This window comes from Microbacterium sp. STRO-2N, from assembly GCF_057747775.1.
On sequence record NZ_CM173223.1, the window covers coordinates 4,026,576 to 4,084,246 of the forward strand.

49 protein-coding genes and 1 pseudogene (2 of these 50 cut by a window edge) are annotated in these 57,671 nt (G+C 70.2%); 29 read left to right on the forward strand and 21 right to left on the reverse strand.

The annotated features are described in order from the left end of the window. Positions 1-67, reverse strand: partial view of a hypothetical protein gene (locus AC3ANN_RS18545; protein ID WP_488340875.1) — the 5' end (the start) only. It extends 992 nt beyond the left edge of the window; the window shows 67 of its 1,059 coding nt (coding positions 1-67); the start codon lies at positions 65-67; its stop codon lies off the left edge, out of view. 165 nt (positions 68-232) lie between these two features. Then, positions 233-1,069: an NAD(P)/FAD-dependent oxidoreductase gene (locus AC3ANN_RS18550; protein ID WP_488338845.1), complete on the reverse strand. Its 837-nt coding sequence runs from the start codon at positions 1,067-1,069 to the stop codon at positions 233-235. A gap of 50 nt (positions 1,070-1,119) precedes the next feature. On the opposite strand from AC3ANN_RS18550, the gene AC3ANN_RS18555 reads away from it, so the two are divergent. Further along, on the forward strand, positions 1,120-1,545 hold the full coding sequence (locus tag AC3ANN_RS18555) for a MerR family transcriptional regulator (protein WP_488338846.1): 426 nt from the start codon (positions 1,120-1,122) through the stop codon (positions 1,543-1,545). 120 nt (positions 1,546-1,665) lie between these two features. Here the strand turns inward: AC3ANN_RS18555 and AC3ANN_RS18560 are convergent, their stop codons facing one another. The 5 genes from AC3ANN_RS18560 to AC3ANN_RS18580 are packed head-to-tail and all read right to left on the reverse strand — an operon-like array spanning position 1,666 to position 7,923. Next, a complete protein-coding gene (locus tag AC3ANN_RS18560; RefSeq protein WP_488338847.1) occupies positions 1,666-3,084 on the reverse strand; it encodes a DUF4832 domain-containing protein in 1,419 nt (472 codons plus the stop codon). A gap of 11 nt (positions 3,085-3,095) precedes the next feature. Then, positions 3,096-4,616 carry a glycoside hydrolase family 36 protein gene (locus AC3ANN_RS18565; protein WP_488338848.1) on the reverse strand — a complete coding sequence of 507 codons (1,521 nt, stop codon included), beginning with the start codon at positions 4,614-4,616 and terminating at the stop codon, positions 3,096-3,098. Positions 4,617-4,628: 12 nt separating this feature from the next. Further along, positions 4,629-5,984 (reverse strand): ABC transporter substrate-binding protein, encoded by a 1,356-nt coding sequence (locus tag AC3ANN_RS18570; protein WP_488338849.1) that lies wholly within the window; start codon positions 5,982-5,984, stop codon positions 4,629-4,631. Between the two features lie 49 nt (positions 5,985-6,033). Beyond that, complete coding sequence (locus AC3ANN_RS18575) at positions 6,034-6,987, reverse strand: carbohydrate ABC transporter permease (RefSeq protein ID WP_488338850.1); 954 nt, start codon at positions 6,985-6,987, stop codon at positions 6,034-6,036. A gap of 9 nt (positions 6,988-6,996) precedes the next feature. Continuing rightward, complete coding sequence (locus tag AC3ANN_RS18580; protein WP_488338851.1) at positions 6,997-7,923, reverse strand: carbohydrate ABC transporter permease; 927 nt, start codon at positions 7,921-7,923, stop codon at positions 6,997-6,999. A 141-nt stretch (positions 7,924-8,064) separates the two neighbouring features. On the opposite strand from AC3ANN_RS18580, the gene AC3ANN_RS18585 reads away from it, so the two are divergent. Continuing rightward, a complete protein-coding gene (locus AC3ANN_RS18585; RefSeq protein WP_488338852.1) occupies positions 8,065-9,276 on the forward strand; it encodes an ROK family protein in 1,212 nt (403 codons plus the stop codon). Between the two features lie 8 nt (positions 9,277-9,284). Here the strand turns inward: AC3ANN_RS18585 and AC3ANN_RS18590 are convergent, their stop codons facing one another. From AC3ANN_RS18590 to AC3ANN_RS18610, 5 genes are all read right to left on the reverse strand, one after another. Then, the gene (locus AC3ANN_RS18590) at positions 9,285-10,016 is read right to left on the reverse strand and encodes an acyltransferase domain-containing protein (RefSeq protein WP_488338853.1); all 732 of its coding nucleotides are present in this window, start codon (positions 10,014-10,016) and stop codon (positions 9,285-9,287) included. Continuing rightward, positions 10,013-10,852, reverse strand: a complete 840-nt coding sequence (locus tag AC3ANN_RS18595; RefSeq protein WP_488340876.1) for a class II fructose-bisphosphate aldolase — start codon at positions 10,850-10,852, stop codon at positions 10,013-10,015. Before AC3ANN_RS18595 ends, AC3ANN_RS18590 begins: the two co-directional genes overlap by 4 nt. Next, positions 10,846-11,799, reverse strand: a complete 954-nt coding sequence (locus AC3ANN_RS18600) for a 1-phosphofructokinase family hexose kinase (protein ID WP_488338854.1) — start codon at positions 11,797-11,799, stop codon at positions 10,846-10,848. Before AC3ANN_RS18600 ends, AC3ANN_RS18595 begins: the two co-directional genes overlap by 7 nt. 93 nt (positions 11,800-11,892) lie before the next feature. After that, a complete protein-coding gene (locus AC3ANN_RS18605) occupies positions 11,893-12,759 on the reverse strand; it encodes an ROK family protein (RefSeq protein ID WP_488338855.1) in 867 nt (288 codons plus the stop codon). Beyond that, complete coding sequence (locus AC3ANN_RS18610; RefSeq protein WP_488338856.1) at positions 12,756-13,631, reverse strand: SIS domain-containing protein; 876 nt, start codon at positions 13,629-13,631, stop codon at positions 12,756-12,758. The genes AC3ANN_RS18605 and AC3ANN_RS18610 overlap by 4 nt, the downstream gene beginning before the upstream one ends. Positions 13,632-13,744: 113 nt before the next feature. Between AC3ANN_RS18610 and AC3ANN_RS18615 the strand changes: the two genes are divergently transcribed. The 7 genes from AC3ANN_RS18615 to AC3ANN_RS18645 all read left to right on the forward strand — a co-directional run bounded on the left by AC3ANN_RS18615 (position 13,745) and on the right by AC3ANN_RS18645 (position 22,523). Then, a complete protein-coding gene (locus AC3ANN_RS18615) occupies positions 13,745-14,557 on the forward strand; it encodes a DeoR/GlpR family DNA-binding transcription regulator (RefSeq protein ID WP_488338857.1) in 813 nt (270 codons plus the stop codon). Between the two features lie 183 nt (positions 14,558-14,740). Continuing rightward, positions 14,741-15,967 (forward strand): Gfo/Idh/MocA family protein, encoded by a 1,227-nt coding sequence (locus AC3ANN_RS18620; RefSeq protein ID WP_488338858.1) that lies wholly within the window; start codon positions 14,741-14,743, stop codon positions 15,965-15,967. After that, positions 15,964-17,271 carry an ABC transporter substrate-binding protein gene (locus AC3ANN_RS18625; RefSeq protein ID WP_488338859.1) on the forward strand — a complete coding sequence of 436 codons (1,308 nt, stop codon included), beginning with the start codon at positions 15,964-15,966 and terminating at the stop codon, positions 17,269-17,271. The genes AC3ANN_RS18620 and AC3ANN_RS18625 overlap by 4 nt, the downstream gene beginning before the upstream one ends. Next, positions 17,268-18,227 carry a carbohydrate ABC transporter permease gene (locus tag AC3ANN_RS18630; protein WP_488338860.1) on the forward strand — a complete coding sequence of 320 codons (960 nt, stop codon included), beginning with the start codon at positions 17,268-17,270 and terminating at the stop codon, positions 18,225-18,227. Before AC3ANN_RS18625 ends, AC3ANN_RS18630 begins: the two co-directional genes overlap by 4 nt. Then, positions 18,220-19,149: a carbohydrate ABC transporter permease gene (locus AC3ANN_RS18635; RefSeq protein ID WP_488338861.1), complete on the forward strand. Its 930-nt coding sequence runs from the start codon at positions 18,220-18,222 to the stop codon at positions 19,147-19,149. Before AC3ANN_RS18630 ends, AC3ANN_RS18635 begins: the two co-directional genes overlap by 8 nt. 34 nt (positions 19,150-19,183) lie before the next feature. Next, positions 19,184-20,929 (forward strand): DUF4832 domain-containing protein, encoded by a 1,746-nt coding sequence (locus tag AC3ANN_RS18640; protein WP_488338862.1) that lies wholly within the window; start codon positions 19,184-19,186, stop codon positions 20,927-20,929. A 214-nt stretch (positions 20,930-21,143) separates the two neighbouring features. Next, positions 21,144-22,523, forward strand: a complete 1,380-nt coding sequence (locus tag AC3ANN_RS18645; RefSeq protein WP_488338863.1) for an ATP-dependent DNA helicase — start codon at positions 21,144-21,146, stop codon at positions 22,521-22,523. Positions 22,524-22,529: 6 nt separating this feature from the next. On the opposite strand, the gene AC3ANN_RS18650 is transcribed toward AC3ANN_RS18645, so the two are convergent. Both AC3ANN_RS18650 and AC3ANN_RS18655 read right to left on the reverse strand, forming a co-directional pair. Next, positions 22,530-23,186: a biliverdin-producing heme oxygenase gene (locus AC3ANN_RS18650; protein WP_488338864.1), complete on the reverse strand. Its 657-nt coding sequence runs from the start codon at positions 23,184-23,186 to the stop codon at positions 22,530-22,532. Positions 23,187-23,231: 45 nt separating this feature from the next. Further along, positions 23,232-23,558: a DUF2470 domain-containing protein gene (locus AC3ANN_RS18655; protein ID WP_488338865.1), complete on the reverse strand. Its 327-nt coding sequence runs from the start codon at positions 23,556-23,558 to the stop codon at positions 23,232-23,234. An 81-nt stretch (positions 23,559-23,639) separates the two neighbouring features. Between AC3ANN_RS18655 and AC3ANN_RS18660 the strand changes: the two genes are divergently transcribed. Further along, positions 23,640-24,905, forward strand: a complete 1,266-nt coding sequence (locus AC3ANN_RS18660; RefSeq protein WP_488340877.1) for a serine hydrolase domain-containing protein — start codon at positions 23,640-23,642, stop codon at positions 24,903-24,905. Between the two features lie 40 nt (positions 24,906-24,945). After that, positions 24,946-25,314: pseudogene (locus AC3ANN_RS18665) on the forward strand (EamA family transporter); the annotation flags it as partial. 24 nt (positions 25,315-25,338) lie between these two features. Here the strand turns inward: AC3ANN_RS18665 and AC3ANN_RS18670 are convergent. Continuing rightward, positions 25,339-26,442, reverse strand: a complete 1,104-nt coding sequence (locus tag AC3ANN_RS18670; protein WP_488338866.1) for a LacI family DNA-binding transcriptional regulator — start codon at positions 26,440-26,442, stop codon at positions 25,339-25,341. A 211-nt stretch (positions 26,443-26,653) separates the two neighbouring features. On the opposite strand from AC3ANN_RS18670, the gene AC3ANN_RS18675 reads away from it, so the two are divergent. Further along, complete coding sequence (locus AC3ANN_RS18675) at positions 26,654-32,074, forward strand: fibronectin type III domain-containing protein (RefSeq protein WP_488338867.1); 5,421 nt, start codon at positions 26,654-26,656, stop codon at positions 32,072-32,074. Between the two features lie 57 nt (positions 32,075-32,131). Here the strand turns inward: AC3ANN_RS18675 and AC3ANN_RS18680 are convergent, their stop codons facing one another. Further along, entirely contained in the window at positions 32,132-33,238 is a 1,107-nt protein-coding gene (locus AC3ANN_RS18680) for a LacI family DNA-binding transcriptional regulator (protein WP_488338868.1), read from the reverse strand. Beyond that, positions 33,235-35,199: a heparinase II/III domain-containing protein gene (locus tag AC3ANN_RS18685; protein ID WP_488338869.1), complete on the reverse strand. Its 1,965-nt coding sequence runs from the start codon at positions 35,197-35,199 to the stop codon at positions 33,235-33,237. Before AC3ANN_RS18685 ends, AC3ANN_RS18680 begins: the two co-directional genes overlap by 4 nt. A gap of 137 nt (positions 35,200-35,336) precedes the next feature. On the opposite strand from AC3ANN_RS18685, the gene AC3ANN_RS18690 reads away from it, so the two are divergent. The 12 genes from AC3ANN_RS18690 to AC3ANN_RS18745 all read left to right on the forward strand — a co-directional run bounded on the left by AC3ANN_RS18690 (position 35,337) and on the right by AC3ANN_RS18745 (position 47,679). Next, positions 35,337-37,412, forward strand: coding sequence for a DUF2264 domain-containing protein (locus tag AC3ANN_RS18690; protein WP_488338870.1), 2,076 nt, complete (start codon positions 35,337-35,339; stop codon positions 37,410-37,412). Between the two features lie 49 nt (positions 37,413-37,461). Next, on the forward strand, positions 37,462-38,763 hold the full coding sequence (locus AC3ANN_RS18695) for an ABC transporter substrate-binding protein (RefSeq protein ID WP_488338871.1): 1,302 nt from the start codon (positions 37,462-37,464) through the stop codon (positions 38,761-38,763). A gap of 103 nt (positions 38,764-38,866) precedes the next feature. Next, the gene (locus AC3ANN_RS18700) at positions 38,867-39,805 is read left to right on the forward strand and encodes a carbohydrate ABC transporter permease (protein WP_488338872.1); all 939 of its coding nucleotides are present in this window, start codon (positions 38,867-38,869) and stop codon (positions 39,803-39,805) included. Then, positions 39,805-40,761 carry a carbohydrate ABC transporter permease gene (locus AC3ANN_RS18705; protein WP_488338873.1) on the forward strand — a complete coding sequence of 319 codons (957 nt, stop codon included), beginning with the start codon at positions 39,805-39,807 and terminating at the stop codon, positions 40,759-40,761. The genes AC3ANN_RS18700 and AC3ANN_RS18705 overlap by 1 nt, the downstream gene beginning before the upstream one ends. A gap of 4 nt (positions 40,762-40,765) precedes the next feature. Further along, positions 40,766-41,440: a ferredoxin-NADPH reductase gene (locus AC3ANN_RS18710; RefSeq protein WP_488338874.1), complete on the forward strand. Its 675-nt coding sequence runs from the start codon at positions 40,766-40,768 to the stop codon at positions 41,438-41,440. Positions 41,441-41,480: 40 nt separating this feature from the next. Next, positions 41,481-42,680, forward strand: coding sequence for a glycoside hydrolase family 88 protein (locus AC3ANN_RS18715; RefSeq protein WP_488338875.1), 1,200 nt, complete (start codon positions 41,481-41,483; stop codon positions 42,678-42,680). Further along, the gene (locus tag AC3ANN_RS18720) at positions 42,677-43,546 is read left to right on the forward strand and encodes a fumarylacetoacetate hydrolase family protein (RefSeq protein WP_488338876.1); all 870 of its coding nucleotides are present in this window, start codon (positions 42,677-42,679) and stop codon (positions 43,544-43,546) included. Before AC3ANN_RS18715 ends, AC3ANN_RS18720 begins: the two co-directional genes overlap by 4 nt. Continuing rightward, positions 43,543-44,307, forward strand: coding sequence for a 2-dehydro-3-deoxy-D-gluconate 5-dehydrogenase KduD (kduD, locus tag AC3ANN_RS18725; RefSeq protein WP_488338877.1), 765 nt, complete (start codon positions 43,543-43,545; stop codon positions 44,305-44,307). Before AC3ANN_RS18720 ends, kduD begins: the two co-directional genes overlap by 4 nt. Positions 44,308-44,337: 30 nt before the next feature. Beyond that, positions 44,338-45,183 carry a 5-dehydro-4-deoxy-D-glucuronate isomerase gene (kduI, locus tag AC3ANN_RS18730; RefSeq protein WP_488338878.1) on the forward strand — a complete coding sequence of 282 codons (846 nt, stop codon included), beginning with the start codon at positions 44,338-44,340 and terminating at the stop codon, positions 45,181-45,183. Positions 45,184-45,197: 14 nt separating this feature from the next. Beyond that, positions 45,198-46,088, forward strand: coding sequence for a sugar kinase (locus AC3ANN_RS18735; protein ID WP_488338879.1), 891 nt, complete (start codon positions 45,198-45,200; stop codon positions 46,086-46,088). A gap of 73 nt (positions 46,089-46,161) precedes the next feature. Beyond that, the gene (locus tag AC3ANN_RS18740; protein ID WP_488338880.1) at positions 46,162-46,785 is read left to right on the forward strand and encodes a bifunctional 4-hydroxy-2-oxoglutarate aldolase/2-dehydro-3-deoxy-phosphogluconate aldolase; all 624 of its coding nucleotides are present in this window, start codon (positions 46,162-46,164) and stop codon (positions 46,783-46,785) included. A 24-nt stretch (positions 46,786-46,809) separates the two neighbouring features. Then, entirely contained in the window at positions 46,810-47,679 is an 870-nt protein-coding gene (locus tag AC3ANN_RS18745) for a carbohydrate kinase family protein (RefSeq protein ID WP_488338881.1), read from the forward strand. 68 nt (positions 47,680-47,747) lie between these two features. On the opposite strand, the gene AC3ANN_RS18750 is transcribed toward AC3ANN_RS18745, so the two are convergent. The 4 genes from AC3ANN_RS18750 to AC3ANN_RS18765 form a co-directional block, all read right to left on the reverse strand. Beyond that, positions 47,748-48,596, reverse strand: coding sequence for an alpha/beta fold hydrolase (locus AC3ANN_RS18750; protein ID WP_488338882.1), 849 nt, complete (start codon positions 48,594-48,596; stop codon positions 47,748-47,750). 51 nt (positions 48,597-48,647) lie between these two features. After that, positions 48,648-49,574 carry a PDR/VanB family oxidoreductase gene (locus AC3ANN_RS18755; RefSeq protein ID WP_488338883.1) on the reverse strand — a complete coding sequence of 309 codons (927 nt, stop codon included), beginning with the start codon at positions 49,572-49,574 and terminating at the stop codon, positions 48,648-48,650. Positions 49,575-49,592: 18 nt separating this feature from the next. Continuing rightward, entirely contained in the window at positions 49,593-50,219 is a 627-nt protein-coding gene (locus AC3ANN_RS18760) for an MSMEG_1061 family FMN-dependent PPOX-type flavoprotein (protein WP_488338884.1), read from the reverse strand. 102 nt (positions 50,220-50,321) lie between these two features. Continuing rightward, the gene (locus AC3ANN_RS18765; protein WP_488338885.1) at positions 50,322-51,809 is read right to left on the reverse strand and encodes a PucR family transcriptional regulator; all 1,488 of its coding nucleotides are present in this window, start codon (positions 51,807-51,809) and stop codon (positions 50,322-50,324) included. A gap of 73 nt (positions 51,810-51,882) precedes the next feature. Here AC3ANN_RS18765 and AC3ANN_RS18770 point away from each other — a divergent pair, with 73 nt between their 5' ends. The 5 genes in view from AC3ANN_RS18770 to AC3ANN_RS18790 are tightly spaced (at most 44 nt apart) and all read left to right on the forward strand, a layout consistent with a single transcriptional unit that may run on beyond the window. After that, the gene (locus tag AC3ANN_RS18770; RefSeq protein WP_488338886.1) at positions 51,883-52,992 is read left to right on the forward strand and encodes an S-methyl thiohydantoin desulfurase family protein; all 1,110 of its coding nucleotides are present in this window, start codon (positions 51,883-51,885) and stop codon (positions 52,990-52,992) included. Beyond that, complete coding sequence (locus AC3ANN_RS18775) at positions 52,989-54,572, forward strand: hydantoinase/oxoprolinase N-terminal domain-containing protein (protein WP_488338887.1); 1,584 nt, start codon at positions 52,989-52,991, stop codon at positions 54,570-54,572. The genes AC3ANN_RS18770 and AC3ANN_RS18775 overlap by 4 nt, the downstream gene beginning before the upstream one ends. Before the next feature lie 44 nt (positions 54,573-54,616). Continuing rightward, positions 54,617-56,209, forward strand: coding sequence for an ABC transporter substrate-binding protein (locus AC3ANN_RS18780; protein ID WP_488338888.1), 1,593 nt, complete (start codon positions 54,617-54,619; stop codon positions 56,207-56,209). Between the two features lie 4 nt (positions 56,210-56,213). Next, positions 56,214-57,254, forward strand: coding sequence for an ABC transporter permease (locus AC3ANN_RS18785; RefSeq protein ID WP_488338889.1), 1,041 nt, complete (start codon positions 56,214-56,216; stop codon positions 57,252-57,254). Between the two features lie 3 nt (positions 57,255-57,257). Further along, a protein-coding gene (locus AC3ANN_RS18790) for a dipeptide/oligopeptide/nickel ABC transporter permease/ATP-binding protein (protein WP_488338890.1) crosses the window boundary here: on the forward strand, positions 57,258-57,671 show its beginning. The gene runs 1,386 nt beyond the window's last position; the window shows 414 of its 1,800 coding nt (coding positions 1-414); it begins with the start codon at positions 57,258-57,260; its stop codon lies off the right edge, out of view.

Here is a 57,671-nt window from a genome sequence, read left to right on the forward strand (position 1 = left end):
CGACGCCGAGAAGCGTCAGGTCGAGCCACAGGCGCCGGCGAACGGCCCGCTTGCGCGGCGGCTGGATCAGCTCCGGCCGGCCGCCGTCGCGGCTCGCGGAAGAGGCCGCGGGCGCACCCGTGCGACCGGATTCCGTGTCCACCGCCCCTTGGTCCACGCGCCCAGTCTAGGAACTGCCGGCCGGGAGAGCCCTGTGGAGCGTAACCTGCGGGCAGACCCGGCCCGTGCCCCGTCACGACATGATGTCGTCGCGCACCACGCTGGACGCCGCGACCTGGCCTGCTGCGATCGCCGCGGCGAGCGACACGAGCGGTCCGGGAACGGCCGAGGTGTGCGCCATGTCTCCGGCCGCGTACACCCCGGGCACGGTCGTGCGCCCGAGGGCGTCGATCTCGACTCCTCCGCCGGGCAGGATGCCGCAGCCGAGCTGCTCGGCGAAGGGTGCACGCTGGTGCGCGGTCGCGGCGGTGAAGATGCCGGCGACGTGCTCGGTGGTGCCGTCGGCGAGGGTCAGGTCGAGTCCGTCGCCGCTTGCGGCGACGTGCGCGACCCCGGCGGGCGGCACGATGAGCGCGGAGTCGACCACGGGCTGCAGCATCCGTCCGACCATCTCGCCGTGCTCGCCTTCCACCAGGATCGCGACGCGCCGGCCCGCGAACTCGTGGCCATGGCAGAACGGGCACTGCGCGACCGTGCGACCCCACTGTGCGGCGAGCCCGGGGACGGCGGGCAGCTCGTCGCGCATGCCGGTGGCGAGCACGACGCGCCGGGCGCGCTCGGTGCCGTCGGCGAGCCCGACGCGGAAGTCGCCGAGGACGCCCGACACCGACTCGACCACGGCGTCGCGCACCTCCACGGTCGGGTAGGTCGAGAGCTCGGCGCGGGCGATCGCGCGCAGCTCGGCCGGGTCGCGCCCGTCGTTCGTGACGAGGTTGTGCGCATGTTCGACCGTGGCGTTGCGGTACTCGCCCGAGTCGAGCAGCAGCACCTGCCGGTGCATGCGGCCGATGGTCAGGGCGGCCTGGAGGCCGGCGGGGCCGCCTCCGATCACGATCGCGTCGTAGAGCATGTCGGTCCTTTCGGGTTGCGTCAGGAACGATCCTGTGACTTCATGTCGACATGAAGTCAAGTCTTTCGATCGGGGATGCCGCGGCGCGGTTCGCGCTGCCCACCCATGTGCTGCGGCACTGGGAGGACGTCGGGCTGCTGCGGCCCGAGCGCGACAGTGGAGACCGCCGGCGCTACGGCGACGACGATCTGGTGCGGATCGGCGTCATCGTCCGCAGCAAGGCCGCCGGGATGAGCCTCGAGCAGATCGGCGTGCTCCTCGACGAGAACGCCCCCGAGCGGCATCGCGTGCTCGAAGAGCACCTCGCCGAGCTCGACCGGCGCATGGCCGACATGGAGCGCTCGCGGCGGATGACCGAGCACGCCCTGCCCTGCCGCGCCCACGACATCACCACGTGCCCGCGGTTCCGCTCCATCATGGACGAGGTCGTCGCAGGCACCGGGACGTGGCGGGAGGCCGAGCCGCCGGCGGAGTGAAGGGGGTCGGTTCCAGACCGTCCCGTCTCAGAGCCAAGGCCGCCTCGGACCTGGTCCGGGACGGCCCGCACGAGACGGGGGCACGAGGCGGGCATCACGCCCCGCGCCCCCGCGTCGGTGTCAGGGACGCACCGTGGTGCGCCCCAGCGACAGCCAGCCGTCGACTGTCTTGTCCTGATCGGCGTTGGCGAAGCGGACCGGCTGCCCCGCGGCGAGCGGGTTCGCGCCTTGGATCAGCACCGTATACCTGCCGGGCTTGACCGATGCCGTGCCGAACTGCGCCGAGAACCGCTGCTCGGCCCCGACCGCGATGTCATCGAGTGTCCAGTCGGTCGACCACTGCCGGACGATGCGGCCACGGGCGTCTGCGAGCGCCACCGTGATCGGCCAGTCGTAGTAGAACGGCGCGACGCCGACGTTCTCGACGGCGATGCCGACCTCGAGCTCTCCCCGGTGGTGCGGTGCCCGGTCGAGACGCGCCTCGGTCACCCGCAGCGAGTAGCCGAGCGAGCGGGCCCCGGTGAGGGCACGGTCGCGATCCGCGCCGGTGTAGCCGGTGGCGAAGGCGTAATGGTTGATGAGCCAGCTGGCGTGGGTCGCGGCGACGCTGCCATCGAAGTCGTTGTCGCCGCCCTCCTGGATCACGGGACATCCGTCGGCGCTGAAGATGCACGACTGGAGCTCGGGGCGGAGCTCGCCGCCGATCGAGTTGGTCTTCCACTTGTCGGCGGCGCCCGCAGCGATGATCTGGTCCATGAAGTACCAGCCGTACGGGCTCGGCTTGGTCGTGAGCGCGAACGAGTCGTCGTGATAGCCGACGTCCAGGTTGGCATTCGCGGTGCTGGCGTAGCGCACCTCGATGTCGGTCTCGTCGAACGCCTCGAGGAAGTCGTCGAGCACGCGGGCCTGGTTGGCGGCGGTGGGCATGCGGTCGGGCAGGCCGTCGCCGTTGTAGGGCCACGTGTGCCACTCGCCCCAGAACCCGATCAGGCCTGCCTGAACGAAGCCGAGGCGCGGGTCACCGTCGTAGCGCTCGCCGAGCGCGGCGATGAACTGGTCGAGCGCGGCCAGCAGCTCGGGGTCGTCGTAGTCCGGGATCACGCTCATGGTGTTGCCGAACTCGGCGTAGGGGTAAGTCTCCAGCCCGCCGTCGAGCAGGAACTGCGGGATGCCGCTCTCCCGCTGCGGGTAGTCCAGGTAGAAGCGCATCGTCGTCTGGTGACCGCGCGCGGCCACCGCGTCGAGAGTCGTCTCGACGGCGGTCCAGTCGAACGTGGCGGGGCCGGTCATCACCGCATCGAGCGGGAAGTACGACCACTCCATCGAGTGCGGAAAGCCCGGGTAGTCCCCCGCGAACGGGATGAACCCCTTGAGAGGGTTGCTCTCGGGCTCGCTTCCGTCGGCCAGGGTCCGCCAGCCGTCGCGGTCGGCGTCGGGGACCGCGAGCGCGGCGGGCGCCGAGCTCGCGATCGTGGTGACGAGGGCCAAGGCGAGCGCGGCCGAGGCGAGGGCAGTGGTTCGACGTGACGTCGTTGTCATGCTCATTCCATTCAGTTGGCGATCGTGCTGGGGTCTGCCGCGTAGTCGATGAAGGCTCCGAGATCGACGACGCGGTCATCGATACGGAACACGTAGCGTGCCTGCCGGGACACCTCCTCTCCTCGCTCGAGCCATGCGCGAAGCTCGGCGACCTCGTCCGGAGCGAGCCAGTCCACGGGGTCCGACGTCGACTTGAAGCCGAGCACAGTGGCGACGTCCTGCAGCAGGCGGCGCTGGTGATCATCGAGGAGGCTGCGCCGACGGCGGAAGTAGACGACATCGGGATCCGTCTCGTAGAGCGCACGCAGCCACGAGCGGTGGATCGACGCGAGGAACGCATTGCGTGCACCCACGCCGGTGGGATCGCCCGGTCGTTCCGCGTTCTCCCAGAAGGCCGCGACATCCGGACCCACGCGCACGCCGTCGAAGATGCCGGCAGACGGCAGCATCGGCACGCCGCAGCCGAGCAGGTAGACGTCGTCGCCCACGGTCTCGCGGATGAGGGCGATCGCGTCGCGGTAGGCCTTCTCGCGATGCACCGCCTCGCTGCGGCTGCCTTCGAGGGCGCCGGCGTACATGAAATCGAGCTTGAGGTAGCGGAACCCCCATCCCACGACGCGCGTGAAGAGCTCGCGCAGGTGGTCCTTGACCTCTTCCCGGCTGGTGTCGAGGGCGTAGTAGGGGCCGCCCCAGTTGTACCCGGCGATGAGCGGCTTTCCGTCGTCGCCCTGGACCAGCAGCTCGGTGCGGGTCGTGGCGAACTCGGAGTCGGGCAGCGCGATGAGGGGCGCGAGCCACAGGCCGGGACGGAAGCCCGCGTCGGAGATGAGGCGGGCGGTGGCGGCCATGCCGGAGGCGAACCGGTCGTTGGCCTCCCAGTCGCCCACCGAGCGCTCCCACCCGTCATCGAGCTGCACGACGTCGAACGGGAGATCGGCGAGGTCCGCCACCGTGTCGGCCACGAGCTTCTCGCTGATGCCCTCGTAGTACGAGTACCAGCTGCACCAGACGCGCCCGGCGCGGGCGCTGCGGGAGCCGAGGCGCTCGGCGAGGAGCGTCGCATAGCGCTCGAACACCACCTGCTCGGGCCCGCACGCCAGGTACCAGTCGGCGCCGGGCTCCTCGAGCGTGCCCCACAGTGTGGTGGCGGTGGCCCCCACCCTCGGGGCGCCCAGTCCGAGCGCCCCGAGGAGGACGACCTCGCCGTCTCCCACCGCGATCGCACCGACCGCACTGCCCGAGTGGGCGTGCGGGGTGTCGTTCCTCGCGTCGTCCGCAGTGAGCAGCCGCTGCGGGCTGTCGTAGATGCGAAGCGGCGCCTCGTCGAGCCGTCGCCAACCGGACGGGCTCCACGAGTTCCAGCCGTGACGGAAGAACTCGGCGTCGCCGAACGGGTGGACGACGGTGACGCTGCCGGAGGGGATCAGGAACTCGCGTTCGCCGATCGCCTGCGGCGCGCCCTCGGCGCGGAGGGGGAGGGAGAGGTCTCCGAGCCGGATGAGGCCGGAGAAGGTGGCGAGATCAGTGGGCATTCGGCTTTCCGTCTATTCGAAGAGGGCGTTGACCTTGGCGTTGGCGTCGGTGAGCGCGGTCTGCGCGTCCGCCGTGCCGAGGGCGACGCTCTGGATGGCGTCCTGGACGATCTGCGACATCTCGGTCCCGTGGTAATTGATCGGGATCAGGAAGGTGCCGTCGGGCTCCTGGGAATACGAGAGGAACACCGAGGCGTCCAGGCCCGATTCCGCGCGGGCGGCCACCGACGCGTCGGAGGCTTCCGTGTTCGCGGGGAAGATCACGCCCGTGTCGCCCACGACCGACTGGCAGTCGGCGGACGCGAGGTACTTGATCCACTCCCACGCCTGATCCTTGTGCTTGCCGCCCGCGTACATCGCGTCGCTCAGGCCGTTGATGGCGGACTTGCGGCCCTCCGGCCCCGCCGGCAGCGCTGCCCACGTCCAGTCGTCCGCAGTGTCCTGGAACATCAGCTGGTTGAACGATCCGATGCTCGTCATCGCGGCGCTCCCGCTCTGCAGCACCTCGAGTCGCGAGAGCGTGGACTGCTGATCGAACGGGGGCGCGTAGCCCTTGTCGGCCAGCGAGGCGATCCAGTCGATGGTCTCCGCGAGTTCCGGCGAGTCGTAGAAGAACTCGGTCCCGAACGGGTTCTCGTCGGAGTAGGTCCAGCCGTTCGACTGAGCGAGATTGCCCCACAGGTTCTGCCCCTGCGAGCCGTCGGCCCACTCCGGGAGGAACCCGTACACGGCGACGTCGGTCTTGTCGAAGCCCGGCTCGTCACCGCGCGTACCCGCCTTGTCGACGGTGAGCTTCGCGATGATCTCTTCGAACGTTCCGCCGTCATCCGGGTTCCACGTGAGATCCTGCAGCGTCGCCTCGTCGATGCCCGCGTCGGCGGCGGCCTGCTTGTTGACGATCAGCCCGATCGTGTCCCAGTCCTTCGGAAGGCCGTAGCGCGCCCCGTCGACGACCCAGATATCGGCGAGGCCCGGGACGTACGAGTCGAAGTCCACGGCATCCGGGTCCTCGTCGATGTACGGCTGGAGGTCCTCGATCTGCTTGTCGGCCACGAACTGCGGATAGTACGACGCCTGGTCCACCCAGACGTCCGGCGCGCTGCCGGCGGCGATCTGGGTGGCGAGGTTGGTCCAGTACTCGCTCCAGCCGTACTGGCTGATCTCGACCTCGATGTCGGGATTGGCCTCGGTGAAGTCGTCCGCGCACTGCTGGTACGCGGGCAGCTGCGCGTCGTCCCAGAGCCAGTACTGCAGGGTGACGGCTTCCCCGTCGGCGCCGGCGCCCCCTGCGGCGCAGCCGGCAGTGGCGGCCAGGGCGACGCCCGCCGCGGCGATCCCTGCGATGCGCAGGGTGGTGTGCTTTCTCATGTGTGCACGCACTCCTTTGTGATGGGTGTTCTCGGTGTTGGTGGTGCCTTCACTTGATGCCCGTGAAGTTGAGCGACTCGACGATGCGTCGGCCGAGGAACAGGAGCAGCAGCGCCACCGGGATGACCGACAGGGTGGATGCCGCCATCAGTCCGGTCCAGTCGGGCTGCGTGTTCGGGGATTGCTGGAGATAGACGCCGAGGGCCACCGTGATCGTGCGGACCGATTCGTCGCGGCCGATGAGGAGCGGCCACAGGAAGTCCTTCCAGGCCCAGACGACGGTGATGAGCGCGATCGTGACGAGCGGCCCTTGTGCCATGGGGAGCACGACGCGCCAGAAGATGCGGATCTTGCCGGCGCCGTCGATCATTGCCGCCTCCTCGACGTCCTTCGGGATGTTCAGGAAGAACTGACGGAGGAAGAACAGGGCGAACGGCGTCATGAGCAGGCTCGGTGCGACCATGCCCCACATGCTGTTGAGCAGACCGAGGTCGCGGACGAGGACGAAATTCGGCAGCAGCGTGAAGATGCCGGGCACCATGAGCGCGGCGATGAGGATGCTGAAGAGCACTTCGCGCCCGCGGAACCGCAGTCGCGCGAACGCATAGCCGCCCATCGCGCAGAACAGCGTCTGGAAGAAGCCGATGAGAGTGCAGTAGACGATCGAGTTCCAGATGTACAGCGCGAAGTCGATCGAGGCGCCGCTGCCGCCCGCCGCGCGGATCTCCTCCGGGCTGAGGAGCCCGAGGACGCGCTGGAAGTTGATGAGCGTCGGGTTGGTCGGCCACAAGCTGCCGGAGTCGGCGATCACGTCGCCGGCGGGGGTCAGCGCCGACTTCACCATCCAGTAGAAGGGGAAGAGCGTGGCGAGGATCGCGACCGCGAGGATCGTCCAGCCGACGAGCCGGGCAGGGCTCGGGCGCTGCCGGGCGCGGCGGCGCAGCGGGGGCGAGGCCTGGGGCTCGGGGTCGATGTCGAGCGCGGCGATGGGGGAGACGGTCATCAGGTGTCCCTAGGCGAGCTGAGATTCGGACGCCCGCAGCAGGCGGAGCTGGACGAAGGTGAGCACGCCGAGGATGACGACCAGGACGATGGCCATGGTCGCGGCGTATCCCATATGGAAGTACGTGAAGGCCTGTTGGTAGATGTAGTAGTAGATGACCCGCGTGGCATTGACGGGACCGCCCTTGGTCGTCACCGCGACCGTGTCGAAGATCTGGAACGAACCGATCAGGGAGACCACGAGCACGAGCGCGAGGATGGGACGCAGCAGCGGCAGCGTGATCCGGAAGAACGTGCGGAACTCGCCCGCCCCGTCGATCGCCGCGGCCTCGAACGTGTCCTGCGGGATCTGCAGCATGCCTGCGTAGAAGAGAAGCGCCGTGTACCCGACGAAGGCCCACGTGTTGATCAGCGAGATCGTCGGGAGGGCGAAGGCCGGGTTGGTGAAGAAGCCGATCTTGTCGAGTCCCATCGAGTCGAGCACTCTGTTGACGAAGCCGAGGTTCGTGTCGAGCAGCCACAGCCAGATCAGGCCGACAGTCACGTTGGGCACCAGCCACGGCAGCAGCAGGGTCGTCCGCACCACGATCGACCGCGTGAGTCGGTGCATGAGCGCCGCCAGAAGCAGGGCCAGGAGGGTCTGCGATCCGACGTTGAGCACGACGTACCAGAGCGTCACGCCCATCGAGTTCCAGAACTCGGGATCGGCCATGGCGGCCGCGTAGTTCTCCAGCCCGACGAACTCCGGCTCTGCCAGCAGGCTGTAATCGGTGAAGGACCACCAGAATCCGCGGACGGTCGGGTACAGATAGAAGACTGCGAAGCCGAGGAGCACGGGGGCGATGAAGAAGAGGGCGATGCGGCCGTCTCCCCGCTTGCGCCTGCCTCGCGATCCCGGAGACGCGGTGGCGCCCGCAAGCTGCGGTACGTATGTCATGGATGCCTCTCAGCGTCGGTGCTGCTCGGTGCGGCACACACGGGTCGTGCCTCTCACGCGTGCCCTCGTCGGATGGCTAGAATCGAGTGCGGGATTAATAATCCAACATGGCGATAAAAATAGCAAGGGTACGGTGAGCGAATGGCGCGTGAAGCGATGCTCGGTGGAGCGTCCGCCCCCATGGGGAGCAGGTCGCTGCTGCGCCGCATGAACTCCCTGGGGGCGCTGCGGGCCGTCATGGCGCGCCCGCAGACACTGCGCGAGCTCGCAGCGTCGTCAGGCCTGTCGCGCACCGCGATCGACGCCGTCGCATCCGATCTCGTCGCGATGGGATGGCTGACGGCCTCCGATGATGCGCAGGTGCGCACCGTGGGACGCCCCGCCATGACCTATCGCGTCCCCGCCGGCGTGGGGTGCTTCCTCTCCGTCGACATCGGAGCGAATCACGTCTTCGCCGTTTTGACCGATCTCTCCGGCACGGTGCTGGGGCAGAGCACTGCTTCCGTGCGCGAGGACGACGCGGCGGCAGACCGCATCGCAGCGACGCTCGCCGTGTGCGACGAGCTCCTCGCCGCACACGGTCGCGACCGCAGCGCACCTTGGATCGTGGCCGTCGGCTCGCCCGGTGCGATCGGTGCCGACGGCAGGGTGCTGCACTTCGGCGGCACCGGCATGCCGGGCTGGATCGGCCTCGACCTGCGGGAGCGGTTCGCCTCCGAGTTCGAAGGCGCTGTGCTCGTCGAAGGCGACGTGCCGCTCGGCGCGCACGCTGAGCTGACATTCGGTGCCGCGCAGGGACGAGAGGATGTGGTGTACGTGCTCTGCGGCCGGCGCACGAGCGGGGCCGCGATCGTCGGCGGGCGCGTCCACCGCGGCGTGCACGGCGCCGCCGGGACCGTGGGCGAGATGCCCGAGCTGAAGTGGGCGGAGCTCAACGAGCAGTACGGTCGCCAGGTGCTGGGAACGCCGCGTCCGACTCGGGAGCAGATCTTCGAGATGGCCCGATCCGGGGACCCGTCGGCCATCGAGGCGGTGACGGAGTTCGCCGACGACCTCGCCTCCGGCGCCGCCGCCATGGTCCTCGCGATCGACCCCGAGCTGCTCGTGATCGGCGGCGGCAGCGCACCTGGCGCCGACGTCTTCCTCGACCGGTTCACCGAGACGCTGGGCCGCATCTGCCCGCTGCCGCCCCCGGTGGCGGTCTCGGCCCTCGGTTCCGAAGCGGTCGCGTTGGGAGGGATCAGCCTGGCGGCCCGCCACCTCGACGCGGTGCTCGAGGAGGCGGTACGGACGGGCGACGCGTTCCCCGGCCCCGCCGAAGCACGACGGCTGACCCGGGCCGCAGTTGTGTAGGCCGGGCGTCAGCCCCGAAGCATCCTGAGCACCCCGGTCGGTGCGGTCCAGTCGCCGGATCGCAGCCGCGTGAGCACGAGGTCCTCCAGCCGCGTCTGCGGCGTGACGAGGCCGGGTGTCCGCACCTCGGCGAGCGGCCGGCGGAACACGAACTTCGCGGCGTCCTCGCTGGCCGCGGCACTCGGCACACCGGGCACGATGAGATCGAAGCGCGCGGCGAACGCCGCGATGTTGCTGCCGGGAAGACTCTCACCCAGCCCCGGGTCGAGCAGCCAGCTCTCGCAGCTGAAGTCGATGGCGCCGGTGAACTCGCGCGCCTGTGCGAGTGCTGCCTCCACGGCCGCCGGTGCCAGCGGTCCGGTCTCGGGGATGTGCAGCGCGTGGCCGTGGCGCCCGCGCTCGCGCTCCACCTGCAGCCGGCCGAGCTCCACGACGTCGGCGCGCAGGATGGCGAGGATCCACGGGAGGACGGATGCCGCGCCGTAGAGCACGTGCTTGCGTCCGACGTCCTGCAGGGTGGCCCTCGAGACGCTCTCGTCGACGCCGAGCTCACGATGCCGCGCCCGAGCGTCGCCCGCGACAGCCGTCAGCGCCGCCGCCAGTGCGCCGCCGTCGGCGGAGATGCCGAGCTCGTCCGGCAGCGGACCCGACGCCACGATGAGGCGACGCAGCCGCCGCACGAGGTCGGCGTCGGCGGGGCCTGGCGGCTCCGGGAGCCCGAGGATCGCGGCGCCGGTCATGCCACGTGCAGCAGGCGGAGCAGGCGCTGGGCCTCAGCGGCGACCGCGTCACGTCCGGGTGCGATGTACTTCCGCGGGTCCACCCGGCCGGGCGCGTCCTCCATCGCGTCGCGGACCGCGTGTGTGAAGAGGGCGTTGAGATGGGTGGAGATGTTGACCTTCGTCATGCCGGCGGCGACGGCCCGCTGCAGCTGCTCGTCGGAGAGCCCGGACGAGCCGTGCAGCACGAGCGGCATGGGGACGGCCGCCGCGATGCGCTGGATCAGACCGTCGTCGACGGCGGCTTCACGCGTCGTCATCGCGTGCGACGTGCCGACCGCGACAGCCAGCCAATCGACGCCGGTGGCCTCGACGAACCGGCGCGCGTCGCCGGGCTCGGTGCGCGCACCCGGCGCGTGCACCCCGTCCTTGCCGCCGACCTCGCCGAGTTCGGCCTCGATGAAGACGCCGCGCTCGTGGCATGCCTGCGCCACCTGCCGGGTGAGCGCGACGTTCTCGTCGTAGGGCACCGTGGACGCGTCGAACATCACGCTGTCGAGGCCGAGGTCGAGCGCCTCGCGCACGAGGTCGACGTCGTCCGCGTGGTCGAGGTGCACGAGGGACGGCACGGAAAGGGACCGGGCGATGCTGAGGGTCGCCAGCGCGACCGGCGCGAGCGCTCCGTGGTAGGCGACGCAGTTCTGGCTGATCTGGAAGATCACCGGCCGCTCCGCACGTTCGGCCGCTTCGGCGATGGCCTCGGCATGCTCGAGGAGCACGACGTTGAACGCGCCGATACCCGTGCGCGCGCGCCGGGCCTCGTCGACGATGTCGACAGTGGTGTGGGTGATCACGATGAGCTCCGTTCCGCAGGAAGGGGGAGGGGGAACGCGTCGGGCAGTCCTGCGCGCCTGGCCAGAGCGGGGATCACGGCGGGGTCGATCTCGCCGGCGACCGGGGCGAGGACGGCGGCTGCACCGCACAGGGCTGCCCATGCCATGGCGGTGGCCTCGTCGTGCCCCTCCGCGAGCGCGAGCACGAGTCCCGCGGTCGCGGCATCTCCCGCACCCGTGGGATTGCCCGCGATCCCCGCGATGGCGGGCTGCTGAAGGACGGCACCCGACGGGCCGCGCAGCAGTGCGCCCCGGGATCCCCGTGACATCATCACCGTCGCACCGCGCCGAGCAAGCCTCCGGAGGGCGGTGTCGTGATCGGCGGTGCCCGTGGCGTCGACGATCTCGGCCTCGTTGCCTTTGACGACGTCGGCTCCGGCATCCGCTGCCGACACGAGCAGCGGACCGCTCGTGTCGACCGCGACGCGCGCGCCGGCGCGCTGCGCAGCGTCCACGAGGCGGACGAGCTCGGCTGCGGACGACCCGGGCGGGAACGAGCCGGCCACGATCACCCAGTCGCCCGGGCGGGTCGCGGCGGCGACGGCGTCGGTCACGGCGCCCCATTCGGTGGGGCTGAGAGCGGCGCCCGGCTCGGCGTACAGGGTGGGGTGGGCGATGCCGTCGACGACCGCGACGGTGGTGCGCGAGGGCGCGGAGACTGCACAGGGGATGACCGGGAGTCCGGCTGCATGGAGTGCGTCGGCGATCCATCGCCCGGTGTCGCCGCCGAGCGGCTGAACGGTGGCGGCATCGCGCCCCAGCGCGCGGATCACCCGAGCGACGTTGAGCCCCTTGCCCCCCGGGCGCCGCTGCACGTCGCTGACGCGCATCGTTTCACCCAGCACCTGGCGCGGCACCGTATAGGTGACGTCGATCGCGGGGTTGGGAGTCACCGTCAGCAGTCGGGCCATCGTCGGCCTCTCATCGTGCGGGCCGACCGTCGGCATCCACGAGATGCGCGGCCGCCACGAAACCGCTGCCGGTGCTGGTGCGGATGTCGGCCGTCACGCGCCCGCCTCCATCGCGAGGATCGCCGCGCCGAGGGCGGCGGCGCGATCGCCCAGCTCGGCGGTGCGCAGGACGGGGCGGCGCAGCAGGCCGAGCCGTGCATCGAGGGCGCTCTCGAGCGGCGCCGTGAGGGTGCGCCCCGCGAGCGCGAGGCCGCCGCCGAGGACGATCGTCTCGGGAGCCACCGCAGCGGTCATGTTCGCCAGCGCGTCGCCGAGCACCTCGACGGTGTCGCGCCACACCCGTTGCGCCTCGGGGTCGCCGGCGTCCACGCGGGCGGCGACCGTCCGTGCGTCCTGGACCCCCGCGCGACGAGCTGTGCCCGCGGCCGAGGCGACCTCTTCGACTCGAAGACCGGCGTGCGCGCCGGTGCGGATCAGCGTCTGGCCGATCTCGCCCGCCCAGCCGCCCGAGACGAGGGGATGCCCGTCGACAAGGAGTGCCGCGGCGATGCCGGTGCCGATCGGAACGAAGGCGACGACGCCCGTCGTGCCGCGTGCGGCACCCCATCGAGCCTCTGCCAGGGCCCCGGCGCGCACGTCGTGACCGAAGGCCACCGCGCGACCGAGACGGTCTCGGAGCATGTGTGCGACCGCGATGTCGGACCAGCCGATGTTGGCCGACAGCACCGCGATGCCACGGGTCTCGTCGACGATGCCCGGGACGACGCAGCCGACCGGCAGCCCCGCGCCCTCGTCGAGAACGTCGACGAGCTCCGCGACGGTGTCGGCGACGGCGGCACCGGTGGGATCGGGTGCCGGCGTGGGGCGACGCAGCTCGCGGACCACCCGCCCGTCGCCGTCGACGACGACGCCCTTGACGGTCGTGCCGCCGACATCGACGCCGATCACGACGGTGCTCACGCCAGGATGACGGAGCGCGTCAGCGAGCGGGGGTGATCGGGGTCCAGGCCCTTGGACTTCGCGAGCGCGATCGCGAAGCGCTGCGCGACGATCAGGCGCGCCATCGGATCGAGGTCGTGCTCGACGTAGGTCGCCCCCGTTGCGGCGACCTCATCGGCCAGGCCTTCCGGGGCGCCGCCCAGGCTCCAGACCAGGCGACCCGGCTGTGCGATGGCGATCGGGCCATGGCGGTAGTCCATTGCGGGGTAGGACTCGGCCCAGAACTGCGCGGCCTCACGCGTCTTCAGCGCGGCCTCGTAGGTGAGCCCGACGGCCCAACCAGTAGCGACGAACGTCGCCTGATCGACCGACGTGAGCGCATCGACATCGATCGAGAGCGCCGAACGGGCATCCGCGATCACCTCGGCGAGGTCCTCGCCGAGGTGACTGCGCACGAGGGCGAGGACGCTGGTGGCGAAGCGGGTCTGCACGACGGACTGCTCGTCGGCGAACGAGAGCGCGATGACCTCGTCGGCGAACCGGGTCGCGGGGGAGTCGGCGACGGCGGTGATGAGCGTCGTCGGCACCGAGACGCGCTGCAGCAGTTCGATGACCTCGGTGGTCGTCCCCGAGCGGGAGATGGCGATGACTCGGTCGTACGCACGCTCGACGGGGTACTCGCTCGCCGCGAACGCGTCCGACTCGCCGGCGCCCAGGGACTCGCGGCGCACGGCGGCGGCCATGCCGACGAACCAGCTGGTGCCGCAGCCGACGAACGCGACGCGCTCGCCCGGCACGGGCATCGCGGCCGACACGGACGACGCGAGCCGCGCAGCCTCTGTCCAGGTCTGCGGCTGGGACGCGATCTCGTCATCGACGAACGTTCGGGACATCTCTCTACCTTCTGCAACGTGGAGATCACAACTGATCGTTTAACGAGTATTTGAGCAGAATTGATCACGACCGTCAACCCGCGGTGTGGGACGATAAGCCCGGAGGCCCACCCATGCACCAGCAGCAACGGCTCAATCTCGTGCTCGAGCTCATCAGCGAGCGCGGCAACGTCGCCATCGCGGACGTCAGCGAGCGGCTCGGCGTGTCGACGGCGACCGCCCGGCGTGATCTGAACACACTCGCCGAACAGCGGCTGGTCACGCGCACGCATGGTGGAGCCTCGGCGCTGGGATCCGGGTACGAGCTGCCGCTGCAGTACAAGATCGCGCGCCAGGCCGACGCCAAGCTCGCCATCGCCCGCGCGGTGGAGGGCATGATCGACCCGGGGGCGACCGTCGGCATGAACGGCGGCACCACGGTCACCGAGGTCGCCCGTGCCCTCGGTCGCAGCGAGCGCCTCGCGTCGGTGGGCGGCGAGCCGAGCATCACCATCGTGACGAACGCGCTCAACATCGCCTTCGAGTCGTCCGTACGCGAGAACATCAAGATCGTGGTCACAGGCGGCGTGCCCCGTCGTCAGTCGTACGAGCTCATCGGCCCGCTCGTGGCAGCCTCCCTGCAGGACTTCAGCCTCGACATCGCCATCCTCGGCGTCGACGGTCTCACCTCGGAGTTCGGCGCGACGACACTGCATGAGGGCGAGGCCGACGCCAGTCGCCACATCGCCGGCGTCGCGCGCCGTGTCGTGATCGCCGCCGACCAGACGAAGGTGGGCCGCAGCACTTTCGCGCGGATCTGCCCTCTCGAGAACATCGACGCCCTCGTGACCGACGCGCCGCTCGCACCGCGCCTGGCCGCGCAGTTCGAGAAGGCGAACGTGGAGGTCGTGGTGGCTCCCCCGGCCCGGGGCGTCCCCGCGCACTGAGCGCCTCCCACCGCGCGCAGGCATCGTCGCGCGGATGTTTCGCGTGGGTAAAAGATTCACGCACGATGTCGTGCGTGGTTTCGTGCACGCCTAGTGTTTGATCATGCTCGATTCAGGCATCCTCGTGACAAAATCGCTCAACGCGTGCATGATGGTGTCCAAGCACAGAGAAGTGGAAGGCTCATGACGCATTCATCTCAAGAGTCGGCGGGATTGCGTATCGCCGTGATCGGAGCGGGAGCGCGCAGCGTCATCGCCCACCACGTGCCCGATGCGCAGACCGGTGCGAGCATCGTCGCGGCGGTGGATCCCACACCCCACGGACGCGCACGTGCCGAACGTCTGTTCCCGGGAGTGCCGGTCTTCCCCGACGTCACCACGCTCGTGTCGGCCGGTCTGGCCGATGCAGCGATCGTCACGTCGCCCGACGACACGCATGCCGACATCGCCGTCGAGCTCCTCCGTGCCGGCATCGCGGTGTATCTCGAGAAGCCGCTCGCGACGACGCTCGCCGACGCCGACCGCGTGCTCACCGCAGCGGCGGAATCGCACGGGGTGCTGTACGTCGGCCATAACTTCCGCCACGCGGGCGTCGTGCGCCGGATGAAGGAGATCATCGACCGCGGTGAGATCGGCGCGGTGAAGACGGTCTGGGTCCGCCACTTCGTCGGCAACGGCGGCGACTACTACTTCAAGGACTGGCACGCGGACAGGTCGCGCACGAACACCCTGCTGCTGCAGAAGGCGAGCCACGACCTCGATGTCGTCCACTACCTCGCCGGTTCGTACACGCGGCGCGTCGTCGGGATGGGGGACCTCATGGTCTACGGCGACGTGACCGATCGCCGCGAGCGCACCGGCGAGACCATGCCCGAGTGGTTCTCGTTCGACAACTGGCCGCCCGCCAGTGCGACCGGCCTCAACCCCGTCGTCGATGTCGAGGACGTCTCGATGATGCTCATGACGCTCGACAGCGGCGTCCTGGCGAGCTACGAGCAGTGCCATTTCACGCCGGACTACTGGCGCAACTACACCGTCATCGGCACGGAGGGCCGGCTCGAGAACGTGGGCGACACGGCCGGCGGCGTGGTGAAGGTCTGGAACCGCAGGCGGGAGTGGTCGGTCGGCGGTGACGCCGAGTACCCGATCGAGGGCGTCGCGAGCGGCCACGAGGATGCCGACCTGGCCACCATGCGCGAGTTCCTCGATCATGTGGCGCACCGCTCGCCGACCGTGGTCTCCCCCCTCGCGGCACGGGCGGCCGTCGCGGCCGGAGCCCTCGCCGCAGACTCGATCCGCGACGGCTCGCGCCCGATCGATGTGCCCGCGCTGCCCGCGCACGTCGTCGACTACTTCGCCCCGCAGCAAACCCCGCCCCTGCACGACCCGTTCGAAAGGAACCCCCGATGACACAGCCACGATTCCGCCGCCGCGCGGCCGGTGCGCTCGCGCTCGCGAGCGCCCTCGCCCTGACCGCCACCGCGTGCAGCACGGCCGGCGACGGCGCAGCGACTCCTGAGGAGTACGCCGCCCCCGACAGCGACCTCACGGCGACCATCACGTATGGACTGTGGGACCAGAACCAGGTGCCGGCGATCGAGGAGAACATCGCCGCGTTCAACGAGCTGTATCCGAACATCACGGTCGACGTCAGCGTCACGCCGTTCAGCGAGTACTGGACGAAGCTGCAGACACAGGCGTCGAGCGACACGCTGCCCGACGTCTTCTGGATGAACGGACCGAACATCCAGCTCTATGCCCTGAACGGCAAGCTCGAACCGATCACGGGCGCGGTGGACGCCGGAGACATCGACCCCGCCGCGTACCCTGAGGCGCTCGTCGACCTCTACACCGTAGACGACGTGAGCTACGGCGTGCCCAAGGACTTCGACACGATCGGCGTCTGGATCAACAAGGACCTCTTCGAGCAGGCCGGCGTCGCCATCCCCGATGCCGACTGGACGTGGGACGACTTCCAGTCGACCGCCGCAGAGATCTCGACGACGCTCGCGGCCGACGGGGTCTACGGCGGTGCGGGCGGTATGGACGGCCAGACGACCTACTACAACACGATTCTGCAGGCCGGCGGCCAGGTGATCGACGGGCAGAGCTCGGGGTACAACACCCCCGAGGCGCAGGCGGGCGTCCAGTTCTGGACCGACGTCATCGCCTCCGGTGGCTCGCCGACCATGGCGCAGCTGACCGATACCTCCGCCGACCAGTGGTTCACGTCGGGCAAGCTCGCGATGTACTGGGGCGGCAGCTGGTTCCGCTCGGCGCTGAGCGACGTCCCCTTCGCCGACAGCGTCGACGTCCTGCCCCTGCCGCAGGGCGAGGAGCAGGCGACGGTCATCCACGGCGTCTCGAACGTCGTGGCGGCTGCGTCGAAGAACAAGCAGGCCGCGCAGGCGTTCCAGGTGTTCCTGGCGAGCGAGGATGCCCAGCGTCAGCAGGGTGAGTTCGGATCCATCATCCCCGCGTACGACGGCACCCAGGAATCCTTCACCGCCTCGATGCCGCAGGCGAACCTGCAGGTGTTCATCGACGCGCTGGCCTACGCGCAGCCCCTCCCCGTCAGCGCGAACACCGCGGCGTGGAACGCCCTGGAGTCGGAGCTCCTGCCGCAGGCGTTCTCGGGCGAGCGCCCGGTCACCGACGTGACGACGGAGCTCGCAGAGGAGATGGACGCCGCGCTCGCCGAGGAGGCGCGTTGACGCTGGTCGAACGTCGCACGGTCGCCCCTCCCGCGCCCTCCGGGGCCGGGAAGGGCGATCGGACCGGCCGGCGCAGCCGCCCGAACGACGGGTGGTGGGCAGTGGTCTTCCTCGGCCCCCTCGTCCTCGGCATCGCCGTCTTCTACCTGTGGCCGATCGTCCAGACGGCGGGGTTCTCGTTCACGAGCTTCGGCGTGTTCGGAGACGCCGCCTTCGCCGGCGTCGAGAACTACCTGCGGCTCTTCAGCGAACCCGAGTTCTACCTGTCGCTGGGCAACACGCTCCTGTATACAGCGATCGTGCTCCTCGGCGTTCCGCTGGCGGTGCTGCTCGCGAGCCTGCTCAACCTGCCGGGGCTGCGGTTCGCGGCGGCGTACCGGGTGCTGTTCTTCCTGCCGTACGTCGCGATGCCGACGGCCATCGCCTTCGTGTGGCGCATCATCTTCAACGGCGACTTCGGCCTGGTCAACCACGTGCTCGGACTCTTCGGCATCCAGGGACCGTACTGGATCAGCACTCCCGGCTTCGCCATCGTCGCGGTCGCGATCGTCGGGCTGTGGTCGTCGGTCGGGTTCTCGATGATCGTGCTGGCCGCGGGACTCAAGACCATCCCTCCCGAGCTCTATGAGGCTGCCTCCCTGGACGGCGCGAGCCGCTGGCGCCAGTTCCGGTCCATCACGGCGCCGCTTCTCACGCCGAGCATCTTCTTCGTCACCATCGTGACGGTGATCGCGTGCTTCCAGCTGTTCGATCTGCTCTACGCGATCCTCGGCACCACGTCGACCAACGCCTCGCTTCCGCGCAGCATGTCGCTCGTCTACTACTTCTACCAGGCGGGATTCGTGAACAACGAGAAGGGCTTCGCCGCGGCCGTCGCCATGGTCATCTTCGTGATCATCGGCGTCGTCACCCTGATCCAGTTCCGACTCCAGAAGCGTTGGGTCCACAGTGACTGATTCCCTGCAGATGCCCACTCCCATCGTGACGATGCAGGAGCGCGACGCCCTCGCCGTGGCGGGTGCATCCCCCGGCGACGCCGCGCGGCGTCGCCGCCCTACGGGCAGCGATCGCCGGGCCTACGTCGCCGCGCACGTGGTCCTCGGCGTCGGCGCGATCATCATGGCGTTCCCGTTCCTGTGGCAGATCATCATGTCGCTGTCGACGAACGCGCAGGTGCAGAGCGTCACGCCGGTGTTCTGGCCGGGCGAACTCCAGTGGGAGAACTACGCCGAGGTGTTCCAGCGGCTGCCGTTCCTCCAGCAGTTCGGCAACTCGGTGCTGATCACGGTCGTCCGCACCCTCGCTCAGCTCGTGCTGTGCACCATGGCCGGCTACGCCTTCGCCCGCCTGAAGTTCCCCGGCCGAGGAATCCTGCTGGCGGTCGTGCTGTCGATCCTGATGGTCCCGTCCCAGGTGTACCTGCTGTCGCAGTACCAGATCATCCAGAATCTGGGTCTGCTGAACAGCATCGGCGGACTGGTGCTGCCAGGTCTGTTCAGCGCGTTCGGCACGTTCCTCATGCGCACCGCGTTCCTCGCGATGCCCGACGAGCTCGAAGAGGCCGCCCGCCTCGACGGTGCCAACACCTTCCAGATCTTCTGGAAGATCATGCTGCCCCTCGCGACGCCCACCATGAGCGTGCTGGCGATCACCACCGTGCTGTGGTCGTGGAACGAGCTGCTGTGGCCGCTCGTGGTCACGAGCTACAGCTCGCAGATGCCGCTGTCGGCGGGACTGGCGACCCTGCTCAGCGACCGCACGACCGACTATCCGGTCGCGATGGCGGCGAGCGTCCTCGCGATGGCGCCCGTGCTCATCATGTTCATCGTGCTGCAGCGTCGCGTGATCGACGGGCTCGCGTCATCCGGACTCAAGTGAAATCCCCACCCCACGAAGAAGCGAGGAACGAGCAATGAAGCATCTGCCCCTGCGGACACGCATCGCCGCGACCCTGCTGACGGCGACCGTCGCCGCGGCAACCATGGCCGTCGCGGCGCCCGCGGCCGGCTCGACCGCGACGTCGGTGCCGCACACCTCCGCCGCCACCGGCCCCGCCGTCGTCATCTATGACGAGAACGACGCCCCGATCGCGAACCCCGCGCGCGGGTGGTACAAGCACACCGAGACGCACTCGCGTGCCGACGGATCCGGCTGGACCCCGCTGGACGCGGCGACGCTGGCGACGTACCGCGACCAGGGCTTCACCCAGATCCTGCGCGTGGTCTACCTCGAGCGCTATGTCGACGCCGACCTCGATGCGCAGCTTCTCGATGCGCTGACGGCGGACTTCCAGACCGCTCGCGATGCCGGCATCTCGGTCATCCTGCGATTCGCCTACGTCCAGGGCGGGGCCTGGCCCTACAACCCGCCCTACGGCGACGCCACGGTGGAGCGCACGCTGTCGCACATCCAGCAGCTGACGCCGCTGCTGCGCGCGAACGCGGACGTCATCGCGGTGGTGCAGAACGGATTCATCGGCCTGTGGGGCGAGGGCTACTACACCGACCACTTCGTCGCCGATCCGGCGAACCCCGGCGTGGTCACCGACGCCGACTGGGCGAACCGCACCGCGGTCACCGACGCCCTGCTGGCCGCGCTCCCCGAGTCGCGATCGGTGCAGGTGCGCACCATGCTCTCGAAGCAGCGCGCGTTCGATCGCCCGAGCGGTGAAGCCGGGGCGCTGACCGAGGCCGAGGGGTTCTCCGGATCGCCCGTGTCTCGCGTCGGCCATCACAACGACTGCTTCCTGGCCGCGCCGGATGACTGGGGCACGTTCCTTTCCGACCCGCTGAGCCTCGATCAGGACTACCTGGCCGCCGACACCCGCTTCGTGCCGATGGGTGGCGAGACGTGCAACGTCAATCCGCCCCGGTCGGAGTGGCCGACGGCGTCGGCCGAGATGGCGAGCTACCACTACAGCTATCTGAACCGCGACTACCACCAGGGTGTCCTCGACTCGTGGGGCGAGGACGGCCTCGTCGATGTCGCCAAGAACCTCGGCTATCGCTTCGTGCTGGAGGAGTCCCGTGTCACGGGCGGAACCGCGCCCACGTTGGAGATCGACGTGCGCAACGAGGGCTGGGCGGCGCCGTACAACGCGCGTCCGGCGTACGTCGTGCTGGACGGCCCGCAGGGGCGGGTGACGCTTCCGCTCGGCAGCGACGCGAGGACGTGGGCGCCCGGCGAGACGACCACGGTCTCGGTGTCGCTCGCGACGGTCCCTGCCGGGCGGTACAGCGCCTCGCTGGCCCTTCCCGCGGCCGAGCCGTCGATCGCGGACGACCCCCGGTTCGCGATCCAGACCGCGAACGTCGGCACGTGGGTCGCCGCCACCGGGCTGAACGACCTGCACCAGACCATCGAGCTCTCGACGCCCGGCGCGGTGGCCAAGCCGCGCATCATGGCTGAGGGATCCGACGTGCGCGTGTCGTTCACGGCCCCCTCGGCGGACGGTTCGTCGCCGGTGTCGGGCTACCACGTCACGCTCACCTCGGCGAGCGGGCAGACGCGCACCCACGAGATCGCGGCGAGGGCGTCGCAGACGACCTTCTCCGACGTTCCCGCAGGTCGCTGGCGAGCGACCGTCACGGCGTTCAACGGCCAGGGCGAGGGCGAAGCCTCTCCTCGATCGGCGACCGCCGTGGTCCACGCGGGATAACTCGTCCGCGGACGGGTGAGCCGCACCGGCCTTCGGGTCGGGGGATGGATGCCGGAGCCCCGAGGCGAGTACCGGGCTCCGGCATCCGTTCCTCTCGGTCGGCCGGCATCGGCACCGGCGCGGCCCCACGCGCCGAATCTGTGGACAACGATCCGCGTCCACCGATCGCGGCGCGCGCGGCCGGGACGGGGCATCCGGTCGTTAGCATGAATCGGTGACCACGCCCACGTCCGCCGGTCTCGCGCTCTCGTCCGAGCAGGAGGCGCTCTTCCGGCTCATCGAAGACACGCGAGAGCACGTCTTCGTGACGGGTCGTGCGGGCACCGGCAAGTCGACGCTGCTGCAGCACCTGGCGTGGAACACCTCGAAGCAGATCGCCGTCTGCGCGCCGACCGGCGTCGCGGCGCTCAACGTCGAGGGGCAGACGATCCACTCGCTGTTCAAGCTGCCTCTGGGCGTCATCGGGGCGCACGACGAGGCGCAGTCCGACGCGACGCGCAAGCTGCTCAACGCGATCGACACGCTCGTGATCGACGAGATCTCGATGGTCAACGCCGACCTCATGGACGCCATCGACCGCGCGCTGCGCCAGGCGCGCGGCCGGCGCGGCGAGCCGTTCGGCGGCACCCAGGTGGTGATGTTCGGCGATCCGTACCAGCTGGCACCGGTGCCGCCGCGCGGCGACGAGCTGCGGTACGTCCGCGACCACTACCGCTCGTTCTGGTTCTTCGACGCGAAGGTCTGGGTCGGTGAGGCCGCGACCGATGGCATCCTCGACGTCGGCTCGTACGGCGCGGAGCTCAACATCCGCGAGCTCGTCGACATCCACCGGCAGGCGGACCCGGCGTTCAAGGCCATGCTCAACGCGGTGCGATACGGGCGCGTGACCGCCGACATCGCGCAGGTCCTCAACGACACCGGCGCGCGCACACCGCCCGATCCGGCCGACGGCGAGCACCCGATCATCACGCTCGCGACGCGCAACGACATCGTGAACAGCATCAACCGCCGGCACCTCGACGAGCTCGTGGGCCGCGAGCAGACCGCGGTCGCCGAGATCAACGGCGACTTCGGGCGAGGGGATGCCGCGTACCCGGCCGACGTCGAGCTGAAGCTGAAGGTCGGCGCACAGGTGATGTTCCTGCGCAACGACACCGCGTCGTTCGGAGAGCCGCCGCGGTGGGTCAACGGCACGATCGGGACCGTCACGCGCATCGCGGGCGACACGGTGCGGGTCGACGTGGAGGGACAGGAGTTCGACGTCGAGCCGTCGGTGTGGGAGAAGTACCGGTACTCGTACAACCCCGGCTCGAAGTCGCTCTCGCGCGACATCGTCGCCGAGTTCACGCAGTTCCCGCTCAAGCTCGCGTGGGCCGTCACGATCCACAAGTCGCAGGGCAAGACCTACGACCGTGCGATCATCGACCTCGGCTCGGGCGCGTTCGCGCCGGGGCAGACGTATGTGGCGCTGTCGCGGCTGACCTCGCTCGAAGGGCTCTATCTGTCTCGGCCGCTGCGGCCTCGCGACATCCAGGTCGACCCCGATGTGCAGCGGTTCATGGCCTCCGCCGTACGCCGGCCCGCGGCATCCTGAGGCGCGTCAGGCGACTTGAGCGGCCTGCTTCGCCGAGGCGAGGTCGTCGAACAGCTCGGTGTTGAAGCGGTAGGCCAGCAGCACCTCGTCGATCACACGCTCCTGCTCCGCGGCATCCCACGGGGCGGCGTCCAGCTGCTCGCGGTAGACGTCCTTGAACGCCTTCGGGTCGGCGATGTCCTCGAAGAGGTAGAAGCCGATGCCGTTCGTGTCGAACCCGAAGCGCCGCGCCATGAGTCGCCCGATGAACTGGCCGCCCGACAGATCGCCGAGATACCGCGTGTAGTGGTGGGCGACGAAGCCGCCGGCCCACGTCGCGCCGACCTCGTTGATGCGGTCGACGTACCGCTGGGTGGTAGGCAGGGGCTCGATCCGCTCGCGCCAGTCGGGCCCGACGAGGAACTCGAGGTCGGCCTCGAGTGCGGGCAGGCGCGTGAGCTTGTCGCTGATGAACACCGCGGCGACAGGGTCGTTGCGCATCCGGTTCGCGGTGCGCTCCAGCGCCTCGTAGATGAACCAGTGCTGGGCGACTAGCGCGATGTAGTCCTCGCGGGTGCCCTCGCCCCTCATGAGGTCGGCCATGAAGCCGGCGGTCTCGCTCGACGAGTGCGCCCTGCTGGAGCGTTCGCGGAGCGCGGCGGAGAACGGGATCGGGTCGCTCATGCGCCCAGTGTACGAGGTTTAGGGTGACCTAACCTAGGCCCCGGTTCACGCGTGCGGGCGGGGCTCGGTGCCGAGTCGCCGGCACGCTTCGTCGTACAGGGCGACGACCTCGCGCCGCACCTCCGGGCGTTCCGAGATCGGTCCGCCCGGCCAGGGCACGTCGACGATCGCCGTCGAGCCGTCGTCGAGCGTGACCGCCCATCGTCCGCCGTCTCCGTCGAACCCCTCCATGCGCGACGCGACGATCCGGTCCGCGGCGATCCCCGAGTCCGCGGCGAATGCGCGGGCGATCAGGACGTTGTCGTCGGCGTGGTCGCCGTTCATGTGGCCCAGTACGCCCGCGAGCACCGTGTCGTCGAAGAGATGCGTCATGGTTACACCCTAAGGACGCCCGCGCGGGCGGATGCGACCGCGGTGTGTTTGAATTCAAAGCACGATCATCGGGGGGTGAGCATGCGGACCCGCTCCACAAGGCACCGCGCCAGCGCGGTCGTTGCGGGCGCCGTGGCGTCGCTGCTCGTCCTGTCGGGGTGCTCTCCCGACCAGCACGTCGACATCGACGTGCCTCCGCAGGCCGAGGCATCCTTCCCCGAAGACACGGTGCAGCAGCTGCAGGACGCCGTCACCCACGCGATGGAAGCCACAGGATCGTCGGGTGCGATCGTCGGCGTGTGGGCGCCGTGGAGCGGCAGCTGGGTGACCGGTCTCGGCACCCAGAGCCCGGACGGCGGCGGCGAGGTGAGTGCCGACATGCGGTTCCGGGCGGGCAAGGTCACCCGCGCGATGATCTGCGACGTGCTGTACGAGGTGGCTGCGACCGGTGCGGTGAAGCTCGGCGACAGCGTCTCGCAGTACGTCTCGGGAGCGCCTGACCTCGCGGACGTGAGCCTCGGCCAGCTGTGCGACGGCACGTCGGGCATCGGATCGTTCACCGGGAAGCTCTACCCGGCCTGGCTCACGAACCCCGCGAGGCAGTGGGAGCCGCGCTATCTCGCGACGTTCGGGCTCGGACAGCCGCGGTCGGGCGAGCCGGGCGTCGCGTACCGCGACTCCGACGCGGGCTACGTCCTGCTGGGGCTCGCCCTCGAGCGCGTGACGGGGAGGTCCGCGGCCGAGCTCATCCAGACGTACGTCGCCGATCCGCTCGACCTCGAGTCCACGTCGCTCGGCGCCCTCGAGGGCGATGCGGTGCTGGCGGGCGGCCAGTCCCTCCCGGGCGAGGGAGGTGCGCTCGACTGCGCGCAGCCGAAGGATCTGACCGACGCCTCGTGGACCCTCGGCTTCACCGACGCGGGCGCCGTCACCGACATCGCCGACCTCGGGCGGTACGCGCAGGCGCTCGCCGCGGGCGCGCTCGTGCCCTCCGACGACAGGTTCGACTCCCCGCTGCCCGTCTCACCGGACGGACCCTCGTGGTACCTGGCCGATGGCGGCGCACTGCACGCGGCGTCGCTCGTCGGCCAGGCGGGCAAGGTGCCCGGGTACATCACCGCCGCGTTCGCGGACCCCGCGAGCGGGCTGACCGTCGCGGTCGTCCTCAACAACTCGGCGGCGGCGGCGGAGGTCGGCGCCTACCTCGCGTGGGAGCTCGCGGCCATCGCGTCGAAGGCCCCTGCCGCGGGCGGGGAGACGATCCCCGAGGCGGGCCTGCCGTGGACGGCCGAGCAGTACCATAAGGCGGTCGCCGCCGCAGCGGTGTGCGCGCCCCCCAAGGAGTGACCGCGAGCACGGCAGGTCGCTCGACGACGCCCGCCATCTTCCCAAGCTCGACGGACTGGCGTTCGCGATGGCGATCGGCGCCGTCATCGCCCTGCCCTTCGGGATCGCGGATGCCGGAGCCGCTGTCCTGCGGATCGACCTGCTCGCCCTCGGCGCGGCCGTCGCGGTGCTGTCGTCGACGATCCCCTACGCGTTCGAGCTCATCGCGCTGCGACGCCTCCCGGCCGCGGCCTTCGCGATCCTCATGAGCCTCGCCCCGGCGACCGCGGCGCTCGCCGGGTACGTGCTCCTCGGCCAGCACCTCACCTGGCTCGAGGTCGTCGGCATCGCGCTCGTCATCCTTGCGAGCATCGGTGCGGTGCGCTCGTCGACGCGCGCCGCGCGCGAGGCTGCCGAGCCGCTCGCCTGAACCGGGGCCGGCAGGACGCGGGAGTCAGCCGGCGGGGGCGGTGGACTCGCGGGCGCGCAGCTCGGGCAGCAGCGACACGCGCTGGACGGGCCGTCGCGGGCCGTCGGCGAGGCGCGCCACCATCGTCTCGACGGCGAGGCGCCCGACCTGCTGCTTCGGCGGACGCAGTGCGGTGATCGCGGGCTCGGCGCTCTCGGCGACCTCGTCGTCGTACGCCACGACGGCGAGGTCCCGCGGCACCGACCAGCCGTGGTCGCGCGCGTGCTGCTGCAGCAGCACCGCCTGCGGGTCGGAGTGGATGAGCATCGCCGTCGTGCCCGTGTCGCGGCAGGTGGCGAGGAGGTCGTCGATCGCCCGCTCGCGCTCCGCGCCGTCGAGCGCATCGAGCGCGGTGTCGAGGTCGAAGGTGGAGGTGAGCCCGAGCTCCTCGACCGCCCGCGACCAGCCGCGGCGCAGCTGCCACGAGGTCGGCGACCCCGGCGAGGCGAGCAGCCCGACTCGGCGATGCCCCAGCGACGCGAGGTGCGCGGCCGCGAGCGATCCGCCGAAGACGTGGTCGGACGTGACCCACTCGAGTCGCGTGAGCGCGAGCGCCGAGGGCACACGGCGCTCCGCGAGCACCACCGGGATCGGAAGCCCGTCGAGCCACTGCAGCAGCGCCGACCCCTCGGGCCCCTGCGTCTCGGTCGCCACGATGAGCCCGTGCAGCGTGCCCGACTCGACGAGGGAGCTGATCTGGCGACGCTGGTCGGCGGGGGAGTAGCTCGCCCCGCGCAGCACGAGCTGGACCCCGGCATCCGTCGCCGCGGCCCGGGCGCCGATGATGATGTGGGGCCAGTAGTACCCGAGCGAGGGCACCACCATACCCACGCGGAAGCGCGGCGGGCCGGAAGCAGGTGCGCGATGCGGGACCGACGTGTCGAGCCGGCTGCGCAGCGTGGCGCCGCCGTGAACACGGGTGAGGAGGCCGCGGTCGGCGAGCGCGCCGATGTCGCGACGGATGGTGAGTTCGGCGACCCCGAACTCGCGTGCCAGGTCGGCGACGCGGACGGATCCGACACGGCGCAGCTCGTCCATGATGCGCTCGCGCCGAGACAGGCCGAACGGCGGCGGCGTGTGGGGCTCCACGACGATCTCCCTCGACCCGTGCGTGCGAACGTGTTCGATTGACGATAGCGGGAATCGGCGGATGCCGCGGAATCACGGCATCCGTCATCTCGTGATGTGCGATTCGATTCGACTGCGTTCGGTTCTGAACGATTCACTTTCGCCCGGCGGCGCCACGGTGGTTCCCTGACAGGCGACCCGAGCGGGCTCTCTTTCGACGACGAGGAACTCCATGGCGAAGATGTCATCGGCCCGGATCGCTGCCGCCCTCACCGCGGTCGCGGTGACGCTGGCCACGGTCGCGATCCCCTTCTCTCCGGCGGCGGCCGCGGGCGCCGACCCGGTGGCCGTCACGGTCGACGGTGCCGACATCGCGGCGGCCGCGCAGAACCGCAACGGGCTCACCTTCAAGGGCTTCGGCGTGCTCTCGGCGAACTCGACGAGCGCCCTGCTGCTGGACTACAAGGCGCAGCACCCCGACAAGTACTGGGAGCTCATCGAGACGCTGTTCGGCGGCGACCACCCGATCATGAACACCGTCAAGATCGAGATGGGCAACGACCGCAACACGTCGACCGGTCCCAACCCGGCGACGATGCGCTCGCGCGACGAGTACCCGAACGTGCTGCGCGAGCCCGGCTTCCAGCTGGCTGCCGACGCGCAGCTCGTCGCCCACGGAGACATCCACGTGAGCATCCTGCGGTGGAACCGTCCCACGTGGGTCACCAGCCACCAGGACCAGTACATCTGGTACAAGAACACCGGCCTCGCGGCCTACCGCGAGTTCGGCGTCATGGTCGATTCGATCAACCCCGACACGAACGAGACCGGCAACCCCGACATCCAGCTCTACAAGGACTTCTCGAACTGGCTGCGCAACGACACCACGGGCTACCAGGGCGCCACGGCAGCCGATCCCAACAACGGTTTCGCGTCCGAGGAGGAGAAGAAGCTCTTCCACGCCATCCAGACGATCGCCGCCGACACCGTGGGCACCCCGCTGGTGTCGTTCGGCAACGCGATGACCTCACCCACCGACCCATCCCTGCGCGACGCGGTGGACATCGTCGGCTTCCACTACTCCAGCGCAGACGACAGCGCCGGGAACATGAAGAAGATCGCCGAGCAGCTCGACCTCGAGGTGTGGAACTCGGAGGGTCAGTCGACGTTCTCGAGCTCGGCCGACCGCCCGAACAACAACGCGAGCGACGAGAAAGGCGGGTTCGGCACGCAGTTCGGCGGCACGAACAGCGCTCTCGAGATGGGCAATTGGGTGACGACGGGCTTCGCCGCGTCGCGCCGCACGATGAACATCTTCCAGCCGGCGATCGGCTCGTTCTACGACGGTTTCCAGTACTCGTCGAAAGAGCTCGTGAACGCCCGTGAACCGTGGTCGGGCTGGCTCTCCTACGATGGCGGGCTGGCGGTCATCGAGCAGTTCACGCAGTTCGCGAAGCTCGGGTGGGAGAACGCCGACAACACCGCCGGGATCTGGCGGGCGATCCCGCAGGCCTCGCGCAGCGAGCTCGGCACCGGAAACCCGCCAGGCGGTGCGAGGGCGGGCGGAGCCTCGTACACGACGCTCGCAGCGCCCGACGCATCCGACTTCTCGACGGTCATCATCAACGACTCGACCTTCACCAAGACGTACCGCATCGCGACGAACGGCCTGAGCCTGGGATCGGACCCGACGGCCGAGCTGTGGGAGACCCGCGCCGCCGACGAGGGCGAGGCGTACGACGCCAACTATCTGAAGCCGGTCGGCGAGGTCGCGCCGGCTGCGGACGGCTCGTACTCGGTGACGGTGAAGCCCTGGTCGGCGTTGACCCTGACGACCCTCGACCACGCGACAGCGGGCGCAGACGGCGCGCTCACCGCGAAGGACGGCTACGGCAGCTCGCTGCCCAGCACGCCCGAGTACACCGATGCCGACGGCGGGCGCGACGTGCTCGACACCGACGTCTCGGGCGCCGTCAACGGTGTGACCGATGACGGCGTCCTGTACGGCGACGACTTCGACTACCGCGAGCAGGGCACGATCCAGGGCTACGACCCCGTGACCGGGCAGCTCGTCGACACCGGCGAGTCGTTCCTCGACGCGCGCGGAGCCCGGGCCAAGCCGGAGGGCACACCCTCCGTGCAGGCTGAAGACGACGGGGTGACGCCGCGCTACACGAACGACACCAACGGCGCGTTCGAGTCGGTGCTCACCACCGATCCGGCGCACGGCCGGGTGCTGCGTCAGCAGGTCGGCCCGGGCATGGCCGGCGGCGCATGGAACGCGGGTGACCCGAAGACGACGATCGGCGACGCCCGCTGGGCGAACTACACCGTCTCGGCGGACGTGCTGTTCGAGGCATCCGGATCGCAGTACGCCACCATCGGCGCGCGCGAGCAGGGCGGCACACCGAACGGGCAGAACGTCTCGGCCGCCGAGCTGAGGATCGACCCCGCGGGCGCCTGGACGTTCATGCGCTACGGCACGACGCTGTCGAGTGGAAGCGTCGCCGGCAATCCGGCCGTCGGCTTCACAGCCGGCCCCGGCGTCTGGAACAACATCGGGGTCGAGGTCGCCGGCAACGTGTACAGCGCGCGGGTCAACGGCGTGGAGGTGGCGTCCTACACGGATGCCGCGCCGCAGGCGGCGGGCCGGATCCAGCTGGGATCGAGCTTCAGCTTCGTGCAGTTCGACAACCTCGAGGTCGAGACCGTGCCCGGTTACACGCCGTACTACACGTCGATCATCGACGGCATGCACCAGACGAGCTGGGACGACACCTCGGCTCCGGTGCTCGAGTTCGACGGGAGCTGGAGTCACGTCAACGGGCAGGGCATGTTCGAGTGGCAGCGTACGGCGTCCAAGAGCACGGCGAAGGGCGCGGCGATGACGTACGCGTTCACCGGCACCGGCCTCGACATCATCGGCACGAACAACGGCGCGACCACCCTGGACGTCATCGTCGACGGCGTCACCCTGGCGGCGGCCGCTCCGACCTTCGCCGCAGGCAGCGAGAAGACGACGTTCATGCTCCGAGGGCTCCGGAACGCCCCGCACACGGTCGTCATCAAGACCGCGAACGACAGCTCGATCAACGTCGACGCGGTCGGCGTCATCACCGCCACCGCTGATTCCGCGAGCGTCGACACCGCGCCGCTGTCGGCGGCGATCGACCGGGTCGCAGGGCACGAAGAGAGCGAGTACAGCGCCGAGACGTGGGCCGTGTTCGCGGCCGCGCTGGCGGATGCGCGGCAGGCCGTCGACGATCCGCTGCAGTACGGACTCGATGCCGAGGGCGCCGCCGCGATCGTCGGGCGCCTCACCGCCGCCGCCGACGGTCTCACGCCGAAGGACGTCAGCCCCGACGTGCTCGACCTCGGTGTCGTGACGATCCTCTCGAGCACGCGGGCGCTGCCGGCCACGCTCGACCTCGCGGGCGCCGACGCCGAGGTGACGTGGAGCCTGGCTTCGGCGGCGGCGGCCGGGACGACAGCCGAGCTCGGCACGTTCGCGGCCGCGGGCCGCTCGACCGAGAAGCTGCCGTCGGGCTTCTACCAGCGCTTCAGCGCGACGGTGCTCGTGGTGCCGCCCGATCTCGAGTACTTCATCGACTCGGGCTCGGGCGGCGCCGGCGAGGGCTCGGCCTACGCCGGGGTCGTGGCAGCCTTCCCGGAGCTGCGCAACGACGCCGCCGACCAGAAGTGGGATGGAACGAGCGCCGGACCGACGTGGGGCTACTCGACGACCGCGACGACGCTCCAGGCCGGGAACCCTCGCGACTGGGGCTCGTCGTTCGTGGGCGCGGACTACAACAAGCCCGTCACCTACCACCTGACGCTCCCGTCGGGCTCGTACAACATCGTCGCCGTGCAGGCGCCGCGCGCCGGCCTCACCACGAACGTGTACTCCAAGGTGCGCGCGGCGGGGGCCGAGGCGACGAAGACGGCGGTGTCGACCGGCGCGGCCACTCCGGTGGCGCAGACGCTGACGCTCGAGACGGATGCCGTCGTCGACGTCGAGTTCGGCACCAACGGCACGAGCGGGTACAACGCGCGCCTCGCGCTCGTGTACGTGCAGCGCATCCCGCGAGACCTCGGGGTGCAGGGCGCGCTCGGGCTCGACGACGAGCTGCCCGAGACCGTCGTGGTCGCGGGAGCGGAGAAGGCGGTGGAGTGGGATGCCGATTCCGCCGCGCAGCCCCGCGTCGAGTACGGCAAGCTCAGGGTGAGCGGCCGGCTCGCCGAGAGCGACGAGCGCGTGGTCGCGGGCTTCGAGGTCGTGCCGCCCGCCCTCATGTACTACATCGACTCGGGGACCGGCGGCGCGGACTCCCCGCAGTACGCCGCGATCGCGGCGGCTGTCGAGGGGCTGCGGAACGACAAGGTCGACCAGGTGTCGGCATCCGTCGACCAATGGGGATATGTCGCCGACGGCATGAAGGTCAAGGGCGCGACCGATCTGAACGACAAGTACTCGACCGGCCTCTACCAGGACACCACGCGGCTGATCTACCGGCTGCCGCTCGAGGCAGGCACGTACACCCTCACCGGCGGGTTCACCGAGTGGTGGAACCTCAACCGCACGATGAACCACACCGCGTCGGTCGCGGGAACGGAGCTGGCCAAGGGCAACATCCCCCTGTCGGGTTCGAGCTCGCCGCTCGCCGCTCAGCTGACGTTCACGCTCGCGGCACCCGCGACCGTGGAGTACGTCGTGACCAACGAGGGCGCCGGTGGCGAGAAGCCGGTCATCTCGTGGCTCGCCGTGGCCGACGTCACGCGACCCGGCGCGCCGCAGAACGCGGCGGCCACCCCTGCGAGCGACACCTCGATCGCCGTGACGTGGGACGCCCCCGCCCTCACCGGTCCCGGATTCGCGGGATACCGCGTATACGAGGCCGGAGGCACCGACCCGGTCTGCGAGACGACCGAGACGACGTGCACCGTGTCGTCCCTCGAGCTCGGGACGTCGCACGCCTACGAGGTCGCCGGGGTCAACGAGCTCGGCGAGGGGGAGCGGTCGGCGGCCACGGCATCCGTCACCCTTCCCGAGGTGCCGTCCGACGACGGCGCGCGCACGGCTCCGGCGCGGGCGTCGCTGTCGTCGAACGACGGCTGGGACACCGGGCTCGAAGACGGTACGTTCCAGGTCACGATGAACCTCTGGTGGGGCGAGAACGGCTCGCTGTTCAAGCTCTACCGCGACGGCGAGCTCGTCGCCAAGGTGCCGCTCACGATGAGCTCGCCCGGCGCGCAGCGCGCCGTCGTCGACATCGAAGGCCTGTCGAACGGCACCTACGAGTTCACCGGCGCACTGGTGAACTCCAAGGGCACCACCGCCACGCAGCCCCTCACCGTCACGGTGACCGACGCGAACCCCGGCAAGCCGTCGATCTCGGTGGCGAACAAGGACGGCGACGGCACGTACACCGTGAAGGCCGATCTGTGGTGGGGCACCAATGCCACCTCGTACCGGTTCCTCGAGAACGGCGTCGAGGCGGGCTCCGGCACCCTCGTCGCAGAGACGCCCCGCGCACAGCACGCGACCCTCGAGGTGACGGGCAAGCCGGTGGGCACGTACGTCTACGTCGTCGAGTTCACCAACGCCGCCGGGACCACGGCCTCGAAGGAGCTGACGGTCAAGGTCACGAACTGACGCGAAAGCGGCCGGATGCCGCGACCCGAGCGCGGCGCCCGGTCGCGGTGCGCCCGATCAGGCGCCGCGCGGCGGCGCGGTAGATCCCCGCACGTTCAGCGTGGGGTTGAGCACGACGCGGTGCACCGGACGCGTGGGGTCCTCGATGCGGCGCGCGACGAGGTCGACGGCAGCTCGCCCGACGGCGGCTCGCGGGGGGCTCACGGCGGTCAGGGCCGGCGTGAAGAGCTCGGCGACCTCGTCGTCGTACGCGATGATCGACAGGTCGCCCGGCACCGAGATGCCGCGGTTCAGGGCGAGATCGACGAAGGCCATCGCCTCGGGGTCGGAGTGCACGACGAGCGCGGTGACCGAGTTGGACAGGGCCGCGTCCAAGGTCGCGTCGACGACCGCCGAGAAGTCCGGGCTCGTGCGCGGTGGCAGACTCGTCTCGAAGTGGTCGGCGGGCGTGAGGCCGAGCTCGGCGCACGCCGCCTGCCACCCCGCGGCGATCTTGCGCGACGTGGGCGAGTCGCGCGCGATGATGAGGCCGACCCGGCGATGACCGAGCGAGGCCAGGTGGCGGGCCGCGAGCACCGCCCCCAGCGCGTGGTCGGTCGTGACGTTCTCGACCGGACTGCCCTCCGGCAGCACGACGGCATCGCGCTCCACCAGCACATTCGGCACGCCGCAGTCCGCGAGCCACTGCACGACGTCCTGGGCGTGGGGGGTGTCGGTGTTGGGGGCGACCACGAGGCCCCGGACGCCCTCGGTGTGCACGAGTCGCTCGAGCACGGGGCGCTCGTCCTGGAGCTCGTACGACGCGCCGCGCAGCACGACGCGCATGCCCAGCTGCGCCGCCTCGGCCTCGGCCCCGCGGACCACGCTCGGCCAGTAGAAGCTCAATGACGGCACGAGCATCGCGATGGACCCGGTGCGGGAGCGTGAGCCCGCCGACGTCGGGTCTCCGTCGTCGAATCCGTTCGCCGCAGGGACGGCGCCGCCGTGCACGCGCACGAGCAGGCCTTCACGCTCCATCTGCGCGAGGTCGCGGCGCAGGGTCACCGGCGCCACCCCGAGCTCGTCGATGAGCTGCGCGACGCGGACGGCGCCATCACGCTCGAGCGCGGCCAGCACGTGCGCTCGTCGCTCGGCGGCGAGCAGTGCCGGGGGCTGATCGGTCATCGTGCGTCCTCCGCGTTCGTCAGGTCCTGTTCTACCCTGACCGTGACCCGCTCGCGCGTCGTCACGTCCAGATCGAGTCGTGTCAGGTGCGATCCCCACACGCCCGAGAGCATCGGATCGTCGAGCTCCCGTGTGGCCAGCGAGGCCTGGATCCCCTCGGCCCACGTGATCCGCACGGGGGTCGCGCCGTCGAGCGGCGTGACGTGGACGGATGCCTCGGCGAGGCGCACGACGCCGGCCAGCAGCATCCGCACCGACGTGTGCGCGCCGGTGTGGGGCACCCAGCCCGTCCACGCGTCTTCGATGACGACGGCGCCGCTGCTGCGATCGAGGCGCACGGTGCGCCGCCAGGACGAAGCGCCCGGGTCGGGGTACGCCCCCGCGATGTCGGTCGTGAACGACGTCGCATCGGCGATCGAGACCTCGAAATCGGATGCCCTGAACGTGCGGCCGGCCGACTGCTCGCGGCCGCGGATCACGGGAACGTTGTGCCAGCCGCTCTGCATCGTCCAGATGTCGTACCGGTCGGGGCCGAACGTCTGCAGCGTGTACGTGGGGCGACCCGCATCCACGATGACCGGCACGCCGTCCGTGGCGATCACGAAGGATCCGACGTCGTTGTGATTGTGGTGCTCGTCGTTGTGCCCGCCCTTGGCAGCGACGGTGAGACCCTCGGCCGTACCGGCGGCCGTGCGTGCGAGCAGCACCTGGGTCGAGGGGAACCAGACGTCGCGCGGCAGCGGTGAGCGCGCCGGTGCCGCCTCGATCCACGCGGTGTCGGTGAGGCCGCGCAGCAGGCGTCCGAGACCCTCGCGCTCATCGGCGACCGGCGCGCCGGCGGAGCGGTGCGAGGCCGCGTGGGACGCGGCATCCGCGTCGTCCACCGCGTGCGCGGCGCGATGAAGTGCGTGCCACGGCTGCGCCTCGGCCGGGCGCGCCTGCCCGTCGGCGAGGTTCAGGTACCAGGCACCGCCGAGATGCACGCGATGCGGGAAGGCGACGGTCTCGCGCAGCGCGGTGATCCCCGACGCATCGAGCACGCCCGCTGTCGCGTGACGCAGCAGGTCGAGCGCCTCGAGCGCGCGGCACGCGCCGTTCCACCAGTACGAGTAGCCCTCGTCGATCGCGCCGTCCTCGGGGAGCGCCGTGACGTAGCGGTCGAGGCCCTCGATGGCCAGGGCGACGAGGAGCGTGCGCTCATCGCTCTGGGCCGGGTCGTCGATCAGGCGCAGCGCGGCGGCGAGGATGTTCCCGTGGATCCACGGATTCCAGTTGTGCACGTCGCCGTCGAGCCCCAGCCAGTGCCAGTCTCGGCGCCGCGTGAAGGGTTCGAAGATCCGCACCCGGGCCTCGTGGCGCACGCGGGCCCGGAATCCCGGGTATCGGGCCTCGAGGCGGTCGCCGAGCACCTGGTCGATCCACGCGAGCTGCCCGACGACCTCGCCGGCGCCGAGATCGAGGTAGGGCTCGGTGACCGTGGCCAGCACGGAGCCCCGCGTGGCGAAGGCGTCGTCGTGGGCGGGCCAGCACCACGAGCTCTGCTCGCACAGCAGCCAGACGCCGTCGAGCACCTCAGCCAGCCATGCGTCGTCGAGCGTCGACGCGGCGGCGACCACCGCTCGGCTGAGGCGCTGCTGCCGCGCGAACGCGGGGCGCTCCCAGCCCTCGCGGTCGCCGTCGGCGTGGACTCGGGCAGCGGCGCTCGCCAGCGGCAGCGGCCACGGCTGGAGGCGATCGGCCTCGGCGCGGGAGAGGATGGATGCCACCGTCTCGGCGTGGGCGCGCCCCGACGCACCCCACACGGAGCGATCGCCGGCCGGAGCGACGGGGAGGGACGACGCCGGCGGCTGCAGCAGCGACGACAGCGCAGCCTCGAAGCCCGCGGCATCCGTCCCCGTCTGCGGGTGGAACGCGGCGGCGAGCCGACCGTGGAATCGGTCAGGTCGGGCTGCCGTCGGCATGGTTCCTCCTCGAATCGAGTTCGGCGAACCGATCAAAAACGATCATAACGAATCTGATTCAGCCTTGCAATGACCGAAACGGATTGCTACGCTCCCAAACGGTCGCTTCAACGGCGAACTACATCGAAGGAGATCCCGTGACCGTCTCGCAGCATCCGTCGCCCGCCGCGACGCGCGACGACTGGACGCGGGACCACTGGCTCGCCTATGCCGACCGGCTTCTCACCGCCGCACGCGGGTTCGCTTCACCCGGCCACGCGCGCATCACGTTCCCAGGTGACGAAGGCGGCTATGGCCGCGCCGTCGACGGCCTCGAGGGATTCGCCCGCACGTTCCTGCTCGCCGGCTTCCGCATCGCGGGAGCGCGCGGAGAGGGCACCGAAGAGCTCGCCGACTTCTACCGTCAGGGCATCGTGACCGGGGTCGACCCTGAGGCCGACGACCGATGGGTCCGTCTCGACGAGCACGCGCAGGCGAAGGTGGAGGCCGCATCGCTCGCCCTCGTGCTCGACATGACGCGACCCTGGATCTGGGACCGCCTCGACGCGCTCACGCAGCAGCGCGTCATCGACTACCTGGCACCCGTCGTCGGCGACGCCACCTACCCGAAGACGAACTGGCTGTGGTTCCGCGTCGTCGTGCAGACCTTCCTGCGCTCGGTCGGCGGGCCCTGGTCGGCGCAGGACATCGCCGACGACCTCGCGCTGCACGACGGGCTCGTGCGGGTGGACGGCTGGATCTCGGACGGCTTCGAGCGCTCGTACGACCACTACGTCGGCTGGGCGCTGCACACGTACCCCGTGCTGTGGTCGCGCATGCAGGGCGCCGACGAGCTCGCCGATGGACGGACGACCGCCGACATCGTGCGCCTCGACCGTTACCTGCAGGATGCCGTCGCCCTCGTCGGCGCGGACGGGTCGCCGCTCGTTCAGGGCCGAAGTCTCATCTACCGCTTCGCCGCCGCGGCGCCGTTCTGGGTCGGCGCCATGGCCGAGGCGCCTTCCGTGCCGCTCGGACAGCTCCGCCGCGCCGCGAACGCGATCGTCGCGCACTTCGACGGCCACGACGTGCCGGGCACCGACGACGTCCTCACCATGGGGTGGCACCACGAGTGGCGGGAGCTCGCGCAGTCCTACTCCGGCCCGGGATCGCCGTACTGGGCGGTCAAGGGACTGCTCGGCATCGCGCTGCCCGCCGACCACCCGGTGTGGAGCGCCCCCGCCGAACCGCTCCCGGTCGAGACCGGCGACGACCTGCGCGTCGTCCGCGCAGCAGGCTGGGCCGTCTCGGGCACCCGCGCCGACGGCATCGTGCGCATCGCCAACCACGGCACCGACCACGCCGCGGCGGGAACGCTCGCGGGCGACTCGCCGCTCTACGCCCGCATCGGCTACTCGACCGCCACCAGCCCGCTTGCGAACGCACAGGCGTGGGAGGAGCCGCTCGAACAGTCCGTCGCCCTTGTGGACTCGGACGGCCGCGCGACGCACCGCGCCGCGATGCAGCTCCTCGACACCCGCGTGCAGGACGACGAAGGCGGCCGCGTGGCGATTGCGGCGTCGGTCTCTCGCGCGCACTGGCTCACCCCACGCCCCGCGGTCCATCGCCACGGGTCGGGACTCGAGGGCGAGGTCGAGCCCGCCGGCGTCATCACCGTCCACTCGCTGCTGCGCGGCCCGTGGGAGGTGCGCCTGACCCGCATCGAGTCCGTCGAAGCCGGTGTCGAGCCCGGGACGCTCCGACTTCGAGTCGGCGGCTGGGCGCTGGCCGCCCGCGAGACTCCGCGCTCCTCGGTCGAGGGGCCGGGCCTAGACGAGGGGCGACACGCCGATTCGCGATCCTCATCCCCGCACGCGTCCTCGCCTCAGCGTGCGGCGTCGGGGGATGCCGCGGCCGCGACGTTCGCGAACGGCCTGCGCAGCGGCATCCGTCCCCTCGTCCACGACGGCGTCGCGAGCGTCGAGACGCGGCGCGACGCCAGCCCGCTCGGGCCCGAGGCGGCCGTGCCCGTCGTGACGTACCCGGTCGTGGTGGGCGGATGGACTGCGGCCATCCTCGAGCTCACCGCGGACGACGTCGAGTCGACCACGGAGGCCGCCGTCGCCTTCGGCGCCGACGGAGAACAGACCACCGTCACGGTCACATGGCCGGACGGGACGGCGACCACGAGTCGCCTGGCGAACCCCGGAGACGCGTTCGGCGCGAACCGGTAACCCGATGGGCCCGATGGCGGGTCCGCAATCACAAAGGAGTACCCCCAGAATGAAGCGCAAGTACGCAGCCGCGGCGGGCATCGCCGTTGTGGCGACGCTCTCGCTCGCCGCCTGCAGCGGCGGCTCCGAAGCAGCGCCGGAAGAGTCGTCGGGTCCTGTGACGCTCACGCTCTCGGGCTGGAGTCTCGACACGACGCCCGAGTTCCAGGCGCTCGCCGACGCGTTCCACGAGGAGAACCCGGACGTCACCGTCGAGCTCAAGGGCTACGACCCCGCCGAGTACAACACCCTCCTCACCGCCGACCTCGCCGCCGGCTCCGGCCCCGACATCATCACGCAGAAGGAGGTCAAGTTCGTCCCGACGTTCGTCGAGGGCGGCCAGCTCCTCGACGTGTCGGACGTCGAGCTGCCCGACGGCATCAGCGGCGCCTCGTCCTACGAGGTCGACGGCACGGCGTACGCGGTGCCCTATCGCAACGACTCGTGGGTGCTGTTCTACAACAAGGCCCTCTTCGACCAGGCCGGCGTCGAGTACCCCGACGGCTCGTGGACCTGGGACGACTACAGCGAGGCCGCGGCCGCGCTGACCGAGGGCATCGCCGCGGCCGGCGGCACGGCCAAGGGCGCCTACCTCCACAACTGGCAGTCGACCGTGCAGGGCTTCGCCAACGCGCAGACCGAGTCGGACATCCTCGAGGGCGAGTACGACTACATGGAGCCGTTCTACGAGAACGTGCTCGCGCTCCAGGGCGACGGCTACCAGGTGGACTTCAACACCGCCAAGGCGAACCAGCTCACCTACCAGGGCGAGTTCGGCAAGCAGAACGCGGCGATGCTCCCGATGGGCACGTGGTTCGTCGCGACGCTCATCGCGCAGCAGGCGTCGGGCGACGCCGACGACTTCGAGTGGGGCATCGCGCCGATTCCGCAGGCGGATGACTCGACCGCAGGCCTCGATAACACCCCGGTGACCTTCGGCGACCCGACCGGCTTCGGAATCAACGCGGCGATCGACGAGTCCAAGGTGCAGGCGGCGAAGGACTTCCTCGCCTTCGCTGCGGGTGAAGAGGGCGCGCAGATCCTCGCGGGCATCGGCATCACGCCGGCCCTGCTGTCCGACAGCGTCGTCGAGACGTACTTCGCCGTCGACGGCGCTCCGACCGACGACCTCTCGAAGTTCGCGTACTCGACGCACGAGGTGTTCGCCGAGAACCCGACGTCGAACAAGACCGCGGCGATCCAGGGAATCCTGAACGACATGCACACCGCGATCATGTCGGGCTCGATGCCCGTCGCCGACGCGATCGCCGAGGCGCAGGAGCGCGTCGCCAACGAGGTCGGCCTCGACTGAGCCGGCTCCACTGAGCGCCACCGCTCACCTCTCCGGCAGGCTCGGACCCGAACCGGGCCTGCCGGAGGATCCCCCACGTCTCTCATCCACCCGGAGGTCCGCCATGGCGACCATCACCGCCACCGAGACCGGTGCCGCGCCGCCGCCTGTGCCCGTGCGCCGCCGGCGCTCGAAGCTGCGGCTGCGCAACACCCTGATCGGGTGGAGCTTCATTCTGCCGAACTTCATCGGCTTCGGGCTGCTGACGCTCATCCCGATCGTCGTGCTGTTCTACATGTCGTTCACGAACTGGAACGTGTTCGGCAAGGCGGACTGGATCGGCCTGGCCAACTTCGAGCGGCTGATCGGTGACGGCAGCTTCCGCGTCTCGGTCGTGAACACCCTGTACTACTCGGTGCTGCACATCCCGCTGACGATCGTCGTGTCGCTGGGGCTCGCACTGCTGCTGAACAACAAGCTCCGCGGCGTCGCGTTCTTCCGCACCGCCGCCTTCTTCCCCTACATCACCTCGATCGTCGCGATCGCCGTGGTGTGGAACCTCCTCTTCAGCCCCGAGTACGGCCCGATCAACGAGTTCCTCCGGTTCATCGGCATCCAGAACCCGCCCGGCTGGCTGACCTCGCCCGAGTGGGCGATGCCCGCGGTGGTCATCGTCGGCACGTGGCGCGACATGGGCTACTACATGATCCTGTTCCTCGCGGGCCTGCAGACGGTGCCGCGCGAGCTGCACGAAGCGGCGCGCGTCGACGGCGCGAGCGTCTGGCAGCGGTTCGTCAACGTCACGCTGCCGTGCCTGCGTCCGACCATGTTCTTCGTCACCGTGATGCTGACCATCAACTCGTTCAAGATCTTCGACCTGATCCTCGTCATGACCGACGGCGGTCCGGGCCAGTCCACGCTCGTGCTCTCGCAGTTCATCTACCGCAAGGGCTTCGAGGAGAGCCAGTTCGGCTACGCGTCGGCGGCGGCGGTGGCGCTGTTCTTCATGTGCATCATCGTGACGATCCTGCAGTTCCTCTGGAACAAGAAGCGGAGCATCTGATGGCCGGCCAGATCGAGAAGGTCCCCGCAGAGCAGCTGGTCTCGGAGTTCACGCCCCCGACAGCCGCCGTACGGAGCCTGCGCAAGCTCGCGGGCGGCGGGCCGCGCCGCGTCGAGACGGAGAAGATGACCCCGGGCCGCCGCATCGCGCGCATCGCGATGTACGCCGCGCTGATCGTGTTCGCGATCGGCCTGCTGACGCCGTTCTTCTGGATGGTGATGAGCTCGCTGAAGACTCCGAACGAGGTCTTCTCCGTGCCGGTGTCATGGTTCCCGGAGACCTTCGTGTGGGAGAACTACGTCGACATCTGGTCCGAGTCGAACATGCTCACCTGGATCCGCAACACGCTGTTCCTCGCAGTGGTCGTGACGTTCCTGCAGGTGCTGACCGGCTCGTTCGCCGCGTACGGCTTCGCCCGCATGCGCTTCCGGGGTCGCGACGTCCTGTTCCTGCTGTACGTCGGCACGATCGCCGTGCCGTGGCAGTCGTACATGATCCCGCAGTTCATCCTGCTATCGAACCTCAAGGTCTCGAACACGCTGTGGTCGATCATCCTGCTGCAGGCGTTCGGCGCGTTCGGCGTGTTCCTGATGAAGCAGTTCTACGAGACGATCCCGGAGGAGCTCTCCGAGGCGGCGCGCCTGGACGGCCTCAGCGAGTACGCGATCTGGCGCAGGATCATGCTGCCGCTGTCGATCCCGGCGCTGGCGTCGCTCACCCTGCTGACGTTCGTGAACACATGGAACGACTACCTCGGGCCGCTCATCTACCTGCGCAACCCCGACCTGTGGACGATCCAGCTCGGCCTCAAGGGCTTCGTCTCCAACCTCTTCGACACGAACTACGCGCTGCTGTTCGCGGGTCTGACGATCTCGGTGATCCCGATCGCGATCATCTTCCTGCTCGGGCAGAAGTACTTCGTCGAGGGCATCGCGACGAGCGGGCTGAAGGGCTAGCGCCGTGAAGAAGCTCATCTCGCACGACACGTGGGCATCCATCATCGGGATGCTGTACCTCGGCCTCATCGTGAACCTGCTGCTCGTCGTCGCCTGCCTGCCGCTGGTGGCGCTCCTCATGACGACAGACCCGGCGAAGTCGTGGCCGCTGCTGGCGGTCGCCGCTCCGCTGGCCGCCCCGGGCCTGGCCGCCGCGTTCCGGGCGTTCCGCGAGCACGACGCCCGCGGGCTGGGCCCGATCCGTGCGTTCGTCACGGGTCTGCGCGATACGTGGTGGCGCGCGATCGTCGTCGGCGCGGCGGTCACGGCGGTCGTCGTCGTGCTCCTCGTGGACGTGCGGATGCTGTCGGCCACGCCCGCGTCGGTGTTCACGGTGCCGCTTCTCGGCGTGCTGGTCGTGCTGGCCGCTGCGATCGGCCTGCTCTCCCTCGTCGCGATCGCCGAGGTTCCCACCGCGCGGCTGCGCGACGTGCTGCGCGCGAGCGTGTATCTGGGCCTGCGGCGCTGGTATCTGACCGCCGTCTCGCTCGCCGCGCTCGCGGCGCAGGCCGCGGTGTTCGCGACCGCACCCGCGATCGGACTCGGGCTCACGGCATCCGCCGCCCTCTACCTCGCATGGACGAACTCGCGCTTCACGCTGCGTCCCGTGCTCGACCTCGACGAGGCCGTCGCCGCCTGACGGCGCGGCACCTCGACTCCCAACGAAGGATCCCTCACTCATGACGTCCACCTCGCCCGCTCCGGGCACCCGCGCGGCCGCCAGCCCGATCGCCGGGTCCGAGACCGCGATCGCCGCCGCCCTGTCGACCGTTCGCCGCAACATCGCCACCTTCGGCGGCGCGTATCCCGACAACACCACGGTGGACGACCGGTATCCGCTCCGGCCGGCTGAGGGCGGCATCCCGCTCGGAGGCAACCGGGGGTGGACGACGAGCTTCCGCACCGGCATGCTGTGGCTGGCATGGGAACTGACCGGCGACCGCGCGTTCAAGGACGCCGCCCTCGTCGACGTCGCCGACTTCGACCGGCGCGTGCGCGAGGAGGACGACCTCGACACGCACGACCTCGGATTCCTGTACACGCTGTCGACCGTCGCGGCGTGGCGCCTCGTCGGCGACGAGGCGGCGCGGGAGGCGTCGCTGCTCGCGGCCGACCACCTGATGCGGCGCTTCCTCGAGCCCGCCGGCATCATCCAGGCGTGGGGCGATCTGTCCGACCCGGCCCAGCGCGGCCGCACGATCATCGACAGCCTCATGAATATGCCCCTGCTGACATGGGCCGCCGAGCAGACCGGCGAGGAGCGGTTCGCCGACGCCGTGCGCCGCCACACCGAGCAGCTGCGCCGCCACATCCTGCGCGAGGACGACTCGACCTTCCACACCTTCTACTGGGACGCCGAGACCGGCGAGCCCCTGCGCGGTGCCACCGAGCAGGGCGCATTCGACGAGTCCTGCTGGGCCCGTGGCCAGGCCTGGGGCGTCTACGGCTTCGCGATGAACTTCGCCGTCACCGGCGATGAGCGCCTGCTCGAGGCATCCCGCCGCTGCGCGGAGTACTTCCTCCGCCACCTGCCCGCAGACGACGTGCCGTTCTGGGACCTCGTGTACACCGACGGCAGCGACGCCCCGCGCGACAGTTCGGCCGCCGCGATCGCGGTGTGCGGACTGCTGGAGCTGGCGACCGTCGAGACGGATGCCGAGCGCGCCGCGGAATGGACGACCCAGGCGCACGCGATCCTGACGTCGCTCATCGCCCACTACGCGCCGGCTGCCCCCGAGGACTCGGACGCCCTCCTCCTGCACTCGGTGTACGACCTGCCGAAGGACAACGGCGTGGACGAGGGCACGTTGTGGGGCGACTACTTCTACCTCGAGGCGCTTATGCGGGTCACGCGGCCCGAGTGGAGGAAGTACTGGTGAGGCTCCTCTCGTACCGCGGCGCCGACGGTGTGCGGCCCGGCGCGATCGTCGCGGACGAGCGGCTGCTCGATCTGGGTCACGTGGGCGGCGACATCGGCTCGATCCTCGGGGACGATGCGCTGCTTGCCGCCGCTCGCGCCTCGGTCGCCGCGGCCGCGGTCGCGGCGCTGCCGCTCCTCGATCCGACATCGCTCGTCGCGCCGGTGCGGCCGGGCAAGATCCTGTGCCTGGGCTACAACTACCGCGGCCACGTGCCGGACGGCGCCGAGCCCGAGGCCGAGCCGGAGTACCCCGACGTCTTCGTGAAGACGCCGAACACGGTCGCCGGGCCGAACGACGCGGTGGTCATTCCGCCGGGCGCCGTGGACGTCGACTACGAGGGAGAGGTCGCGGTCGTCATCGGCCGCCGCGCGCAGCGTGTCGCCCTCGAGGATGCGCTCGACCACGTCGGCGGGTACACGATCCTCAATGATGTGTCGGACCGGGCCTGGCAGCGGAGGCAGAGCCAGTGGGCCCTCGGCAAGTGCTCCGACGGGTTCGCTCCCCTCGGGCCCTGGGTCGTGACCGCGGACGAGATCGTCGATCCTCAGGACCTGCTCGTCGAGGTGGTGCGCGACGGCGCCGTGACGGTGTCGCAGTCCACCTCTACCACGATCTTCAGCGTCGCGTTCGTCATCCATCATCTGAGTCAGGTGCTGACGCTCGAGCCAGGCGATATCGTCTCCACCGGCACGCCGCAGAAGCTCCCCGCCGCGCAAGGCGCGCACCGCCCACTCCGCGGCGGCGACGCCGTCACGGTGCGCATCTCCGGCATCGGCGAGCTCACGACCCGCTTCACCGCCGCTGATCCGGAGGTCCTCGCATGATCCTCGACTCGTTCCGCCTCGATGGAAAGGTCGCCCTAGTGACAGGGTCGAGTCGTGGGCTCGGCCGGGCCGCCGCCGTCGCGCTCGCCGAGGCGGGCGCCGATGTGGCGCTCGTCGACCGCGGCGACGCATCGGCCACCGCCGAGCTGATCGCAGCGACCGGGCGGCGCGTGCACCGCGTGCAGCGCGACCTGGTGTCGGCGACGCCGGACGAGCTGTCATCGGCGGTGGATGAGGTCGTCTCCGAGCTGGGCGGGCTCGACGTCCTGGTCAACAACGCCGGGACGATCCGCCGGGCGCCGGCAGCCGAATACCCGGCGGGCGACTGGGACGACGTGCTCGCGGTGAACCTCGACGCGGTGTTCCACCTCTCGCAGGCGGCGGGGCGGCACATGCTCGCGCAGGGGAGCGGCCGCATCATCAACGTCGCGTCGATGCTGTCGTTCCAGGGCGGCATTCTCGTTCCGGCGTACACCGCCTCCAAGCACGCGGTCGCGGGCCTCACCAAGGCGCTCGCGAACGAGTGGGCCGCGCGAGGCGTCACCGTCAACGCGATCGCACCCGGGTACATGGCGACCGACAACACCGCGCCGCTGCGGGCCGACGAGGACCGCGCGGCATCGATCCTCTCGAGGATCCCGGCAGGACGCTGGGGCGAGGCATCCGATCTGCAGGGCGCGTTCGTCTTCCTCGCCTCGGATGCCGCCGCCTACGTCACCGGAGCCGTGATCCCCGTCGACGGCGGCTGGCTCGTCCGCTGAAATCCGAACCCCGCACGACAGGAGAAGACCGTGACCCAGACGCACATCCCGCAGCGCTACGCGACCAGCCCCGCCCAGATCCCGGGCATGACCACGCAGCAGCTGCGTGAGACGTACCTCGTTCCCGAGGTGTTCGTGCCGGGCGAGATCCGCCTGACCTACACGCACCACGATCGGGTGGTGCTGGGCGGTGCGGTGCCCGCCGGTGGCGTGCTCGAGCTGGGCGGCTACCCCGAGATCCGCAGCGACTACTTCCTAGACCACCGCGAGGTCGGCATCGTCAACGTCGGCGGCACCGGGACGGTCACCGCCGACGGCGAGGTCTACAGGCTCGTCAAGGGCGCCTGCCTGTACCTCGGCCGCGGCATCCGCTCGGTCTCGTTCGCCGATGCCGGTGACGATGCGGGCGCGCAGTTCTACCTCTTCTCGGCGCCCGCGCACACCGCCTACCCGGCCGCGCTCGTGTCTCCGGGCGAGGGCACGGTGCGCGAGCTCGGTGACCAGCTCACGTCGAACCGCCGCACGCTCAACCAGTACATCCACGAGAACGGCATCAAGAGCTGCCAGATCGTGATGGGCGTCACGGAGCTGCACCCGGGCTCGATGTGGAACACGATGCCGGCTCACACGCACGACCGCCGCACCGAGTGCTACCTCTACTTCGATGTGCCGGAGGACGCGCGCGTCATCCACCTCATGGGAGAGCGCGAAGAGACCAGGCACCTGGTCGTCGCGGACCGCGAGGCCGTCATCTCACCGTCGTGGTCGTTGCACTCCGGGGTCGGCACCGCGGCATACTCGTTCGTGTGGGCGATGGCGGGCGAGAACCAGGCGTTCGACGACATGGACGCGGCGCCCGTGACCGACATGCGCTGACCCGGGACCCCGCGATGCCTCCGAAGACGCTGCTCGCGATCGGCGAGACCATGGCGATGGTGACCCCGGTCGTGGCCGCACCCGTCGTCGAGGCCGACGCGTTCCTGCTGGATGCCGGCGGCGCCGAGTCGAACGTCGCCGCACACGTCGCCGCTCTCGGCCATCGCGCCGTGTGGCTCAGCAGGCTCGGCGCCGACGCCCTCGGGCGCCGGGTCGCGCGCCAGCTCGCCGAGCGCGGAGTCGACGTGTCGCGCGTGGTCTTCGACGAGGAGCATCCGACCGGGCTGTACGTGAAGGACCCCGGCAACGGCGTCCTGTACTACCGCCGCGGTTCGGCGGCGTCGCACCTGGCAGACGCGGATGCCGCCGCCGTGTCGTTCGAGGGCGTGGATCTGCTGCATGTGTCGGGCATCACCGCCGCGATCTCGGCATCCGCGTCGTCGTTCCTCAGACGGGTGATCGACCGTGCTCGCGAACACGGCGTGCCCGTGTCGTTCGACGTCAACCATCGGGCTCCGCTGTGGGATGCCGCAACCGCCGCGCCCGTGCTGCTCGGGCTTGCGCGGTCGGCCGATGTCGTGTTCGTCGGCCGGGATGAGGCCGAGACCCTGTGGCGCACGGCGGCTGCCGCGGACGTGCGGGCGCTGCTGCCCGACGTGGCGGAGCTCGTGGTGAAGGACGGCGACGTCGGGGCGACCGCCTTCGTCGGCGCGAACGCGGTGTTCGAGCCGGCGCTGGTCGTCGATGTGGTCGAGGCGGTCGGCGCCGGCGACGCGTTCGCCGGCGGGTACCTCGCCGGTCTGCTCTCGGGCGACGCGATCGCCGACCGGCTGTGCGCCGGGCACGACCGCGCCGCCCGCACCCTGCAGACCACGACGGACTCGATCGACGGCGCGGCCCGATGACCCAGCGGCCGCGCCGAGCAGTTTGCGACGGCTCGAGGCGAGCGAGCATCAGGATCGACGAAAGGACTCCCGCATGACCGAGGAGCAGACGGACTGGTTCGAGACGGCGTTCGCCGGGGCGCCTCTCATGGCGATCCTGCGGGGCATGGGTGTCGAGCGCTCCGTGCGACTGTCCGAGACGGCGTGGGATCTCGGCATCGACTCGGTCGAGGTGCCGCTGCAGACCGACGAGGACGAGCGGGCCCTGCGCGCGGTCGTCGAGCGGGCCGCCGCGCGCGGCAAGAGCGTCGGCGCCGGCACGATCATCACGCCCGCCCAGGCGGCGCTCGCCGCAGACGCCGGTGCCGCCTACCTCGTCTCGCCCGGACTCGACCCCGAAGTGGTGAGGGTGGCGCAGGATGCCGGCATCCCGGTCCTTCCCGGCGTGGCGACGCCGAGCGAGGTGCAGCTCGCGGTCTCGCTCGGGCTCACCTGGCTCAAGGCGTTCCCGGCGACGTGGCTCGGCAGCGGGTGGTTCCGGCACATCCGCGGGCCGTTCCCCGAGGTGCGGTTCGTGGCGACCGGGGGTCTCTACGCCTCGAACGTCGAGGAGTTCCTCGACGCGGGCGTGCGCGTCGCGGCGGTCGGGTCCGCCCTCGAGGACGCGTCGCAGCTCGAGCGTCTGGCGGCCGTGCTGCAGGCGCGGTCCGCGCGGTGACGACGGTACTGGTTGACTGTCGGGGTGCATGACGTCTCTGACGCGACGGTGGTCGTCTGCGGCCCGGTCTCGTGGAACCATCTGCTCCTTCTCGATCGGCTGCCCGATCCGGTGCCGCACATGCAGTTCGCGCTCGGCGACGTGCGCACACTGGGCGGCACGTCCGCGGGCAAGGCGCTGCATCTAGCGGACCTCGGCGTGGGCGTGACGCTCCACGCGCTCCTCGGCGATGACGACGAGGGAACGCTGGCGTCGGCGGCACTCGCAGAAGCGGGCGTGCGGCTCGAGGCGCACGCCTCGGAGCGCACCGAGCGCCACGTGAACCTGATGACCCCGGCGGGGGAGCGCGTGAGCCTCTATCTCGCGACGCCGTCCGCGCCGTCCGATGCCGCACTCGCGCGCATCGAGAGCGCGGTCGCCGCTGCCGGCATCGCCGTCGTCGACCTGAGCGAGGTCGGAGCCGCCCTCGTCGAGCGCCGCCTCGCCGGGGCGGCGGGCGCGTCGATCTGGACGGACCTGCACGATTACGACGGGTCGTCAGCCTTCCACGAGCCGTTCCTCCGCGCCGCCGACGTCGTGTTCATGAACGACGACGCGACCGAGGATCCGTGGGTGCTCATGCAGACGTGCCTCGATCGCGGCCCTCGGCTCGCCGTATGCACGCTCGGCAGCCGCGGCGCGATCGCCCTGACGGCTGAGGGTGAGCGCGCATCCGTGGCGGCCCTGCCGGTCGATGTGATCGACGCGAACGGTGCCGGCGACGCGTTCTTCGCCGGTTTCCTCGCCGCGCGACTCGCGGGAGCGGAATTGAACGGATGCCTCGACGCCGGCTCTCGCCAGGCGGTCGTGGCCCTGTCTTCCGAGCACCTGCATCCCGCGGTCGTCGCGGGCTGACTGGCCCCAGACGCGAACAGCCGACGAGCACCCTCGAGTGGCGTGCAGGCAGTCGGCTGGACTCGCCGTCAGACTCCCGTCGTCTCTCCGCGGCGGACGGTCCGGACGATGCCTCCCGCGAGCTCGGGCCACAGCTGGTGAGCGATGAGGTGGCCCATTCCGGGGTGGATCTGCAACTCGGCCCGTGGCAGCGCCTCGGCCATGTCGACGGCCGAGACCCAGTGCAGCACGTCGTCGTCGCGCCCGTGAAAGACCAGCGCGGGAACGCCGACCCGTCGCAGCGCCTCGAGCCGCTCGGGCGCGCGCAAGAGGGCGGACCACTGCCTCGCGAATCCCTCCGGCGCGTAGCCTCGGTCGAATGCGGTGCCGGCTGCCCACGCCATCCACTCCTGATCGACAGAGTATCGGTCTCCGACGCTCTCCGCGGCGGAGTAAGCGATCGCGCCGGCGACGAGCTGTTCCCTCGTATACCGCACCGGCGGCTGGAGGAGTTCGGCGCGCTCGCCGTGGAGGATGTAGCGACGGTCACGACCGGGAATGGTCGAGATCAGACCCAGGCTGCGCACCCGGTCGGGATGCCCGATGGCCGCCATCTGCGCCATCATGCCGCCCATCGAATGTCCGACGAGGTGCGCTGCCGGTACCTCGAGATGATCCAGCACGCGAATGACATCGTCCGCCATATCGGCGAGATCGTAGCCCCCGTCGATATCGTCCGGCCCCCCGAATCGAGCGGACAGGCCCACGTCGCGATTGTCCATGCGCAGGACGCGGAGTCCTGCCGCGACGAGCATGGCGACGAGGTCGTCGTGCCAGCTGATCAGCTGCGCACCGCCGCCGGAGAGCAGTACGACCGGCGGGCCGTCAGAGCCGCCGGATACTTCGTAGTAGATCGCAGGACTGTCGGTGTGAGGCATCCGGAACCTTTCTGTCGATGGCGCCGCTGCGGCGTCTGGGGACGGTGCTGCTTACGCGTCGACGACGAGCCTCGGTGAGAGGGCGCGCGAGACGCACGGGTAGATCGTGGTCGAGACGTCGTCAGTGTTGAGCGAGTCCCGGTGCTCGGGCGTGCCGTCGAGCACCCGCAATGCGCACGAGCCGCACACTCCTCGCAGGCAGGAGCCGCGCACTTCGACGCCCGCTCGCTGCAGCGCCTCGAGCATCGATCGGCCCGCCGGCACCTCCACGGTCACCTCCGACCGCGCGCAGCCGACAGAGAATGCCTCGTCCGGCCGGAACTCCCTCTTCTTCGGCTCGAAGCGCTCCACATGCAGCCGTGGACCCTGCGGAAGCATCGTTCCCGCCCCGACGAGCGCATCGATGAATCCCTGCGGCCCGCAGGCGTAGACGTCGGTGTCGGCGGTGAGTCCGCGCAGCAGCCGTGAAGCGTCCAGTCGCCCGCGCTCACGGCTGATGTGCGTGCTCGCACGATCCCCGAATACGGCGAGCTCCTGCTGGAAGGCGACGTCGTCACGGGACCGGGCGAGGTAGACCAATCGCCAGTCTGCACCGGTGGCGGCAAGGTGGCGGGCCATCGACAGGATCGGTGTGATGCCGATGCCGGCCGCGAGCAGCAGGTACGAGGAGGCGTCTCCGAGAGCGAAGAGGTTGCGTGGCGGCCGCACCCACACGGTGCTCCCTACGCGCAGGAAGGAGTGGATGTAATGCGATCCGCCTCGCGACAACGGCTCACGACGTACCGCGATCCGGTAGGCGCCCGTGTCCGCGGGGTCGCCGCACAGCGAGTACTGACGCTCGTGCCGCGTGATCAGCTGCACATCGATGTGCGCCCCGGGCTCCCATGCAGGCAGAGGGGAGGCATCCGGATTCTCGAGTCGGATGCTGACGATCGAGGGGGTCTCGTTCGTGATCTCTCGGACGACCAGCGCCGTCATACCCTCCCGGCTGCGCATTCAGTACAGTGCGCGGTAGGCGCTCGACGTGGCGTCGTCGATCACGTCGCCGACCGAGGTGTCCCAGCCGGACATGCTCGCCCAGATCTGGCCGGACGAGGGCACATGGCTCGCAAGATCCTGCATGTCGGAATCCCACAGCCCGGCACGGAGCAGAGCGCGGCCGCAGTGCAGGTAGACCTCCTCGGTGTGCACCACGATCGCGAGATCGGGCACCGAGTGATCCTGCTCCAGCATCCCCAAGAGCGTCGGGTCGTCGGTCACGAAGGCGGTGCCGTTGATGCGCAGCGTCTCGGTCATGCCCGGGACGAAGCAGAGCAGGCCGATGTGGCCGTTGGTGACGATGTTGCGCATCGAGTCGGCGAGCTTGTTGCCCAGGCGATCCGGAATGACGACGGTGCGCTCGTCGATCGCACGGACGAAGCCCGGATAGTCTCCGCGGGGCGAGCAGTCGCAGTTGCCCGTCGCATCCGCCGTCGACAGGCAGCAGAAGGGGGAGTGGGCGAGAAACGTCAGGCAGTTCTCGTCCAGGTGATCCGTGATCTTCCGGAAGGACGCGTCATCCGGTTCGCCGAGCGTCGCGCGGATCTCGTCGAGTCCCACGGCGCGAAAGTCCGTCGAGAGCATGGCCTCGACGCTATCCGACCGCGGCTCGCCACGCCTCGTCACGTCGGCACAGAGTCGATGGGTGAATGTGTGCTGTGGACACAGGAATCTGCCCTCAGAACCTCAGCGGCTGCCCGCACCGAGCAGTCTCACTCGACAGGCGAGCTCGACGGCGAAGCGCGTGTCGGGATCATCGAGGTCGACGTCGAGGACTTCCCGCGCACGCCGAATGCGATAGCCGACCGCGTTGGGATGCAGGTTGAGCTCCCGCCCAGCCTGCACGAGCGAATTGCGGTTGCTCAGATACGACAGGAGGGTGCGGACTGCCGTGGCCGACCGCTCGGCCCCCAGCGCGTCGAGCGGCTGCAGGATGTCGTCGAGGAGATTGCGGCTGATCGGCGAGGCGTAGAAGTCGAGGAGCAGTCGTCGCAGTCCCGTGACGTCGGTCAGTTCGACGGCGTCCAGCCGGCCGCCCGCGATCGCGGAGTCGGCGGCCACTCTGGCTTCGGCGGCGGACTGCCGAAGCCCCGCGGCTCCCGTCTGCGGGGTGCCGAGTCCCACCGTGTACGTCCAGTCGTCGCCCGCGATGCGCCGCGCCTGCGCCTGCACCTTCAGCATGACGTCGCGCAGTCGACGCTGATGATCGCCGGCGCCGTGCTCCTCCGTGCTCACCGCGATCACGTCGTCCTGGATGAATGCGATGTGCCACAGCTCGGGACGATCCTCGATCAGCTGGAGAGTGAACAGCTCGAGGGCGGCCTCGACGAACCGTGGGGCGCGTAAGCCCGGATCGCTGCGGTGCCGCGGCCGCATCCAGGCGACGGCGTGGGACAGATGCAGCGGCAGCCCGAGCCGCGCCGCTGGGGCGATGAACCCGTCGACCCTCCCAGCCTCGGCGAGCACGAGCTCGACGATGAGGTCTGCGCGCGACTGGTTCGGCGCGAATCGCGCCTGCAGATCGCGCTGCATCGCGCGGGAGACGAGCGAGGCGATCACGGGAAGAGCGACCGTGGCGGCGGGGTCGGATGTCTCGGCGACGAGTCGGCCGACGGGCACCTCGCCCACGAACACGGCATCGCCGTCCGTCCATGACGTCGCAAGGCGATCGCTCAGTTCGATGCGGACGCCCAGTGCCGCTCCCGCCGCTTCGAGGATCGCGGCGGCTGCGTCGCCCCCCGGCTCGGCGGCGGCCTGCGTGGCCTTCTCGACGGCGTAGGCGGCACGGGTCATCGACTCGGCGGCGCCGCCGCTCAGCATGCGATCGATCGCCACGGCGAGGTCGGGAGGGCGCATCTCGTGGGCGATGATCAAGGGGACGGCGCCGCGATGTGCGAGTACGACGGCGGTCTCGGTGGCCGAGAACCCGGCCGGCATCACGATGCCGGCGAGCCCCCTCGCGCTGGCGTGACGGATCGCGACATCCACCAGATAGGGCGGCGGGGAGTCCTCCCCGGCGATGACCGCCAGCGTGCCCGCTGTGAGCGCGGCGAGCTCGGGCAAGGTCGTCACGTCGACGCGCTCGATCGGCGCCCCCTCGCGCGGGCCGGCGACGAGTTGAATGCCCAATCTATCGGCCTGCATCAGGAGGTCAGCGGTGGTCAGTTGTGCCACGGGCACAATCTACGCCGATTCTCTGGGCTGTGGACACATTGTCGGTTCAAGGAGCGCTACCTACTGTCGTGACATGGCATACCCGTCCCTCGCCCCGTCGTCTGGTGAGCGCACCGCGCAGGTCACCGCTGACGACATCGATGCGCTCGCGGCAGGCGCCGCGATCTTCGGAACGGGAGGAGGCGGCGCCGTCTACACGGCGCAGCTCACGACCGAACGCGCGATCCGTGAGAACGGTCCGGTATCGCTCGTGACCGTCGACGAACTGGGTCCCGACGACGCGGTCATCATGATGAGCGGGATCGGAGCGCCCACCGTCGGCATCGAGATGCTCTCGTCGGTCGAGCAGGTGCGAACACTCCTGCGTGAGGCGGAACGCGTCGCCGGGCGGCCCATCACGGCGATCATGCCCGCCGAGATCGGCGGCAGCAACGGCGTCTCGCCTGCGGGATGGGCTGCGCGGCTCGGCGTGAAGCTGCTCGACGCCGACGGCATGGGGCGGGCCTTTCCCGAGGCCACCATGATCTCGACGAACGTGGCGGGCGTGCCCTGCGACTTCGCCGTGCTCAGCGATGTCGTGGGCAACGTCGTGGTGCTGCACACGGTGGATCTCGCCTGGCTCGAGCGCCACGCCCGCGCCGTGACGGTGGCGGCCGGTGGGATCTGCCTCGGTGCCCACTACCTGCTCACGGCCGAGTCTGCCGCCGGCGCGGTCATCCCGGGGACGATCAGCACCGCCATCCGAGTGGGTCGTGCCCTCCTCACCGCGGCCGATCCCGTCCCGGCGATCGCCGACGCACTCGATGCCGACGTGCTCATCTCCGGAAAGATCACCGACGTCTCCCGCCGCACCGAGGGCGGCTTCGTACGGGGATCGATCACGATCTCCGGCATCGGCGCCGACCGCGGGCGCCTCCAGCGCGTCGAGCTGCGCAACGAGAACCTCGTCGTGCTCGAAGACGGGGAGGTGCTCGCGACCGTCCCCGATCTGATCACGGTCGTCGACTTCGAGACGGGCCACGCCATCTCCACCGAGATGCTGCGCTACGGACAGCGCGTCGCGGTGCTCGCGTGGGCATGTGATCCGCTGTGGCGCACCGACCGCGGCCTCGAGCTCGCAGGACCACGCGCGTTCGGCTACGACCTGCCCTACGTGCCGTTCGAGAGGAAGGGGTCGCGATGACCGCGGAGCGCGATCTGTCCATCGGCGTCGATGTCGGAGGGACCAACACCGACACGGTCGTCGTCGACAGCGACGGGGCGGTGCGCGCGTGGACGAAGCAAGCGACCACCGAGGACGTCGTAGGAGGCATCCGTGCCGGCATCTCCGCCGTGCTCGCGCAGCTCGGCGACGGGCGCAGCAGGGTCTCGCGCGTGATGCTCGGCACCACCCACGCGACCAACGCGATCGTCGCGCGACGCAACCTCGACCGTGTCGCTCTCGTGCGGCTCGGCGCACCGGCCGCGACCGAGTGGCCGCCGTTGACCGGGTGGCCGGCAGACCTCTCCGATCGTGTCCTCGCGGGATCGGCGATGCTGGGCGGCGGGCATATGGTCGACGGAACGCCGATCACGCCGCTCGATCGGGACGGCATCCGCCGTTTCATCGATTCGCTCGACGGAGCCTTCGACAGCGTGGCGGTGTGCGGCATCTTCAGCCCGTCGTCCCCGGATCAGGAGCGTGAGGTCGAAGCGCTCATCCACGCGCACCTCGGCCCGACCGTTCCTGTCTTCCTCAGTCAGGACATCGGGCCGGATGGACTGCTCGAGCGCGAGAACGCCACCGTCCTCAATGCCGCGCTGCGCGGTGTGGCTTCCGACGTCACGCGCGCGCTCGTCGCCGTGGTGGCCGAGGAGGGCCTGGACGTCGCGACGTTCTTCGCCCAGAACGACGGCACGCTGATGTCGCTGGACTACGCCGTCCGCTACCCCGTGCTCACCATCGGTTCGGGGCCGGCCAACTCGATCCGCGGCGCCGCGTTCCTCTCGGGCGCCTCCCACGCGATCGTCGTGGACGTCGGCGGCACGACGAGCGACCTCGGCGTCCTGGTCGACGGGTTTCCTCGCGAGTCGACGCTCCCGCGCGAGATCGGGGGAGTGCGGACCAACTTCCGCATGCCCGACATCCTCAGCCTGGGGATCGGCGGCGGCACGATCATCGACACGGCGACCGGCGCCGTCGGCCCGGGTTCGGTCGGCTTTCGCATCGCGCAGGAAGGGCTTCTGTTCGGCGGCTCCACCGCAACGCTGACGGATGCCGCAGCGGCGGCGGGCCACGGCATCGGAGGTCGTGCGCTCCCGGCCATGCCCGCGGCACGACGGGAAGCGCTCCTGAGGGCGATCGCGGTCGCGCACGAACGCATCGAAGAGGCGGTCGAGCGACTATCGCTCGGGCGCGTCGATCTTCCCCTGATCGTGGTCGGCGGCGGCGCCATGCTCGTTCCCGACGGACTGTCGGGTGTGGGTCCGGTCATCCGTCCCGAGCGGGGGGAGGTCGCCAACGCCGTGGGCGCCGCGATCTCGCTCGCGGGCGGTCGCGCCGACCAGATCTCGGATCTCGAGGATCGCGACGCGGCCATCGCGGCGGCGTCGGAGGCCGCGATCGCGAAGGCGATCCAGGCCGGGGCGGATCCGCTCACGGTCGAGGTCGTCGAGGTGCTCGAGACGTCGCTGTCGTACACCACCCGGCCGACCATCAAGGTCTCGGTCAAGGCCGCCGGACCACTCAGCCAGCTGGCCGCGGTCGCGCCGGCCGTCGGATAGCACCCGCATCACCGACAGCAGTACCCGACAAGAGGAGATAGGCAATGAAACGCAGCAGGCTCGTCCCGGTCGCGGCCGGGGCCGTCATCCTCGCGATGACACTGGCGTCATGTTCGGGGTCGTCCGACCCTCAGGGGAATGCCGAGGAAGGCGAGTTCGTCTCCGGGGGCACGTTCGTGAAGTCGCTCAGCGACGACCCTGGCGACATCAATCCGATGAAGACCGTCTCGCCCGACACGTGGGAGGTCGTCACCCTGGCGTACGAGTCCCTGATCTACATCACCCCCGAGGGTGAGGCCGAGCCTTGGCTCGCCGACAGCTGGACCGAGACGGGGACGGAGGCGACGTACGAGATCAAGGAGGGCATCACGTGCGCGGACGGCTCGCCGTTCACCGCCCAGACGGTCGCTGACAACATCAACTACAACGCCGACCCCGCCAACGCGACGTTCTCGTACGGCACCGTGATCACCGAGGCGGTCTCGGCGACGGCCGATGGCAACACCGTGACCGTGACGAGCACGGTGAACGATCCGTTCCTGGCCACCAACATCGGCACCATCCTGATGGTCTGCGACGCGGGGCTCGCCGATACGGCAGCGCTCGCCGACACGACCGACGGCACGGGGCTGTTCCAGTTGAGCGAGGCTCGCCCCGGCGACGCCTACATCTTCACCAAGCGGGACGATTATGAATGGGGCCCCGACGGCGTCACGAGCGACACCGTCGGACTCCCGGACACGATCGAGGCGCGCATCATCGCGGATCAGAGCACAGTCACGAACCTCCTGCTCTCGGGTGAGCTGAACTCGGGCGTCGTGACCGGCCCCGACCAAGAGCGACTGGAAGCGGCCGGACTGGAGTACGTCGGGGTGCGCAATCCCGTCGGGCAGATGCTCTTCAACGAGCGGGAGGGTCGTCCCTTCTCCGACCCGCTCGTCCGGGAGGCGCTGTCGACCGCGATCGATCGTGACGAGGTCGGTCCCGTGATCGCCGGCAGCACGGGTCTGCCCGCGGTCTCCCTCGTGCAGAAGACGCCGCTGCTGTGCGTGCAGGATCCGCCGAGCTGGACTCTCCCCGACACCGACCTCGACCGCGCGGCGGAGCTGCTCGATGAGGCCGGCTGGGTGCTGGGCGATGACGGCGTCCGCGCGAAGGACGGGAAGCCGCTCGAGATCAAGTTCATCTACGACGCCCCGACGGCCTCGCACGCGCCGGCGGCCGAGCTGGTGAAGGAGACGTGGGACGAGCTGGGTGTCGTCACGACGCTGGTCGCCAACGACTCCGCCGCCTGGTCGGATCAGCTCTACACGAGCTTCGACTGGGACACCGGATGGATCCAGATCGCGCCGGGCAGCCCGGTGGTGCTGGCGCTCTTCTTCGCGGGAGCGACTCCCGACGAGGGTGGGCTGAACTTCATGTTCGTGGACAATCCGGAGTACAGCGCGCTGGCCGAGCAGGCCAAGACGGCGTCGCCGGAGGAGGCGTGCGGACTGTGGCAGCAGGCCGAGCTGGAGCTCATCGAACGATTCGACACCTTCCCGGTGATCGACAACATCCTGCCGAACTACCAGAGCGGTGCGGTGTTCGACCAGCCGAACTTCATCATGCCGACCACGATCCGGATGCTGGGCTGACACCATGACGACGCCGCCTCCGCCCATCGCCGCCGACCTGGCGGACGCGCCCACGTCCGCGCTCGCGGTGCGGGCGGAGGGGCTTCGTCGCCCGCGCCTGTCGGCGCGCGGGTCGTTCCTCCTCCGTCGGCTCGGAAGGCTCTTCGTCTCGCTCCTGGTCGTCGTCGTCGCGTCGTTCTTCCTCGTCCATCTCGTGCCGGGAGATCCCGTGCGCGCCGCGCTCGGCATCCAGGCATCGCCCGAGCTCGTGGCCGCGACCAGAGCCGAGCTGGGTCTGGACAAGCCGATCCTTCAGCAGTTCGCGGATTACGTCGCCGGCCTCCTCCACGGCGATCTCGGCGTGTCGATCCGCACCGGGCGGCCGGTGTCGGACATGATCGCGCAGCGATTCCCTCCCACTGCGACCCTCGGAGTGGCAAGCTTCCTGGTGGCGCTGTTCGCCGCCGTGCCGATCGGCATCGGCGCCGCTCTGAGCACGCAGCGGCGAGGTCGTTCCGCGCTCGACGCGACCCTGTCGGGAGTCCTCGGACTGCTCATCGCGGTGCCGGGGTTCCTCCTCGCGGTGGGGCTCATCGCGCTGTTCGCCGTGCAGCTGGGCTGGCTGCCGGCGGCCGGATGGGGCGAACCGCAGGACGCCATCCTGCCGGTGCTCGCGCTGGCCCTCGGGCCCATGGCCTACCTCGCACGCATCGTGCAGGTCGAGATGGTGGGTGTGCTCGGCGCGACCTACATGACCACGGCGCGCGCGAAGCGCCTGCCCTCGCGCCTGGTCTACATGCGCCACGCGCTGCCCAACATCATCACGGCCTCGCTCACCGTCGGCGGTCTGCTGCTGAGCGGCCTGATCGCGGGGACGGTGCTCATCGAGACGATCTTCGCGATCCCGGGAATGGGCGGACTCATGGTGCCCGCCGTCGGGGCGAAGGACTACCCGGTCGTCCAAGGGCTCGTGATCGTCTACGCGCTCATCATCCTCGGCGTCAACCTCGTCGTCGACCTGATTCTCGTGACCGTCGACCCGCGGTCCTCGATCACGGAGGGCTGACCCATGCAGCTGCGCGCCCGTCTGCTCTCCCCCGTCGGCATCGCCGCGATCGTGGGCTCCCTGCTCCTGGTGCTCGTCGCCGTGCTGGGGCCGATCGTGTTCGCCTCCGCCGCCGAGACGAGCTCCGTTCCCGACCGGCTCCTCCTGCCGAGCCTCGCGCACCCGTTCGGAACGGACGACCTCGGCCGCGACATCTTCGCCCGGGTCATGGTGGCCGCGCGGCTCTCATTGCTGCTGACCCTCGGCGCCACGGTGGTCTCGACCGTGGGCGGCATCGCGTTCGGCCTCATCACGGTCATCCTGCCGCGGCATCCGCGACGGTGGATGACGGGACTGCTCGACGTGCTGCTCGCCTTCCCCTGGCTGCTGATGGTGCTCTTCTTCACCGTCATCTGGGGCGCGAGCGCCTCGAGCGCG

Bases quoted from the DNA above. Each gene is read 5' to 3' on its own strand.
- kduD (WP_488338877.1), top strand. From the start codon at position 43,543: ATGATCCTCGACTCGTTCCGCCTCGATGGAAAGGTCGCCCTAGTGACA.
- AC3ANN_RS18640 (WP_488338862.1), top strand. From the start codon at position 19,184: ATGAAGCATCTGCCCCTGCGGACACGCATCGCCGCGACCCTGCTGACG.
- AC3ANN_RS18785 (WP_488338889.1), top strand. From the start codon at position 56,214: ATGACGACGCCGCCTCCGCCCATCGCCGCCGACCTGGCGGACGCGCCC.
- AC3ANN_RS18625 (WP_488338859.1), top strand. From the start codon at position 15,964: ATGACACAGCCACGATTCCGCCGCCGCGCGGCCGGTGCGCTCGCGCTC.
- AC3ANN_RS18555 (WP_488338846.1), top strand. From the start codon at position 1,120: ATGAAGTCAAGTCTTTCGATCGGGGATGCCGCGGCGCGGTTCGCGCTG.
- AC3ANN_RS18775 (WP_488338887.1), top strand. From the start codon at position 52,989: ATGACCGCGGAGCGCGATCTGTCCATCGGCGTCGATGTCGGAGGGACC.
- AC3ANN_RS18715 (WP_488338875.1), top strand. From the start codon at position 41,481: ATGACGTCCACCTCGCCCGCTCCGGGCACCCGCGCGGCCGCCAGCCCG.
- AC3ANN_RS18615 (WP_488338857.1), top strand. From the start codon at position 13,745: ATGCACCAGCAGCAACGGCTCAATCTCGTGCTCGAGCTCATCAGCGAG.
- AC3ANN_RS18570 (WP_488338849.1), bottom strand. From the start codon at position 5,984: ATGAGAAAGCACACCACCCTGCGCATCGCAGGGATCGCCGCGGCGGGC.
- AC3ANN_RS18600 (WP_488338854.1), bottom strand. From the start codon at position 11,799: ATGGCCCGACTGCTGACGGTGACTCCCAACCCCGCGATCGACGTCACC.
- AC3ANN_RS18695 (WP_488338871.1), top strand. From the start codon at position 37,462: ATGAAGCGCAAGTACGCAGCCGCGGCGGGCATCGCCGTTGTGGCGACG.
- AC3ANN_RS18675 (WP_488338867.1), top strand. From the start codon at position 26,654: ATGGCGAAGATGTCATCGGCCCGGATCGCTGCCGCCCTCACCGCGGTC.
- AC3ANN_RS18760 (WP_488338884.1), bottom strand. From the start codon at position 50,219: ATGCTCTCGACGGACTTTCGCGCCGTGGGACTCGACGAGATCCGCGCG.
- AC3ANN_RS18590 (WP_488338853.1), bottom strand. From the start codon at position 10,016: ATGACCGGCGCCGCGATCCTCGGGCTCCCGGAGCCGCCAGGCCCCGCC.
- AC3ANN_RS18705 (WP_488338873.1), top strand. From the start codon at position 39,805: ATGGCCGGCCAGATCGAGAAGGTCCCCGCAGAGCAGCTGGTCTCGGAG.
- AC3ANN_RS18565 (WP_488338848.1), bottom strand. From the start codon at position 4,616: ATGCCCACTGATCTCGCCACCTTCTCCGGCCTCATCCGGCTCGGAGAC.
- AC3ANN_RS18685 (WP_488338869.1), bottom strand. From the start codon at position 35,199: ATGCCGACGGCAGCCCGACCTGACCGATTCCACGGTCGGCTCGCCGCC.
- AC3ANN_RS18560 (WP_488338847.1), bottom strand. From the start codon at position 3,084: ATGACAACGACGTCACGTCGAACCACTGCCCTCGCCTCGGCCGCGCTC.
- AC3ANN_RS18620 (WP_488338858.1), top strand. From the start codon at position 14,741: ATGACGCATTCATCTCAAGAGTCGGCGGGATTGCGTATCGCCGTGATC.
- AC3ANN_RS18755 (WP_488338883.1), bottom strand. From the start codon at position 49,574: ATGACGGCGCTGGTCGTCCGAGAGATCACGAACGAGACCCCCTCGATC.
- AC3ANN_RS18700 (WP_488338872.1), top strand. From the start codon at position 38,867: ATGGCGACCATCACCGCCACCGAGACCGGTGCCGCGCCGCCGCCTGTG.
- AC3ANN_RS18575 (WP_488338850.1), bottom strand. From the start codon at position 6,987: ATGACCGTCTCCCCCATCGCCGCGCTCGACATCGACCCCGAGCCCCAG.
- AC3ANN_RS18585 (WP_488338852.1), top strand. From the start codon at position 8,065: ATGGCGCGTGAAGCGATGCTCGGTGGAGCGTCCGCCCCCATGGGGAGC.
- AC3ANN_RS18740 (WP_488338880.1), top strand. From the start codon at position 46,162: ATGACCGAGGAGCAGACGGACTGGTTCGAGACGGCGTTCGCCGGGGCG.
- AC3ANN_RS18580 (WP_488338851.1), bottom strand. From the start codon at position 7,923: ATGACATACGTACCGCAGCTTGCGGGCGCCACCGCGTCTCCGGGATCG.
- AC3ANN_RS18655 (WP_488338865.1), bottom strand. From the start codon at position 23,558: ATGACGCATCTCTTCGACGACACGGTGCTCGCGGGCGTACTGGGCCAC.
- AC3ANN_RS18770 (WP_488338886.1), top strand. From the start codon at position 51,883: ATGGCATACCCGTCCCTCGCCCCGTCGTCTGGTGAGCGCACCGCGCAG.
- AC3ANN_RS18650 (WP_488338864.1), bottom strand. From the start codon at position 23,186: ATGAGCGACCCGATCCCGTTCTCCGCCGCGCTCCGCGAACGCTCCAGC.
- AC3ANN_RS18610 (WP_488338856.1), bottom strand. From the start codon at position 13,631: ATGTCCCGAACGTTCGTCGATGACGAGATCGCGTCCCAGCCGCAGACC.
- AC3ANN_RS18750 (WP_488338882.1), bottom strand. From the start codon at position 48,596: ATGCCTCACACCGACAGTCCTGCGATCTACTACGAAGTATCCGGCGGC.
- AC3ANN_RS18735 (WP_488338879.1), top strand. From the start codon at position 45,198: ATGCCTCCGAAGACGCTGCTCGCGATCGGCGAGACCATGGCGATGGTG.
- AC3ANN_RS18550 (WP_488338845.1), bottom strand. From the start codon at position 1,069: ATGCTCTACGACGCGATCGTGATCGGAGGCGGCCCCGCCGGCCTCCAG.
- AC3ANN_RS18660 (WP_488340877.1), top strand. From the start codon at position 23,640: ATGCGGACCCGCTCCACAAGGCACCGCGCCAGCGCGGTCGTTGCGGGC.
- AC3ANN_RS18680 (WP_488338868.1), bottom strand. From the start codon at position 33,238: ATGACCGATCAGCCCCCGGCACTGCTCGCCGCCGAGCGACGAGCGCAC.
- AC3ANN_RS18780 (WP_488338888.1), top strand. From the start codon at position 54,617: ATGAAACGCAGCAGGCTCGTCCCGGTCGCGGCCGGGGCCGTCATCCTC.